Source organism: Pseudomonas sp. NCHU5216 (assembly GCF_052156495.1).
GTDB lineage: Bacteria > Pseudomonadota > Gammaproteobacteria > Pseudomonadales > Pseudomonadaceae > Aquipseudomonas.
In genome coordinates this window covers 161805-218837 of the sequence record NZ_JBQLIX010000002.1, presented here as the reverse complement: position 1 = coordinate 218837, position 57033 = coordinate 161805, and the positions used below count along the sequence as shown (strand labels likewise).

General features: G+C 56.0%; 54 protein-coding genes (2 of these 54 running past the window's edge). 37 read left to right on the top strand and 17 right to left on the bottom strand.

The genetic code is table 11. The annotated features are described in order from the left end of the window. The 9 genes from ACSVIK_RS02785 to ACSVIK_RS02745 form a co-directional block, all read left to right on the top strand. Window positions 1-94, top strand: the end of a protein-coding gene (locus ACSVIK_RS02785; RefSeq protein ID WP_442442856.1) for a hypothetical protein. The gene continues 125 nt to the left of window position 1, outside the view; 94 of the gene's 219 nt are visible here — the last part of the coding sequence; its start codon lies off the left edge, out of view; the stop codon is at window positions 92-94. 205 nt (window positions 95-299) lie between these two features. Beyond that, window positions 300-1499: a DUF3150 domain-containing protein gene (locus ACSVIK_RS02780; RefSeq protein WP_442442855.1), complete on the top strand. Its 1200-nt coding sequence runs from the start codon at window positions 300-302 to the stop codon at window positions 1497-1499. Between the two features lie 76 nt (window positions 1500-1575). Beyond that, entirely contained in the window at window positions 1576-2307 is a 732-nt protein-coding gene (locus ACSVIK_RS02775; RefSeq protein ID WP_442442854.1) for a hypothetical protein, read from the top strand. A gap of 97 nt (window positions 2308-2404) precedes the next feature. Beyond that, on the top strand, window positions 2405-3019 hold the full coding sequence (locus tag ACSVIK_RS02770) for a hypothetical protein (protein WP_442442853.1): 615 nt from the start codon (window positions 2405-2407) through the stop codon (window positions 3017-3019). A 115-nt stretch (window positions 3020-3134) separates the two neighbouring features. Further along, window positions 3135-3506: a hypothetical protein gene (locus ACSVIK_RS02765; protein ID WP_442442852.1), complete on the top strand. Its 372-nt coding sequence runs from the start codon at window positions 3135-3137 to the stop codon at window positions 3504-3506. A 261-nt stretch (window positions 3507-3767) separates the two neighbouring features. Then, window positions 3768-4643: a hypothetical protein gene (locus tag ACSVIK_RS02760; RefSeq protein ID WP_442442851.1), complete on the top strand. Its 876-nt coding sequence runs from the start codon at window positions 3768-3770 to the stop codon at window positions 4641-4643. Between the two features lie 33 nt (window positions 4644-4676). Then, window positions 4677-5372 (top strand): hypothetical protein, encoded by a 696-nt coding sequence (locus ACSVIK_RS02755; protein ID WP_442442850.1) that lies wholly within the window; start codon window positions 4677-4679, stop codon window positions 5370-5372. Further along, on the top strand, window positions 5336-6733 hold the full coding sequence (locus tag ACSVIK_RS02750) for a hypothetical protein (protein ID WP_442442849.1): 1398 nt from the start codon (window positions 5336-5338) through the stop codon (window positions 6731-6733). The genes ACSVIK_RS02755 and ACSVIK_RS02750 overlap by 37 nt, the downstream gene beginning before the upstream one ends. Then, window positions 6730-7251 (top strand): hypothetical protein, encoded by a 522-nt coding sequence (locus ACSVIK_RS02745; RefSeq protein ID WP_442442848.1) that lies wholly within the window; start codon window positions 6730-6732, stop codon window positions 7249-7251. Before ACSVIK_RS02750 ends, ACSVIK_RS02745 begins: the two co-directional genes overlap by 4 nt. A 48-nt stretch (window positions 7252-7299) precedes the next feature. Here ACSVIK_RS02745 and ACSVIK_RS02740 read toward each other — a convergent pair whose 3' ends face one another. After that, window positions 7300-8748 (bottom strand): HD domain-containing protein, encoded by a 1449-nt coding sequence (locus ACSVIK_RS02740; protein ID WP_442442847.1) that lies wholly within the window; start codon window positions 8746-8748, stop codon window positions 7300-7302. A gap of 185 nt (window positions 8749-8933) precedes the next feature. Between ACSVIK_RS02740 and ACSVIK_RS02735 the strand changes: the two genes are divergently transcribed. The 9 genes from ACSVIK_RS02735 (at window position 8934) to ACSVIK_RS02695 (ending at window position 18577) form a co-directional block, all read left to right on the top strand. Further along, window positions 8934-9824, top strand: coding sequence for a hypothetical protein (locus tag ACSVIK_RS02735; protein ID WP_442442846.1), 891 nt, complete (start codon window positions 8934-8936; stop codon window positions 9822-9824). A 12-nt stretch (window positions 9825-9836) separates the two neighbouring features. Beyond that, entirely contained in the window at window positions 9837-11480 is a 1644-nt protein-coding gene (locus tag ACSVIK_RS02730) for a type II secretion system protein GspD (RefSeq protein ID WP_442442845.1), read from the top strand. Continuing rightward, window positions 11480-12412, top strand: a complete 933-nt coding sequence (locus ACSVIK_RS02725) for a hypothetical protein (protein WP_442442844.1) — start codon at window positions 11480-11482, stop codon at window positions 12410-12412. Before ACSVIK_RS02730 ends, ACSVIK_RS02725 begins: the two co-directional genes overlap by 1 nt. A 73-nt stretch (window positions 12413-12485) precedes the next feature. Next, window positions 12486-12908, top strand: coding sequence for a hypothetical protein (locus tag ACSVIK_RS02720; RefSeq protein WP_442442843.1), 423 nt, complete (start codon window positions 12486-12488; stop codon window positions 12906-12908). 3 nt (window positions 12909-12911) lie between these two features. Further along, entirely contained in the window at window positions 12912-13550 is a 639-nt protein-coding gene (locus ACSVIK_RS02715; RefSeq protein WP_442442842.1) for a hypothetical protein, read from the top strand. 14 nt (window positions 13551-13564) lie between these two features. Continuing rightward, on the top strand, window positions 13565-15307 hold the full coding sequence (locus tag ACSVIK_RS02710) for a GspE/PulE family protein (RefSeq protein ID WP_442442841.1): 1743 nt from the start codon (window positions 13565-13567) through the stop codon (window positions 15305-15307). Window positions 15308-15318: 11 nt separating this feature from the next. After that, window positions 15319-15792 carry a type II secretion system protein gene (locus ACSVIK_RS02705; RefSeq protein WP_442442840.1) on the top strand — a complete coding sequence of 158 codons (474 nt, stop codon included), beginning with the start codon at window positions 15319-15321 and terminating at the stop codon, window positions 15790-15792. A 15-nt stretch (window positions 15793-15807) separates the two neighbouring features. Continuing rightward, window positions 15808-16980, top strand: coding sequence for a type II secretion system F family protein (locus ACSVIK_RS02700; RefSeq protein ID WP_442442839.1), 1173 nt, complete (start codon window positions 15808-15810; stop codon window positions 16978-16980). Between the two features lie 589 nt (window positions 16981-17569). Further along, window positions 17570-18577, top strand: a complete 1008-nt coding sequence (locus tag ACSVIK_RS02695) for an ATPase, T2SS/T4P/T4SS family (protein ID WP_442442838.1) — start codon at window positions 17570-17572, stop codon at window positions 18575-18577. 70 nt (window positions 18578-18647) lie between these two features. On the opposite strand, the gene ACSVIK_RS02690 is transcribed toward ACSVIK_RS02695, so the two are convergent. Next, a complete protein-coding gene (locus ACSVIK_RS02690; RefSeq protein WP_442442837.1) occupies window positions 18648-19439 on the bottom strand; it encodes an EAL domain-containing protein in 792 nt (263 codons plus the stop codon). A 143-nt stretch (window positions 19440-19582) separates the two neighbouring features. On the opposite strand from ACSVIK_RS02690, the gene ACSVIK_RS02685 reads away from it, so the two are divergent. Both ACSVIK_RS02685 and ACSVIK_RS02680 read left to right on the top strand, forming a co-directional pair. Beyond that, entirely contained in the window at window positions 19583-22279 is a 2697-nt protein-coding gene (locus ACSVIK_RS02685; RefSeq protein ID WP_442442836.1) for a PD-(D/E)XK nuclease family protein, read from the top strand. A 61-nt stretch (window positions 22280-22340) separates the two neighbouring features. Beyond that, on the top strand, window positions 22341-22721 hold the full coding sequence (locus ACSVIK_RS02680; protein WP_442442835.1) for a hypothetical protein: 381 nt from the start codon (window positions 22341-22343) through the stop codon (window positions 22719-22721). A gap of 21 nt (window positions 22722-22742) precedes the next feature. On the opposite strand, the gene ACSVIK_RS02675 is transcribed toward ACSVIK_RS02680, so the two are convergent. Next, window positions 22743-24764 carry a hypothetical protein gene (locus ACSVIK_RS02675; protein ID WP_442442834.1) on the bottom strand — a complete coding sequence of 674 codons (2022 nt, stop codon included), beginning with the start codon at window positions 24762-24764 and terminating at the stop codon, window positions 22743-22745. Between the two features lie 176 nt (window positions 24765-24940). Between ACSVIK_RS02675 and ACSVIK_RS02670 the strand changes: the two genes are divergently transcribed. Continuing rightward, window positions 24941-28300 (top strand): UvrD-helicase domain-containing protein, encoded by a 3360-nt coding sequence (locus tag ACSVIK_RS02670; RefSeq protein WP_442442833.1) that lies wholly within the window; start codon window positions 24941-24943, stop codon window positions 28298-28300. Window positions 28301-28302: 2 nt separating this feature from the next. Here ACSVIK_RS02670 and ACSVIK_RS02665 read toward each other — a convergent pair whose 3' ends face one another. From ACSVIK_RS02665 to ACSVIK_RS02650, 4 genes are read right to left on the bottom strand one after another with little or no spacing between them, the layout of a single operon-like run. Continuing rightward, window positions 28303-28827 carry a hypothetical protein gene (locus ACSVIK_RS02665; RefSeq protein ID WP_442442832.1) on the bottom strand — a complete coding sequence of 175 codons (525 nt, stop codon included), beginning with the start codon at window positions 28825-28827 and terminating at the stop codon, window positions 28303-28305. A 1-nt stretch (window position 28828) separates the two neighbouring features. After that, window positions 28829-29053: a hypothetical protein gene (locus ACSVIK_RS02660; protein ID WP_442442831.1), complete on the bottom strand. Its 225-nt coding sequence runs from the start codon at window positions 29051-29053 to the stop codon at window positions 28829-28831. Further along, window positions 29050-29733, bottom strand: a complete 684-nt coding sequence (locus ACSVIK_RS02655; protein ID WP_442442830.1) for a Crp/Fnr family transcriptional regulator — start codon at window positions 29731-29733, stop codon at window positions 29050-29052. The genes ACSVIK_RS02660 and ACSVIK_RS02655 overlap by 4 nt, the downstream gene beginning before the upstream one ends. 25 nt (window positions 29734-29758) lie before the next feature. Next, on the bottom strand, window positions 29759-30172 hold the full coding sequence (locus tag ACSVIK_RS02650) for a 30S ribosomal protein S10 (protein WP_442442829.1): 414 nt from the start codon (window positions 30170-30172) through the stop codon (window positions 29759-29761). 522 nt (window positions 30173-30694) lie between these two features. On the opposite strand from ACSVIK_RS02650, the gene ACSVIK_RS02645 reads away from it, so the two are divergent. Then, window positions 30695-31063: a PilZ domain-containing protein gene (locus ACSVIK_RS02645; RefSeq protein WP_442442828.1), complete on the top strand. Its 369-nt coding sequence runs from the start codon at window positions 30695-30697 to the stop codon at window positions 31061-31063. 450 nt (window positions 31064-31513) lie between these two features. Here the strand turns inward: ACSVIK_RS02645 and ACSVIK_RS02640 are convergent, their stop codons facing one another. Genes ACSVIK_RS02640 through ACSVIK_RS02630 form a run of 3 tightly spaced genes read right to left on the bottom strand, consistent with a single transcriptional unit; the run spans window position 31514 to window position 34223 of the window. Continuing rightward, entirely contained in the window at window positions 31514-32659 is a 1146-nt protein-coding gene (locus ACSVIK_RS02640; protein ID WP_442442827.1) for a hypothetical protein, read from the bottom strand. A gap of 2 nt (window positions 32660-32661) precedes the next feature. Further along, on the bottom strand, window positions 32662-33192 hold the full coding sequence (locus ACSVIK_RS02635; RefSeq protein ID WP_442442826.1) for a tetratricopeptide repeat protein: 531 nt from the start codon (window positions 33190-33192) through the stop codon (window positions 32662-32664). After that, the gene (locus ACSVIK_RS02630) at window positions 33189-34223 is read right to left on the bottom strand and encodes a DNA replication terminus site-binding protein (protein WP_442442825.1); all 1035 of its coding nucleotides are present in this window, start codon (window positions 34221-34223) and stop codon (window positions 33189-33191) included. Before ACSVIK_RS02630 ends, ACSVIK_RS02635 begins: the two co-directional genes overlap by 4 nt. Before the next feature lie 2 nt (window positions 34224-34225). Here ACSVIK_RS02630 and ACSVIK_RS02625 point away from each other — a divergent pair, with 2 nt between their 5' ends. The 3 genes from ACSVIK_RS02625 (at window position 34226) to ACSVIK_RS02615 (ending at window position 37800) form a co-directional block, all read left to right on the top strand. Next, entirely contained in the window at window positions 34226-36028 is a 1803-nt protein-coding gene (locus ACSVIK_RS02625; protein WP_442442824.1) for a hypothetical protein, read from the top strand. Then, window positions 36025-36618: a DUF922 domain-containing protein gene (locus ACSVIK_RS02620; protein ID WP_442442823.1), complete on the top strand. Its 594-nt coding sequence runs from the start codon at window positions 36025-36027 to the stop codon at window positions 36616-36618. Before ACSVIK_RS02625 ends, ACSVIK_RS02620 begins: the two co-directional genes overlap by 4 nt. Window positions 36619-36690: 72 nt before the next feature. Further along, the gene (locus ACSVIK_RS02615) at window positions 36691-37800 is read left to right on the top strand and encodes an endonuclease/exonuclease/phosphatase family protein (protein ID WP_442442822.1); all 1110 of its coding nucleotides are present in this window, start codon (window positions 36691-36693) and stop codon (window positions 37798-37800) included. A gap of 16 nt (window positions 37801-37816) precedes the next feature. Here ACSVIK_RS02615 and ACSVIK_RS02610 read toward each other — a convergent pair whose 3' ends face one another. Then, entirely contained in the window at window positions 37817-38479 is a 663-nt protein-coding gene (locus tag ACSVIK_RS02610) for a helix-turn-helix domain-containing protein (RefSeq protein ID WP_442442821.1), read from the bottom strand. Then, entirely contained in the window at window positions 38476-39162 is a 687-nt protein-coding gene (locus tag ACSVIK_RS02605) for a hypothetical protein (protein ID WP_442442820.1), read from the bottom strand. Before ACSVIK_RS02605 ends, ACSVIK_RS02610 begins: the two co-directional genes overlap by 4 nt. 185 nt (window positions 39163-39347) lie before the next feature. Between ACSVIK_RS02605 and ACSVIK_RS02600 the strand changes: the two genes are divergently transcribed. From ACSVIK_RS02600 to ACSVIK_RS02590, 3 genes are all read left to right on the top strand, one after another. Next, window positions 39348-41747 (top strand): UvrD-helicase domain-containing protein, encoded by a 2400-nt coding sequence (locus ACSVIK_RS02600; protein ID WP_442442819.1) that lies wholly within the window; start codon window positions 39348-39350, stop codon window positions 41745-41747. A 91-nt stretch (window positions 41748-41838) separates the two neighbouring features. Further along, window positions 41839-43116, top strand: a complete 1278-nt coding sequence (locus tag ACSVIK_RS02595; protein WP_442442818.1) for a DNA methyltransferase — start codon at window positions 41839-41841, stop codon at window positions 43114-43116. A gap of 179 nt (window positions 43117-43295) precedes the next feature. After that, the gene (locus tag ACSVIK_RS02590) at window positions 43296-44021 is read left to right on the top strand and encodes a hypothetical protein (protein WP_442442817.1); all 726 of its coding nucleotides are present in this window, start codon (window positions 43296-43298) and stop codon (window positions 44019-44021) included. Window positions 44022-44080: 59 nt separating this feature from the next. Here the strand turns inward: ACSVIK_RS02590 and ACSVIK_RS02585 are convergent, their stop codons facing one another. Next, a complete protein-coding gene (locus ACSVIK_RS02585; RefSeq protein WP_442442816.1) occupies window positions 44081-44440 on the bottom strand; it encodes a histone-like nucleoid-structuring protein, MvaT/MvaU family in 360 nt (119 codons plus the stop codon). Window positions 44441-44931: 491 nt separating this feature from the next. Between ACSVIK_RS02585 and ACSVIK_RS02580 the strand changes: the two genes are divergently transcribed. Continuing rightward, window positions 44932-45195 carry a hypothetical protein gene (locus ACSVIK_RS02580; RefSeq protein WP_442442815.1) on the top strand — a complete coding sequence of 88 codons (264 nt, stop codon included), beginning with the start codon at window positions 44932-44934 and terminating at the stop codon, window positions 45193-45195. 29 nt (window positions 45196-45224) lie between these two features. Here ACSVIK_RS02580 and ACSVIK_RS02575 read toward each other — a convergent pair whose 3' ends face one another. Continuing rightward, window positions 45225-45557, bottom strand: a complete 333-nt coding sequence (locus ACSVIK_RS02575; protein WP_442442814.1) for a hypothetical protein — start codon at window positions 45555-45557, stop codon at window positions 45225-45227. Window positions 45558-45622: 65 nt separating this feature from the next. Here ACSVIK_RS02575 and ACSVIK_RS02570 point away from each other — a divergent pair, with 65 nt between their 5' ends. From ACSVIK_RS02570 to ACSVIK_RS02545, 6 genes are all read left to right on the top strand, one after another. Continuing rightward, window positions 45623-46993, top strand: a complete 1371-nt coding sequence (locus ACSVIK_RS02570) for a hypothetical protein (RefSeq protein ID WP_442442813.1) — start codon at window positions 45623-45625, stop codon at window positions 46991-46993. Window positions 46994-47145: 152 nt separating this feature from the next. After that, complete coding sequence (locus ACSVIK_RS02565) at window positions 47146-47640, top strand: hypothetical protein (RefSeq protein ID WP_442442812.1); 495 nt, start codon at window positions 47146-47148, stop codon at window positions 47638-47640. Window positions 47641-47831: 191 nt separating this feature from the next. Then, a complete protein-coding gene (locus ACSVIK_RS02560; protein WP_442442811.1) occupies window positions 47832-48257 on the top strand; it encodes a hypothetical protein in 426 nt (141 codons plus the stop codon). Between the two features lie 53 nt (window positions 48258-48310). Continuing rightward, the gene (locus tag ACSVIK_RS02555; RefSeq protein ID WP_442442810.1) at window positions 48311-48763 is read left to right on the top strand and encodes a response regulator; all 453 of its coding nucleotides are present in this window, start codon (window positions 48311-48313) and stop codon (window positions 48761-48763) included. 316 nt (window positions 48764-49079) lie between these two features. Further along, entirely contained in the window at window positions 49080-50309 is a 1230-nt protein-coding gene (locus ACSVIK_RS02550; RefSeq protein WP_442442809.1) for a tyrosine-type recombinase/integrase, read from the top strand. Between the two features lie 68 nt (window positions 50310-50377). Beyond that, complete coding sequence (locus ACSVIK_RS02545; RefSeq protein WP_442442808.1) at window positions 50378-51280, top strand: hypothetical protein; 903 nt, start codon at window positions 50378-50380, stop codon at window positions 51278-51280. Window positions 51281-51371: 91 nt separating this feature from the next. On the opposite strand, the gene ACSVIK_RS02540 is transcribed toward ACSVIK_RS02545, so the two are convergent. Next, entirely contained in the window at window positions 51372-52370 is a 999-nt protein-coding gene (locus tag ACSVIK_RS02540) for a DNA-binding protein (protein WP_442442807.1), read from the bottom strand. Between the two features lie 178 nt (window positions 52371-52548). Between ACSVIK_RS02540 and ACSVIK_RS02535 the strand changes: the two genes are divergently transcribed. After that, window positions 52549-53517: a site-specific integrase gene (locus tag ACSVIK_RS02535; protein ID WP_442442806.1), complete on the top strand. Its 969-nt coding sequence runs from the start codon at window positions 52549-52551 to the stop codon at window positions 53515-53517. 54 nt (window positions 53518-53571) lie between these two features. Continuing rightward, complete coding sequence (locus tag ACSVIK_RS02530; protein ID WP_442442805.1) at window positions 53572-54204, top strand: uracil-DNA glycosylase; 633 nt, start codon at window positions 53572-53574, stop codon at window positions 54202-54204. Between the two features lie 92 nt (window positions 54205-54296). Here ACSVIK_RS02530 and ACSVIK_RS02525 read toward each other — a convergent pair whose 3' ends face one another. Together ACSVIK_RS02525 and ACSVIK_RS02520 are read right to left on the bottom strand one after the other, a co-directional pair. After that, window positions 54297-55631 carry a hypothetical protein gene (locus ACSVIK_RS02525; RefSeq protein WP_442442804.1) on the bottom strand — a complete coding sequence of 445 codons (1335 nt, stop codon included), beginning with the start codon at window positions 55629-55631 and terminating at the stop codon, window positions 54297-54299. Window positions 55632-55635: 4 nt separating this feature from the next. Then, window positions 55636-57033 carry the 3' portion of a DUF6384 family protein gene (locus ACSVIK_RS02520; RefSeq protein WP_442442803.1) on the bottom strand. The gene runs 48 nt beyond the window's last position, so 1398 of the gene's 1446 nt are visible here — the last part of the coding sequence; the start codon falls outside the window, past its right edge — the gene reads right to left on this strand; it ends in the stop codon at window positions 55636-55638.

Sequence of the window (57033 nt, the reverse complement as noted above, 5' to 3'; positions counted from 1 at the left end):
CATTCGGGCTTTCCCTCCTAAACCGTCGTTCTCTGATCTCCAGGAACGTGCACTGCGTGAGCAACATGACGCGGATGACGAAATCCCCTGGTGATCTGAATGTGAATGCGGTGTTTACGAGCGGTTCGACCTAGTCGACCGCTCATGTGCCCTAGGGCACACCTCCCTCAGTGGGCTGGACCAAGAATCCGGCTCACGCCGGGTGCTTGTTCGAGGCCATTGCGACTCGACCACACCCGGCTCCGGCCCCGGGTGTTTTTTCTCTATGCCCCGTGGACCGGCGGGTGCGAGGTAACACCATGACTAACGTAAACGCAGCTGTATCGATCGTTGCTCAAACTGCTGAAACCAAGGTCGCCGTTTTTAACCACTTCATCACCTGTATTTCTGAAGACCGTCAGGTCGACATGAAGGACATCGATGTCGTGGTTGGCGAACTGCCGAAGGAAACGAAGAAGCTCCTTTGCGAGAAGATCTTTCCTAAGGACTTCCTGCGTAACTACCACCGAATCCGCGAACTCGCGGAAGACGTGCTTGATGAGGGTGGCTCCATCAAGACCCCGCTTGGCGGTGTCAACTCGATCGCTTCGGCGATTGAGAAGAAGAAGGAGCTCGACGCCCTCAAGGTTCGTTGGGATGAGCAGATGGCGAAAGACGAAGTGACCTACGACAGTATGTGCTCCGAGCATTTGCTTCAGCTTGGATCTGCTGCTGTTGCTGGTGGGGCTGATCCGGTGTTGGTTGCCAAACTGACTACGCACCTGATGCAGCGTCAACCCACCTGGGATGTGGTGAAGAAAAACATGAAGTTCGCGTACACGGTCCACGTCCTTGACCTCAATGGCGAAGACTTTGTGCCGGAACTCATGGAGGCGCAGCGCGACAGCGTTGTTGCCTTGCGAGAGGGGGTGATGGGCGCTTGCATCCAGCATGTCTGCGGTGAGGCACTCGCGATCCTTAAAACAATCACTGGCAAGGCCCAAGCGGGCACTAACGGTGAGATCAAGCTCAACCCGCGCACCGTAAAACGTGCGAAGCAAATGAGTGACCGACTGGAACCTCTGTCGTTCATTCATCCGCTGATCAAGCCTCTGCATGACGCCCTTGTGGCCGAACTTGCGAAGGTTCCGGTTTCGGGAAGCATGACCGCAATTGAGTTCTCCAACTTCGAGCAGTGCTTGCTGGCGCTGCGTGATCAGACCTTGGTCTGGGATCGCTTGCAGAAAAAGCAGCCGCTGATCGCTGTTGTACCTGTTCAGCAGCAGGGCGCCTCGGCACCTGCAGCCGGTTCTCAGCAGGTAGGGACTCAAGCACCGCAAAATCCTCAAGCCACCAACGTAGCGACCGCCCCCGCGGTAACTGCGGCAGGAGTAGAAGCCTCGGCTGCTACCCCTGTGGAGGATATCGAGGAGCAGGAAGAAACGGTCCCGGCCGTAGACGCCTGCGTTGCCAGTAGCCTGGAAGTCGGCCAAACCGGCGACCTCCTGGCGTTCTACTAACCCTCAACCACAACCCAACCCTGACGGGCGACCACGTACCCGTCAGGGTCCGTGGTGCGCCCCCTAGGAGCGCACTATGCAAACCGATCTGTTTGGCGCGGTAATCGCTAAACCATCCGTTACAGAGGGTAAACAGCGGCAGATGAAACCAGCCACAAAGCTGGTTTTTGACCGCAAAGCCCTATGGTCTACCTCCGGGTATCTGCCAGGCGCGAAGGAAGTGGATGAGGACGAAGTCGTGAAAGCGACTGCAACGTCTGACACCCGTTCTGACAACGCGACCATCGAACGATTGGAGTCGGCCCTCGGGTTGGCGCCTCTTGTGAAAAATGGCCAGTGGATGTTCGACGAGTTGGGTTTTCTATACCGGCGAGTCGGCAAACCATTCACAGGCACAAGGCAGTTCGGAGCGAAAGGCCAACTTGTCAGGGAGCTGAATCACCAGCTCACGTTGCGTTCCGCAAGGGAAGCAATTGAGCCGTTGTTCACTGATCCATGTTCGTGGCTTGTCGTTAATTCCGTTGCCGTTCTCAACAAACGGCTTTGGATGATGGCCCCTGAAGAGGATCACAAGGCATGCCTTGCAGCCTTCCTGGAAGTGATGTCCCAGCACGACTTTATCGACAATTCTCGTAGCGGAGAGACCATCCGGTCCCTCACCAAACGCGATCAGATGCGTGACAAGCGTGCCAAAAAGCGGAAAGACCTCGAAGTGCTCAAAGAGCAGCGAGAGGAGCAGGCGGTGGAGGCGTTGATGGAAGCCTTCGAGCGTGACGACTGCGATCTGAACGACGACATCGACGAGTAACGGAAATGAACGAGGGGCGCGGCCGGCGTCCCCTCGAATCCTAATTTAGCCACCAATGGGTGTGCGAGCTGAGGTCCGGCCCTCAGAGGAGATTCCTATGAAAATTGAAGTTAAAGCAGCAGTGATCACTCGTTTTGATCTGGCCGTTCTGGCGATCGCGCGGAGTGCCTGGAAGGTGATGCAGGTCTTTGACCCGAAACCTCTCCAGACCCACTTTGCAGCACGCCAGGCTGATAAATGCGTGGAGATCACGAAGTGCTTTGGCCTGAAGGACGAAGATGCAACCTTGAACATTGCTCGCCTCAGCAACATGCACATCGGCAGCGCAACCGGTCGTGGCCGGACTGGGCTTGTCGGTCGCAAGGGGCTTGTGAAGATCTACAACGCGGAGAACGGGAAATTCCTGATGATCCGTGCGCAAGGTTGCTCTTCGAAACCAGGTGCGAAACATGTCCCTAAGGACGGCATTGCGTTGAACTATGACGCGATGAAGGCGCTTGGAATTCCGAAGGCTCAAGAAGAAGGCCTGAAACTGTTTGTTGGTCCGGCCAACATCGGTGACCAGGAGTACTTCCACATGTATCAAGATCCCGATGCATCCAGCCGAACCGCTCGCGCGCTCAGCTGGTACTTAGCAATCGGGGGCGTCGTTTACGCAGGACTCGACTGGGCCTTTGCCTTTGTTGGGTTTGTGCTGAAAGCGCTGCTGTAACCGAGGTCTGACACCGCCCTCTCCCTAGGGGGAAGGGCGGGCGTCACCTCCAAATACCTTCTTATCGAGGGTGCTTGGAGGTGGCGTCCGCCCCGAATCCTAGATGAGGTGTCCAATGATCAGTATCTCGAGCAGCCTGACGACCCAGTTAGTTGCAGACCATGGCTTCTCGTTCGAGAGTCATTTCCGCCGCGGTGTCGAGAGCATCGTTGCCCGCCAAGAAGCTCCCCAACTTCATTTCCCTGAGTCCATGCCGCTTGAATCCGTTCGCGATCTCATCGACTCACTGAACGTGAGGCTGGACGGAGCATTCCCAGGCAAGGGTTACTATGCATTCAGCCCCGAAGCAGAGATGGCCAACCCTGGGCGCCACGTGCTGGTGCTCTACTCGGACGGAGTGTTCTGCAACGATTTCATGGGCAGCGTCGAGAACGAGATACTGTCGCCAATCTTCGGCGGCCTTCTGCAGTGGAGGGTAGATGGTTGAGGGCTATTCCCATGACCATTTCACACTGCAGACTCATCCGGCGAGTGCGGACCTGGCCGCACACCGAGGGGCTGTTGATTCAGCCCCTTTGCCAACCCTTCTGATTCACTCTCACTCATATCCCTATTCAGACACTGAACGCTTCGGCGGCCTCGGTGGGCTTCCGCACGCCTACTGAAAAATGCGCTACCTGGATGCGGCTTTGCCACACCCCTTGAGTCGTTACTATTACCCCATAGGTTCAATGCCCATGTGGTGATCATGCTCATCGACTTTCAAGACACATACAGGCGTTTCCTCACCGCAAAGAGGCGCGACTCTGGCAGGTGGGCATACGAACTCGCCAATCCTGAGAATCCTGCTGCCGGCACCTATCTGAGTCACCACCAGGTGTTCTCGAATGCCGCAGTGGGATTCGGAATCTATCTGCGTAACTACGAGCTTGATGCCGAATGCGCCTTCGCTGGAAAGGTACAGGCAGGCCTAAAGCTGCTCTTCAGCAGAAAGCAGAATGGGCGCTACACCCTGCACAATGATCCTGGAAGAATCTCTCTCACGCTGGACATTGATGGCACCTTAGCGCTTTACAGATGGTTATCCGGTGACGTGCCCTCGCTAAGCTATGAGCTAGCGAGGTCTGGAGCTGATTACCGGACGTTGAGTGGATACCAAGCGGATCGTGCCTTCGCTTTGATTATCCGTGCGTCCAGTTCATCTGCAGACTCCCGTGCTGCCTGCAGCATTGATGTCGGTCTGAGCGAAGCTGACATTCTTCATCTGCAGCTGCACTGCATCGGATTGCTCAAACTCAGCTATCCGACCCTTCCTGATGAGATCCTGATGGCACACATGAGGGCTCGAACCGGCATTCGCAGCGTCCGGAGCCCCTCTGAGGAAAGCAGTGGTTCCGAGGAACGGAGGTGCGAGGAGCCTTCGCTGAATCGCACCGAAGAAGGGTGCTCAAAAGCGATTTATGCCATCGGCATGCAGAAGTGGGCACGTCGTCATTTGCCAACCATTGAATTTCTGCAAAGCCAGGGGATTGACCGGATGGATCAGCTGATCCAGGACGCGAACCAAGGGGACTTCAGCGAGTGGGAAAGGGTGTTTGCTGCATTGTCTCGCACGTCATTGTGAGATTTGGGGTAGTCCATTCCCACTATTGTGGGTATGAGCACAGATAATCTGACGTTTCCCCTCATCACCCAGCACAACGCCGAGTACTCGCGTGAGATCCAGGCTGCGAAAGAAGTTAGCCGGCTGCTGCAACTGGTTAACTTCCCTGGCTCCAATGTCTGGGTGGATCTTCGATTCGACTACACCCTTTCAGATCATTCTGCGTCGTCAGTCGACGTCCTCCTGATCCGTGGTGAGCCGCATGGAATTGTGAAGCTCAGCCTGCAGGGCCTTTTCCTGATGCAGGACTTCAAGTCAATGATCCTTGAGGTCATTCCGCATGAGCTTGCGCACATCCTCCATGCCATTGCTGCAAAGGTCGAGGATTACACCATCCAGAAACCCCATGACGACGTGTGGGTCGATTTCTTTGACCAGCTGGCTGACAGCATGGAAGTGGAAGCGTGTGCGAAGGTTCGTGGGCTATTCGATGATCGACCTGTGCGCCTGGCGCGCGGGGGGATCTTCGTTACTTGTTCCTGCGGCGGGGACGAGGGGGCCTCTGTCGTTGCTGACACCACATCAAATGCAGCAAAGCTCCGAACTGGTGAGCTGGAGTGCAGCAAGTGTGGTGACCCATTTGTACGTGCTGACGCGGATACGGCGATGCCGGCCGCGGTGGCGGAAGACCTAGCGTTCATCGAGAAAATTAAATGCATCAAGCTGCAGCACACCAACCTACAGCGTTAGCTTCGGGAGTGCGCGCAGCGTATTCCCACTATGACCCAATTCAGATCGGGATGGATTCTCGAGGTGTCCCTGTTCAATGGTCCTTTCCCCAGGTCGCTAACTTCAATGCGATTTTCATGGGAGGCTCCGGCGCGGGTAAGACGCACACCCTGCACAACATGGTGGCGAACGTTTTCGTTCGAGGAATGACGTTTCATATCATCGATATCAAGGGCGACTTCAGGCACGAGAACTTTGTCAGAAGCGGCCTAGGCCACCTGGTAGACGCCTCAAACTTCAATGATCTGGTATTCAACTACTACACCGATGGGATCTCTCTTAACCCGCTGAAGGTGCCCAAAACGGTCGAGGGCGGAGGGGTTTTCCGAACGATCGAGAACGCCATCGAGCTGGTCAAAGTGTTCAACCCGCAGACCGGCCAGAAGCAACTTGCCTACCTGACTGAGATTCTGAAGCGGGTCTACAGCAAGGCCGGCATTGACCACGATGACATGGATACTTGGACAAGGCCGTCACCTACGTTTGCTACGGTCCTCGAAGAGATCGACTTGATCGTTGGCATGATGACTAGCGGCATGGATGCGGTCTCAGCAAGCAAGATCATGGGGTACTTTGCTTATGCGCGTGACCAGGCCTTGGCCAAGATTCGTGTTCTCGAGAAAGACGGGGCAATGCAGGAGCAGGTAAGCCAGGAGCTGATTCAGCTCTCGGAGGACTTCAAGGGCAAGCTGGGAGGCATGGTCGATCAGCTGTTTACCTACGCAGCGATTACAAAGCAGCACGTTTTCGAGTCGGCTGACTGGGAACACTGGTCGAAAGAGTCACTGCTCAGTTTGCGCTCTGTGATCAACGTGATGGTGGACACCAGGCTGTTCACGCAGTCGATCGCGCGACCGCGTAACGGAATGATCAACCGGTACGATCTGGGTAACCTCAGCCCACGGCATCAGCAGGTGATCATGCGGATCATCGCAAACCAGGTCTTCGCAATGGGGGTTATGGAGACCAAGAGCAAAGACAGCTTCAACCCCAAGTTCCCCGCCCACATTCTGGTAGCGGACGAAGGGAAGCACATCAAAGAGATCTCTGCTTCCGCGATCAGCCCGTTCAACAGAATCGTGACGGAAGGGCGCGGTTATGGTGTGGGCGCGTGGGCGGGTGTTCAGAGCCCTGACCAGGTGACGAAAGACATGATGAAGAACAGCGATACATCCTTCCTCCTCAAGACACCAGAAGCGTCAGTGAAGGACATCACCAGCATGTTTGGTGCTAAGCCGGCACAACTGAAATTGCTCGAAGTGAAGAAGAATGCACTGTTCAGTTCAGGGAGCGGCTACTCCTTGGTGGAGCACTTCCGATGACGCAGAGTACGTCAGTAATACCAACAATTCTGCTGCTGGCAATGTCCGTATCAGGTTGCGCAACCTCCGATAAACCCTACCCGGTACCAGGTTACGAGCAGAATGTAACCGCAGCAGCAACCGTAGGCCTAGACGATATGGCAATCGCGAGCGGAGCTTCTAAGGCGGTTGATATAGGCGACTATGCATATGCAGAAAAATCCCTGCAGAAATTCGTCTACCGAGACAAAAAAGGGCAACTGAAGCTGATCTATTTCGGCTTGAGCGGTGAGACCCGAAAGGTTGTGATCGACACGGTGGTCCGGTTGCTTTGGGAAACCGGTCGAGACGAAACGCTCCTGCAGTTCGCTGACGACTATCTATCTTCGCGGGAGTACAGCGTAACTGCTTGTCGTCTTTCCGAGCGGCAGGCTGCTTATGAGCAGGCCTATCAGTGCTGGAACAGGATGGGTGAGATTGACCGTGCGGAGCGAGTCCTGCGCACAGAGGCAGCAATCAGGATTCTCGGTGCCCAATAAAAAACCCGCCATTGGTTGGCGGGTTCGGGTTTCTGCATGCGGAATCTTTTAACCCTCAGTATCCTCGACGTCCTCTGCTTGGCGCTTATCAACTGTGGCGCGTACGACTCGCACCGTAAAGCTTGTGTTACCCCATTTCGGTACGGCGGTAGGCACAATCTCTTCTAGTCGATCCTTTGATAGAAGGACGCAAGACCTCCATGGTTTCGTGCTGATCTTGACGTCAAACAGGCCCGTTGAGCTGACCATGTCCTTGTGCTCTGTAATGAGTAGTGAGTTGCGGTTTAGCGCGTCCAGAAGAACTGGGATCGAGGGGTGATCAAAGCGCCTGGTCTCAACTCCGAGTTGAAGCTGACGGGCCAGCTCGCCCGGTAGGAATGCACCAATGGACTCGATCAGTCTGGACATTGGCATGACGACGAACTCAAGAGCCTCCTTCGTCCATCCCCATGAGAGACCAGTACTGTGGATGTCATTGATGTTGGCAGTAGAGAACATTTTCTCCAAGGCGGCATCTAGCAATCCGCTGGTGGAGTTTGCTTCGCGAGCCGACTCAACTCCCGAGCTTTTCTCAGCGCGAATGACGTTGCCATCAGCATGGCGTATTGCGCTGACTAGCCGCTCAACACGCTCATGCGTGTGTTCGGGAAGCTTGTCCGGGTGGTGGTAGTACCTCAGGGCAATAGTCAGAACGTGCTTGTCATCCTGGTCCAGCAAAGCAAATTCAGGTTGCTGAGCAACGACAAAGGCACTGAAGGTGTTGTGGTGGGTTGCATCCTTTCGCTTCACCCAGTTCCCGGGGGACTTTTCTTGGTACGCGAGCAGCTTATCTACGTCGTGTGCAAGGCCGGCAACACGAGCTAAAGGCTCTGTGATGCCTCGCTCCCGGAAGTACCCTACAACGGCATTTGCGATCGAGAGTGAGTGCTCGTAAAGGTTCGCATCAGCATGATGGTGGCCGACGCTCGCTGGAACTGTGGGGTGCGCGGCTAATAGCTCGTATAGGGCAACTTCTAGCTTCTCTATCGGAGTGCTGGGCGGCCGCTTCGTCACGATCGGCTTGCGGTCAACACGTAGAAAGATCTGCGTGAATGGATCAGTGTCAACGATCCCCTGTGTTGCCTGACCAGTCGCTGGATCGGTTCCTCCGGGAATGGAGATCATCATCACCGAGCCCTCAATAGCACATGGATAGAGACCAGGAGCTGGCTGGGTGGTAGAAGCCTCGGGTGCTTTGGTCTGATTTCGCGGGGTGAAGTACTTGGCGAAACCGAGGGTGCCACCAGAGAACACGAGCGCGGCAAAAAAGCACGAATGCAGAATGTTCACTGCAACCGCGGTCAGTGTGCCGATGGGGCCGCCATCGGATATCAGGCTGATGATCACGGCAGGTTGAAACATGAACCAGGAAGGCGCGAGTGAATCGGCCTGATAGTCGAGGGCCTTGCCGGTGTATTCAAGGAATGCAGCGTAACCACACACCAGTACAACAAACATGGTGAGTAGCGCTATAACCCCGGAAATTGGGGAGATGGGGGGCTTAGAGGAGCTCATCTGTAGGACTCAGGACGTGGTTTGGAAACGATGCCGTTTTTTTTCGCATCGAGCCAACCAAAACGGCGTTTTTTGGAGCAGTGGCTTTCCACTATTAGCTGTAACTGACAACTCCAAAGGAATCCGTCGTGAAGAACGCACTGTCCATTTTGGCGCTGATGCTCGGAGCCCAATCGGCTTTCGCTGTAGCTGGCGCGTACAGCGATGCAGCACTGTCTAGCTCTGGGCAGGCCATGTCTCCGTTCGATCGGTCCTACGAGGCTGGTCGAGCTCAGAACATTAATCAGCCGGTGGACTACCAGCGCACTAAGCCTTCCTCGCTTCAGATCGACCTGTCGTCCGACCTTCCGGTTATGTCGATCGAAGAGACAGAGACAGAGCGAACCTACCGCCTGACTCTTGAGGAGCTGGAGCGCAACCGCCAGGCGCTGTCCACTGCTCGGACTCAGACCGAGCAGCAGCTCCAAGCTGCCAAAGCAACGGCAGAAAGTGCTGCTTTGAAGCGTCAGCAAGACCTGGCCGCCCGACAAGCTGAGATCGAACAAGCTCTTCGCCTGAATCTGGAAGCGCAGCGACAGGCTGATCGCGTGAAGAGTGAGCAGATTGCTGATATCGCCACTATCAAAGCACAAAGCGATCAGTTGCTGATGCTTGCTGAGAGCAACGCCGAGGTCATCGAATCCGCGGCCCACAAGCGAGTAATTCTTGAGCGCATCGACCCCACAGTGGTCCTGAACACTCCAGTCTCGGTTGAGTATGAAGCCGCGACCCTGAAGGAGATCGTCACAGGGATGATGCCGGAGGGGTGGCGTGTGGAAACAGATTTCAGGAAACACCCTGAACTGAATACCCGCCGCTACCAATTCATCTCCACTGATCCACGGGATCTTGCGCTGCGCGAGCTGACCGGCAGCGTTCGAGATGCCCGCGTTCGCTTTAAGTACTTCTGGGATCTCAAGGACGCACAGGGGAATCCAAACCCCATGATCATCCTGTCCGACAGCAACGAAGCCGAGTAAGCAGGCATGAGCATGAAACTCAAGAACATAGTCCTTGCGGTATCCATTGCGGCTGGTTTGATCGGCTGCCAAAGCACCTTCGAGTTCACCAACGAACAGAAGAACGCGCCACTTCGGCCGGACGTGAAGGAGAAGATGCAGGCTCTTCGAGGCAATACCTATGTGCGAGAAATCCGCACTGAGGATGTTGCGAAAAGCCGACCTATCTTCAAGAGCGGGCCGGGGTTGGTCCTTCGCGAGGTCTTGGCAGATGCCTTGCCTGGCTACGCAATCATCCCTAAAGGCCGAACGGATCTGAATCAATCCGTCGACGTAATGGCAAGCGGTATGAGCGTTGCTGACTTCATCGAGTATGTTGAAGGCACTCTCGACCTCGACATCAAGATCACGGGAAACCGGATCATCGTCAGCAACTTCGAAACTCGAGAGTGGAACCTTGCCGCTTTCGCATCGACCCGGAACGTGAACAACGTCATCGCCTCGACTCAAACAAGAGGTGCAAGGGCTGGTGAAGCAGACGAGGGTGCGACCGACGCGAGTACAGGCGTCTCAACCGGTAACGTCGTCGGTTTTACTCTCTCGGAAGATGAGTGGCTGAAGATCCTCGAGGGCTCCCGGAAAATTCTCGGTGTAGAGGATGAGGTTGCTCCAGGACTAACTGCGAATGCCGCACTGTCTGCGATGGGTATGCCGAATGTCGCGGCCTCCCAGTACGTCCCGAATCAAGGCGCTGGCCTGAACTTCGATGGTGCCAATGGCGCCGGATTTGCCCCCGATCTGGAAGTTGCAGAAGCAAAGCCATACATCGAGGGTATCCGCTCGGTAGGTATCGTTACTGCCGGCGGAAAACCGTCGAAGATGAAGGTGCTTGATCGCTATCTGAAGCGAGCAATTGCTGAATCGACCAAGGTGGTCAACGTCCAAGTCGAGGCTTATGACGTCTTGCTGAACGACGGCAAGCAGAAGGGTATCGACTGGAACTTGCTTGTTAATTCGACGGTGAATGGCAACCCGCTGGGTCTCAACTTCTTCAATACCAGCCCATCCAGCGACGATCCTTTCTGGAACGTGAAAGGCACCTATCAGTCGGATCAGGTAACGGCGACGGCACTGGTTCGATTCCTGGAGAACTACGGTCGTGTTGAGTTGAAGGATCAACCGAACCTGACTGTTCGCAATGGTGTGCCTGCGCAAATCTACGCCGGCGAGGAACTGACCTACATCGTCGACGTTGAGCAAACGCAGGACGTTAACGGTAACGCGACAGTTACTCCGAAACTGGGTCGCTTGAAAGTGGGTGTGACTCTCAGCCTGACCGTCCGCGTTCTCGACAATGACCAATTGCTCATTGATGTCTGGCCGGTGATCTCCAATCTCAATGAAGCTGACACCATCATGATTGGTGACTACTCCTTCGAGACGCCTCGTGTGAACTTGAAAGAGTTCAGTACTCAACTGGTCGCATCCTCCGGCCAGTCTGTTCACATGGGCGGACTGATCACTAAGCGCATGAATGAAGCGCTGCGTCAGCTCCCGTGGCAGAACCTGGTAAGCAAGGCAGTGTTGAACCCTCTCACCCAAGGCATCAACAACTCGCTCGAGCGCCGCGAGCTTGTTCTGGTCGTGACTCCGACCCTGGTTGAAGGGGTGTTCTGATGGCTCGCCAGTTGCTGCTCAACGTTCCTGTTGAGGTAAATGGGAAGGAAGTCATCTTCGTCCGTGACTCGGTCGGTTCGAAGGTGCTCTCCACCGTCAGTGAAGGTGATGTCTACACCATCATCGAACCAGCGGGTGCTGACGGTCGCCCTCCCATCTATATCGACGAGAACGTTCTGGAAGGTTTCCGTGAGAACTATCCAGGCTTGCCCGTCTATGGGCTCTGGCAGACCCTTTTCGCGAATGGAAAGGTTGCGCTTGGCGAGCAGCTGACAATCTTCCGTACCGGCGCTCACTCAGGTCATTACCTCCTGATGGAGGCCGGCACAGATTATGGAAACCCGGCAAACATCCAGACGTCGTCAGAATTCATTGGCGGATTCCTGAGTGACGTACATGACGATTACGACCTGGATAGTGCGGTACAGGTTGTTGTCGATCTTGATGACTTGGAACTGCCTGATACGCCGGCTCAAACCCGCGCTGATATGGCTGACAGGCGGCGCCACGAGCAGACCAAGCGTTGGTATGCCGTTGGTGTTATCTGCCTGGTGCTGGCGTTTGCCGCAGCAGCGTTCAACTACGCCATGTACTCAGTTCACAAGATGAACATGGCTGAGTATGGCGCGAAAAAGATCCAGGTTGATGAGCTTGGAGAGCGGATATCAGCGCTGCTAATGGAGCGCCTCGAAACACGCCCTGATGACAGTGTCGTGCTCCGACGTATCGATGATCTGCTGACATATGAACCAGATCTCTCTACTCCTGAATCCGCTTCTAAAGCGAATAGTTTCGTGGCTGAGCATATTTTCCAAACCAGGCCCGGGTATCGCTTGGATCTGTCTCTGAAAGTTCCAGGTGTAACTGCAGAGCTATTACCTTCGATGGCTTACCAACTGACCCTAACTGGTGATCAGGAGGTGCAAAATTAATCTCTTCAATCCGACAAAAGCTACTCGGGGCTTTGCTAGATCGCGACGTCAGCGTGAGCGGTTCAGTAAACCCATGTACGCAGTCATGGTTCTAACGCTGGCCTTGGCCATTAAGGGCACCGTCTATCTCAGTGATATGAGGGTGCTACCAGCCGACTATGACCAAATCGATCGAACGCTTACTGACCTCCGTCGGGATGTTGAGCAAATCAACAAGCTTGAGGTTCTCCCAAAGCTTGAGGCCTCTTGGAGGACAGCGTCCGCTATAGCAACGCTTTCAGGGGTGTCATTCACGCCCTTCGATGCAGCTCCTGATGCAGAGCCTGAACGTAGCTACTCGGGCCCACTCAGGCATTGGAACGCACAACTCGAAGGTGAGCCTCGCATTGTGCTTTCCATCGCCCGTGCGATTCAGACCCGGGTACCAACTTTCCTCTACGACTACGCCATTTCTGGCGGTGTCATGAAGCTCAATATCACAGTGGTAGGCACCTGAATGATGAACCGTCTGATCAAACTATCCGTACTTGCTATCGCAGTTGTTGTTGCGGCTCCAACCATTGCATCCCCGGCCTTAAACAACGAGGACGATCAGGTCCGCTCGCGGAATCAGCAGCTTGAAAGCATGCGGTTCAAACGCGACCAGCTGAAGCTGCAAGCCGAGATGGCAACGTCCGTCAAGCAGATGATCGATGCCGGGCAACTGGTTGATGAGAACGGCCAACCCTTGGGTGTAGAAAGTTTCCAGCAACTTGGTATTGAAGTCAGAGAGCGCGCAGCCAAGGCGGGTCCGGATGACTCCAACCCATTTGCATCTGCCCAGCAACAACTCAACAGCGGCATGCCGTTCTCGTTTGAGCAGCCGTCGACACAGTCGTCTTCGGCGCCGGCCTTCAACGCCCAGTCGCCGAAGAAGAGTCCCTCAAAAGGCTCAGTGGAGTTCCCAAACTCGATCAGGCTCATCGAGGTGAGGGCAGATTCCGTTGTCGTGAAGTCAGGTGGATCTGATCGCGTCCTTAGGATTGGCGACAAGATCAATGATCTGACTCTCATCCGCTTCGACGCCTCCCGTGCATACATGAAAGGCCCGTCCGGGACTGAGGTTCTCAGTATCGACTGGTCGCGTTCGTCTCGCTGATACAGGTGTCTCCTATGAGCAGTGCAGTCGTACAACGGCAAAAGCGCATTCTTGAAGTCCTCGTACGCCATAAAGCTATTACCAAGGCCCAGGCAGACAGCATGTCGCCGTGTGAGTCCATTGAAAGCGTGATCCAAGACATTGGACGGCTCGCAAACAATGAAAGCGCAGTGGTCGCGGCTGTTGGAGAGGCTATACGGCTTCCAGTCTTCAAAGGTGTTGATGAGGGTCGTGACTGTCATCTTTCCGATGGTGAAGCACAGTTCGCCATCTATGACGGAGTGATGTTTACGCCGAACCCTCTGGACCAGAAGGTGGTTAGTGCTGCCAACGCCTTTGCACTCAAGAATGGGCTACCTAGCCCAAGTGGTGTTGGCGTAATCGGTTCCCAGCAGCTTGAGGCGCTTCGAAATGTTGGGGCAGAAGCTGATCACGTTGAATCTAGCGATAGCGAGCACCAGAAGGAGATCTCGAAGAAGCTCGTTACTGATCTGGTGAAAAATGCAGCTGCACGCGGTGTCACAGATATTCATCTAGTGCCAAGTCAGCAAATCGACCAAATCCAGGTTCGCTATCGCATTGACGGCCGACTCAGAAACGTCAGGCAATACAAGGATTCTCTCCAGGAATCTGTCGCACGGGTAATCATCGACACTTTTGCAGGCAAACCATACGACGGTACGCAGCCTCAAGACGCGAATTTCAATTTTGATGTTTCATCGTCCAAGACTATCGAGCTTCGTGTTAGCACCCTGCCTGTAAGCGCACTGAATGGTCGCTCGCAGAAAATTGTCATTCGCTTGCTCGGCAACGACCAAACGCTGGTCAGCTTACCTGCATTGGGTATGACTCAAGAAAACACTGAGCTGATGAACTGGTTTGGAGCATTGCCCGCTGGCTTGGTGCTGGTGACCGGGCCTACAGGTTCCGGCAAAACGACGACGCTTTCGGCGACCTTGGATGCGAGCTATCGGAACGACCCTGACCGAAGCTTTCAAACGGCTCAAGATCCTATTGAGTTTCGCCATGAGGGGATGGGCCACACCGAGGTTTCTGAGCATCTTACTTTTGCGACGGTACTCCGCGCATTTCTCCGACAAGATCCCGATGTGATTCTCGTCGGCGAAATGCGAGACCAGGAGACTGCAGAGCTGGCGTACAACGCGACGATGACTGGCCACTTGGTCTTCTCGACCCTGCACACCAGTAGCAGTCATCAGACCATCGATCGTCTTATAACGATGGGTGTTCCTCGCGACATTATCGCGACCTATACGACAGCGATCGTTGCGCAGCGACTCGTGGCAAAACTTTGTAAGCACTGCAGGAAGCCTCATCGCCTGACCGACGATGCTAAGCGCTACGCCATTTACTCCGGCAACGCTGCCTTTGCGGGCACAACTGACCCAGTCGTCTACCAGGCCAATCCGGATGGATGTGAGCATTGCAGAACCGGTTTTGGCGGGATGAAGGGGCGCATCGGTGTCGTGGAGATCTTGCTGGTAACGCCAGATATTCAGGACGCAATGCTTCTCGGGACGCCTGGCCGAGTACTACGCCGCCAAGGTCTTGCATCGGGCTCATTCCGGGACATGTGGGATGACGGACTCCGTTTGGTGAAGGAGGGGATCACGACACTGGAAGAACTCGAAAAGACACTCGACCCCTATCTGACGGACCGGACCCAATCTGCTGGTGGATCGTCCGCCGGTAAACCAACCGCCAACACACATACCCCACTTGTTCCTCAACTGTAAGGAAGGACTGCATGAACGCTACAACACGCAATATTCGTTCGATGAAATCTGCCGGCGCTCAGCGCGGTTTCACCATGGTGGAACTGGCGTTTGTGCTCGTGGTGATTGGTATCCTGGCCTGGACCCTGCTCCCCAGCCTGAAGAAGCAACGGGACGATGCTAACTACGGTGCGGCGGCCACTCAAATCGAGAAAGAGTTCGTGGGCGCTATTGGTCGGGCGGTAGCCCGCCAGAACAAGTGTGACGCGACGACGGTCACCAAAGCCAAACTCCTCGAACGCGGCCTGCAAACCAACACCCCTTGGGGGACAACCTGGTCTGTGTCCTCTGTTACCGGCGGGATTGTCACCGTCAACTATGTGGTCGACCCGACCGACTCCAACGCAGCTTCTGACTTGGCAGCTCGCCTCTCGGACAATGGCAACGTCGCATCTGCGACTGCGAGCGGCACCACAAGTGTGAACATCGGCTTCCGCTGCAACTAACTAGGACGCATCACCATGGCTTACTGGCAGATCAGCTACTTCGACGAGTCGGGTTATGTGCGCAAGCTCCCGTCGCTAAAGGCTGAAAGCAGAGAGCAGGCAATCCAGCTCAGCGGCCTGTCGAAACGCACTATTGACCAGGTGCGTGTCGACTACTTCGGTGGCATCAAGGCGGCGTTGCTGGATCGGAAGTTCCCGGTAGTAGACCAGGTGGTGATGCTCTCCTCGATCTGTTCAAAGATCGAATCCGGCTGGCCTGCCAGCCGGGCGATTGAGGAATCCGTTCCCTACGCCAGGATCGGTATTACCAAGGCGCAGATGGATATCTGCGAGAAGCCGAAAGACTATTTCACGCTGCTGCGCTTCAGCGATACGGTCGTGATGCTCGCTGAAACCGGTGACAAAACAGGCAAGCTTTCGCAGTCGTTGGAGCGAGCCTCCAGGACAATGCTGGAGAAACTGGAAGCAGAGGCTGAATACCGCAAGACCCTCATCAAAGGTCTTGCCTACACCGGCCTTGGCCTCGGCTTCATCGTTCTTGTTCCGTACATTGGTGGAACAACGCTCACTGACTTTATTGAGGTCCAACGTCTCCCGCTCACGCTGAACACCACAAGCCACATCATGCTGGCGCTGTCGGACTTCTACCATGCCTATGGTATTCCGACGTTAGCAATTCTCGGCGGGCTATACGCGACCCGGGACAGGTACTGGGATGCGGTGAAAAACAGCTGGCCGATACTGCACATCAACGAGCAGCTGAAGATCACACGGGCGATCAACTTCGTCTCTAACTACCAGATCCTTTCTTTCAGTGGATTCAGCAACCAGCAAGCTTTCCAGTTCCTGCAGGAGCGCAGTTCTGGGCGTACTCAGAAACTGTTCCTCCAGGCACTCGAACGCACTCGTGAAGGCGGAGCCTTGTCATCGAGTCTCGACCATGAAGATTGGCCAGAGTTGATGAAGCAGAACTTGAAGGGGTTTGAGGATGCGAACCTGAAAGACAGGGAGAAAATCCTTTCAAACCTGCTTAAGGCTTTGAAGATTCACTACGGTCAGGCTTCGTCAAAGGTCAGCCGTATGGCCAGTGTATTCGGTTTTGCTGCTATGACCGTCGCTATCATTCTAATGTCCGTTGGCTTCTACTTGCCTCTAGTCGGTATGAGCCAAGGCATCCGGGGTTACTGATGATGCGCTCACGGTCACAAGCGGGTTTCACAATGGTGGAGCTCGCATTTGTCGTGCTGCTCGTTTGCTTTCTAGCCGCCTTGGTTGGGATTGCCGTCCAGGACACGCTTCAAGCGACTAGGGTGAACTCCTCGATAGAGAAGGCAAGAACGATTCTGCGTGCGTGCGACGTTGCTCGACGTAAGGTCCTCACCACCACGGTCGCCAATGGTGTAGCTACACACACTTACCCGACGATGCCTACCTGGTCGTCCACCCAGGAGCTCCAGAATAAGCTAACCGCAAACTACCAACTTCCCGCTAAAAACGATCTTGGGACTGACTTCCTAGTGAAGTTTGATGCGGCCCGGTGCTACGTCGCAGTTGATTTGCCATTCCTAGAAGACGGGTACGGAGGGATGGAGACGCAAACGGTAAATGGAAAGACCAGGGTTATCGTGACCACTTCCCGCAAAGGAGCGACAGGTGCTGACTGGGTCAGCGGGCAAAAGAAGTTCCTACATCTTGAAGATACACGCTAGCCCCAGGACATCCCTCTCTATTTCCCCAGTTGGGGTTTGAAACACCATTGATGCTAGGAGACGGCAAGGTGAATAACTCGCTTGCGAGGCAATCGGCTGCGGAAGTAAACCCGCTCACTGCGACTAACCTGATGCTGTCGGAAAAGGTCCTAGCCCTTGAGGACAACTTCGGTATCTCCTCTGCAATTGCCCCGCCGGCGGCTTGGGCTGATCTATTCCAACGCCTCCTGGGTGATCGGAAGGGTAAGCCGACAAAGTCGGTGAACTTCACTGAGTCATTTGAAGGGAATAGGTACCGCTGCATCCTTGCGAACACGATGCAGGGATACTGCATCACGATGCGGAAGCTGCTCACGCAGATACCGCGGGTTGCGGAAGACCTAAGGCTGCCCTGGGATGTAATCAGGCCTTTGCTACTCGAGCCTGGGCTAACTCTGTTCGCTGGGCAGATGGGTTCGGGTAAGTCGACCACCATGACGGCATCGATCGAAGCGCTGGAGGCATCCATTCGTGGCCCATTGGGAATCGTGGAAGATCCAGTTGAGATCATTCATCCAGACCCAACGGTTATCCAGCGTCAGGTGGGTGAGCAGACTGATAACTTTGCTGAGGCAATTCGGGATTTCATGCGGCAGTACCGTCTGACCATCATGGTAGGGGAAATCCGAGATCCGGAAACAGCTGAGGCGGCAATCATCGCCGCGTCGAGTGGACACAGAGTCGTCGGTACCATTCACTCTGAGAGCGCGCCAGACGCGATAGTCCGGATGAAGACTCTGCTTGATCCCAAGTTCGAAAGGATTCTGCCGCATGTTCTGTCCGGGATTTGGTGGCAGCACTTGGTGCGCTTTGGTGATGCTAAGCGTGCGCCCTTGGCGGTCTACGAGTCATTGCTCTGCACTCAAGTCGTCAGAGACATCATCGAAGAGAACAAGCTGGTAATGCTTCCTGCCCAGATGAAGCAACAAGGACGTAAGAGCATGGCTGAGGTAGCGGCTGACCATGTACAGAATCGGAAGGCTACGCCGGCGGAAATGCGGCAGTGGCTTAACGCTCGTGGTCGAATCGATATCTAGCGAAGAACGGGCTGCGTTACGCGGCAGGGAAGAAAAAATCTCTAGGGGCCATCCGCTTTGCGGGTGGCCCCTAGTTGGTTTGAGGGAGGCGAATCTGCTGAGGGTTCATCTGCGGGTAGAGCGAGAGCTGCTCAGGCGTGTTGGGGCGGGCGAAGAGGTATCCCTGGGCCAGAGGAATCGACATTTGCCTGGCTACCTCAAGGTCAGCCTCAGTCTCAATACCTTCTAGTACGACTTGTTTTCGGTGCAGCCTGCAAAGCTTCAACAGCTGCTCAACCTCGGAGCGAACGCGCGCGGAGGTGTGCAACTCGAGCATAGTTTCGCGTGAGAGCTTGCATCCAGCTACTGCATCGCTGAGAAGTAGGCTCTTCTTGGCGTATCCGTCTCGGATATCGTCTATAAGCACTGTGATTGCGCGCATCTTGAGTGCATCCAGACGCTGTGCAAGCAGGCCGGCATCAACATCTGCCGTCTCAGTGATTTCGAATGAGATTCGGCCCAGTGTCCTGCTGCCAATGAGAGCGCGAACTGCCTCGGTCAAGAATTCAGGATCGGCAATAGACAACTGGCTGGTGTTGACCCAGACGTTGAGCGCCGGCCTTGCCCTTGCCAGGTGAATCACTTCATTGAGCACCCAGCGATCGATGGCCACGATTGAGCCATTCGCTTCTGCTTTCTCGACCAGTCCGATCGGGCCGCGGGTGACACCGTCCTTGGTGATCCGCAACAACGACTCAAATGCCACGGCTGAGGTGGGGCCTCGAGCGATGTCGATAACAGGCTGATAGGCCAAAGAGAGCGTGCAGGGCTCTGATGTATTACTTGGCCATTGAACGGCTTCGGAGTTTCTCGAGGGAGTCATGGTGGCGCCAATAGGTCGTTGTCCATACCTAAATAGTGCGTAGTGACTGCCCTATATTTGCGGCTTGTACTGAGAACTTAATCGCGCTGGTGGCACAGATTTCGGGCGTTAGGCTGTATCCATCGAATATGGAGAGCGCCAACGTGAACATTATTCCTGAACTCGCAAGCATGACTGACGGCACGCTGATTCTGACGTCGACCGAGCGTGTAGCCCGGCGCTTGAAGCAGAGTGCGGCCTTACTGCAGGCAGCTGCTGGCCAGAAGGCTTGGTTTACCAAAGGGAAAATCCAAACGATCACTTCCTGGATCGAGAGCACTTGGCTGGCGCTGATGCCTGATGAGCAGCTGCTGTTCCCCGTTCAGGAGCTGGCTATGGTCAAAAGCGTCATCGATCAGTCAGGCCTGCTGCCTGCGAACATGATCTCCTCGACGAGCGCCGCTCGACGTGTTGGCCAGGCGTACTCCTCTGTCTATAAGTACGAGATCCCAATTGATCGTGAGCGCTTCGCCTTCAGGGCTGAGTACGAGGCTTTCTTCCAGTGGAAGGGGCTACTCGACGCTGCCTGCGCGGCGAAGCAGTGCGTTTTCCGCGCTCATCTTCCCGGCCTGCTGTTGAAGGCTATCCAGGCCGGTGAGGTCGTCGTTCCAGAGACGATTGCTATCGTCGGTATGACCAAACTGAATCCGGCTGAGGAAGCAGTGTTCCGCGCTCTCGAGGCGGCCGGATGCACGTTGCGCATCGTTTCTACTGTTGGCGAGAAGGCGACACCGACCCTAGTTCGCGCGCATAACTCCGCTGCTGAGTTTGCTGAGGTCGCGCAGTGGGTGAGTAAGCAGCTCAAGCCTTACGTGGAAACGCCTCTAGCTGCTCCACAGCTGGCGATTCTGGTGCCCGACATCCGCACCTACCAGGCTCCGCTACTGGATGCTCTGAGCCTGCATGCCAGCCCAGGCTCATTGCTCCCTTCAGGCCCCGGTGGTGAATCTCGGGCACCGTGGGATATCTCTAGCGGGGAATCTTTGGGTTCCAGGCCGGTGATTCGTTCTGCAATGGACATCCTCTCGATCACTCCGAGTGAGGCTGACCCTGAAGCCTTCAGCCGCGTTTTGCGTTCTCAGTGGATTGCGGGCGAGGTGACTGAGTCCTCAAGCCGGGCGATGGTTGACGTGTGGCTCCGTGACAACATGGGCATGAACATGAGCGGTACGGACTTTCTGCGCGCCATTGGCGCCTACAAAGGCGATGCCGTACCTGATTTCCGTAAGCGTTATGCCGGATACCTCGAAGCACTCATGTCCGGCGAGATGAATCGCTATCCATCTGAGTGGGCGGATCAGTTCAACCAGTCGTTGATCGCCATGGGGTGGCCTGGTGAGCGCGAGGTCGACAGTGCGACATTCCAGACCCTGAAGGCCTGGGATGAGGCCCTGATGCTGTTCCGTACGCTCGATGCCCAACTCGGTACCGTTCAGTACGAGCGCGCCTACATGTGGCTGCGTGAGATTGTGGACACCCGTCAGTTCCAGCCGCGTATCGCTCATGTCGCCCCGGTATCGATCCTTGGCTACGAGGATGCCATTGGGCTGAACTTCGACGCCGTGTGGGTGGTAGGTGCTGCTAACACTGTACTTCCATCCCGAATGGAGCCATCTCCATTCATTCCAGTCGAGCTGCAGGTCGCGGCCGGTATCTTGGAGGCTTCGAGTGATGGTGCACTGGAACATGCGCAGGTCGTGACGAGCTCTTTGCTCAGTGTGAGTGACAAGGTCACCGTCTCTTGTGCCCACCATAACGAGAAGGGTGCTGCTATTGGCGCAAGTGAGTTGTTCGGTAGTTGGCCGGCGCCGACTGAACGACCGGCATCTAAGGGCGACTTCCTTGATCAGTTGCTTGGGGGCTTGAACCGTGCCGTCTTCGCAGAGGAGGAGGTACCGGCGGTGACAGCTGATGAATTGAGCACTCTGAAGGGCGGCGTACAGATCTTCAAAGACTTCGCAGAGGAACCATTCTTTGCGTTTGCACGAAATCGCCTGGGTGCCACGCCGTTCCCGGAGCCCGTTGTGGGGCTTGATCCACGTATCCAGGGAACTATGGTGCACCTGGTGCTTGAGCTCTTCTGGCGAGAGGTCAAAACCTCTTGGAACCTGAAGTCCTTTGGCCAGGAGGACCTTTACTCACTGGTAGCGAGCAAGGTTGCGGAGGCATCCGAGAAATTGCTGAACAAACTCGGATGGCGCTACGGCCAGCGTCTGATTGTACTGGAGCAACGCCGGCTGTCCTCGCTGTGTGTCGAATGGCTGGAGCTGGAGAAACAGCGCACCCTGGAATTCGAGGTTATTGCCTTTGAAGAGCCTTTCGACATCACGATTGGTGAGGTTGCCCTTACCGTGAAGATGGACCGGCGAGACCGGGTATATCTGGATGCTGATCGAACCGAATACCGCGAAATTGTGCATGACTACAAGACGGGCAGTTCGATGCGGATGACTAGCCTCAATGCCACGAGCATGACTGAGCCCCAGCTGCCTATTTACGCTACCCAGCCCGACTATGAAGCCAAGGGTATCAAGCCGATCTCAGGTATCTCTCTCGCGCAGGTGAACCTGAAGTCGCTTGGCTTCCATGTCCGTAGTGATTTCACAGCAGCTCTGCTACCAGGAGAGAAAACCAACTCAGATGCTGTGAATACTGAGGAGAAGTGGGCGGCCCAATGCGAAGCATGGGATAAGCAACTGCACGAAATGAGCGAAGATTTCATGGCAGGTGTAGCTGACCTGGTTCAGTCCGGCAAAGCGCTGCCCATGGGATACGAGTATCTTGCCCCACTTGCACGATAGTCTGCAGACAGACTGGGCGATTGCTGTGAGAGAATCGCCCTGACTTTCCAGAGGAATGACGATGTTCGTGTACCTAGCAATTGCTGCTGTTGCCTTCATTCTGGGAACCGGAGTGTCCAACTATGAGCTTTGGGGTGGTTGGACCTGGTGGCAAGGCTTGGTGTGCGGCGGGGTAATTGGCTTTGTATGGCACGCAAACAGGCTTGCTGCTGCAGTGCTAGGGTTCATCGGATTCCTTTCTCTCCCCCTGATCTTGATCGGAGTTGGTGACGCCGGGTTACCTAATGCATCCAGATCGTTTTTTAACGGGATGTCGATGGCATTGCCCCTTGGTTATGCCGTTGGCGCCTGGTGGACCTGGGATGTATTCCGGCCGAAGCTTTTGCTGCTGGCTGAAGCCCAGAACGTAGGGTGGCTTGTACGCATGCTGGGCGGCAGGTAGGGCTTGGCCGGCGGGGCTTCTCTAGTTCGTGCCGGCCTGGTCTAGATGTTCGCCAACATAAGCGATTACCAGGCGGTCATCGAGGACATCGAAATAGAGGCGCATACCCTCTACGGGGCCCCATCCATTGGCGATGCGAAGCCGGTACTCGAAGAAGCGACTTTCCCCGCGATACATGAACTCCCGCTGGGCTCTCATCCGCACGTCGCGTTGCACAGTGAGAGACTCCTTTGCAGCGAACCCCCCAGCAAAAAGCTGAATGCCTAAGGCACCCATTGCTTCGCCAGAACGCACACCGTCCAGGTACTCGAAGACAAGTCTCCCCAGCATCTCGAAGAGTCGGTCTGGTTCTTTGAAATTTGCGCTGTCTTTCGCGGTCTTCCAGGCACTGTCGAGAATCTCGACACGATCGGGCGCGATCAATTGGAAGTACCGAAGGATCTGCACAGGGGTGAGCGGCAGGCCACGGGTTTTTCTGCATACCAAATCAACAAGCTCTTCATCCGCCGAGCCTGCAGGACCGCGAGTCTGAAGGCCTGAGTTGAGGCTCATCAACCGATGATTTTCAGCCCGGGCCAGCTTGAGGTCAGTTTCAAGCTTCGCGTTCGCTTCAAGAAGCTCGACTTCAAGATCACTCCGAGAGTCGCCGCTGGACTCTCGATCTGGTTGAGGCTGGTCGGCTGGTGCAGCCGGTTGAGGGCGCTTGCTCTCGACTATGTCGACAGCAACCCGCTTGAACTCCTCAGCCTGCTTTCGGAAAACATCCATCTGATCAAGCCTGTGGTTCAACAGTTGCACCTGCGCCTTGGTCAACTCAGTCGCTCGCTGACTCAGGACTCCAAGCTCAGCGTATCCTGCTGCTGAAGGCGCTGCGGCGAGTTCCGCGATACGCTGCTGAACCTGCGACAGCAAGCTTTCGATATGCTCATCTGTTTCCTCGGTGAACACACTTTCGAGGAATGTGAGCGTGGCCTGATTGTACGTGCGAGCGGCTGCAAGCACCTCATGGTTCACCATCGCAACTTTCTCAGGTGGTGCAAACTGAGCATGTAACTCCAGCCTAGCCAGTGAGGTTGCGTCTGGTTCCATGCTTCGTACCAGTTCAAGTGCGTCCTGCCAGAAAATGACCCCTTCCTCACAGACGGCCGATATTGCCCTCGAGAAACCGCCTTCTGGGCTAGAGGAGAGCAGGAATGCTTGTGTGGACTCTAGATAAAAGTCTGCGTAGTCGGTTGCGTTTTGGTATCTGAGGGTTGAACACGCCGCTGGGATATCTGAAGCCAAAACCAATGCAACTTCAGGATCACTTCCATAAAGGGGCGATTGAGGGTCGAGACCTGATAGCTCATTTGCACCAGTGAGAAGACCGGCCAGGTGGTATATCTCTTGGATTCGCGATCTGCTTGCTATCAGACTTTCTCGTATAAGAAAGACCGGAATGCTCATGACAAGGTGGTGCAACACCAGGTCCACCATCAGCTCAGTGCTGCTGTCCATGACACCATCTGCAGCGTCAAGAACGGCGTGCAGCTCTAGAGCTACCTTCGCCATGTGCTGGCTGAATCCGCCAAAAAGGAACATTTCTGCTATCTGGGGGATGCACCCCTCAATTCGTCTGTACAGATCGATCGCAGATACCGTTGCCACGTCATGTTGGATACGGTTATAGGCGTCGTCTCCTATGATGCTGCGGATCTTCTCGGGTAGAGACGATTCGGGAAGGATTTCGCTGTATCGGACAGGGCCTAAGCTTTCCTCCAGCGCCTGCCTTCGCCCTTTGTGAAGGAGCATGGTCGATAGGAACTGACCAATAGGCATCAGTTTCTGCTGGCTTCGGGAATGGCCTTCGAAGCGGACACCGGTGCTAAGAAGCTCAGAGTGAATCTGGCACATGGCTTCACGTGAGCCATACCAAGCCGCCCAGGCGACATCACCAGTAGCAGGTGACCAATAGCTGAATGGTGTCCTGCTGATAACTTCCAGGACCTCATGATTCAGGCGCCTGTTTCGATGAGTGCGAGCCTTTCCTGTTGTGTGCTTCATGATCCTTTCTCCACGTGGGCCCGCGAGCCTTTCAGGTTTGGCTCAGATTATTGCAGTGATGCGTAGCTGGCGCATATCAGTGCCTTTACGACTGATGTTTGATCCAGATCTGCAGCACGGCTAGTGGCACAGAAACCCGCCGTTATTCTGGGTGCATCTGCTAAGGAGCACCCGACATGACCGCATTCACCCCGCTGAACACTCAGTTCCACCTCGATCCCATCTTTGCTGCGATTGCAGCGTTGAACCCACACGATGGTGCTGCTCGAGCGCTGGCAGTTGATCCGCGTCGTTCGATGATTCTGCTGGCGCCGGCGGGCTCGGGCAAAACAACCACCCTGCAGCTTCGCATGCTGGCTTGCCTGACTGTTGTCGAGCGCCCTGAAGAGGTCTTGGCGATCACCTTCACCAACGCGGCGGCCGCAGAGATCGTAGAGCGGGTGATTAGCGCACTGTCGATGGCGGCCATTGGTTCCGCCCCTGTAAAGCCTCACGAGGTTGTTCAAGACCAACTCGCCCGCCAGGTACTGGCTCGTGACAAGCAGCTGGGATGGAACTTGCTGCTGAACCCTGGCCGCCTCCGCATCATGACGTTCGATAGCTTCTGCGCCTCTTTGGCGAGCAAGACTCCTATCATGGCTGGTCTTGGCGGCGGCAAAACCTCTGACGATCCTTCTCTGGTGTATCGCCAAGCAATTCTGAGCACCCTTGCCGCGGTCAATGATCAAGACGTGCCTGAACAACTGCTTGAAGCACTGCAGGCGGTGCTGGCGTTCGCAAAGAATCGTTTCGAGGACCTGGTGCCGCTGTTCGAAGTGCTGCTGATGAAGCGTGACCAGTGGGCCGGGCGAATCCTGTCTCTGGATATCGACTCCATGACAGCAGCTGTCGCTCGGAGTGTGGAGGGTGCAGCTGAAGAGGCGATCGCTGCAATCTCGGTGCCTGAGATTACCGGGTGCATGCGCTGCCTGGAGACTTCCTCTGGCCATCTTGAAGGTTTCGAGTGGGCTAGCACGATCCCAAGCCTGGTACCGGATACTGAAGGCCTCGCCTATCTGCGAGCCTTTAGCAGCTTCATGCTGACCACGACTGGTGGCATTCGTACCCGCGTTGACTCTCGGCAAGGCTTCCCGGCCAAGCACCCTCTGACCAAGAATATGAACGAGCTGCTGGGCAGCATCAAGGAAGGTGGCGAGTCGGCTACCTATGCCAGCGCTTTGCAACTTCTGGCCACCCTGCCAGACGTATCTTTTCCTGCTCGTTCGGCTGAGATGGTAGGCCACCTCACCGTGATTCTGCGTTACCTGCTGGCGAATCTGACCCTGGCCTTCGAATCGACCAACTCCCTGGACTTCCCGGAAGTGGCGCAGCGTGCAATCCAAGCGCTGGGCAATGGTGAAAGCATTGGTGATGCACTCCTCGAGGAGGATCGCATCACCCACATCATGGTGGACGAGTTCCAGGACACCAACCAGGCGCAGTACGACCTGCTCAAGGGCCTAATCGAACACTGGGAGGAGGGCGACTGTCGGTCGATCTTCATGTGTGGCGATGGTTTCCAATCCATCTTCCTGTTCCGCGGTGCGGATCTGAACCTCTTCACGTCGATTGTCGAGGCTGGCTCGTTCGGGCCTAAGACGATTGAAGTGAACCGTCTGGTAGTGAACTTTCGTTCGCTGCCGGGTGTTGTTCAGTGGAACAACGAGACCTACAAAGAGGTGTTCAAGGGCTCGGCATATGAGTTTGTCCCGTCGGTGGCCATGCGTGAAGGTGATGGCGGCATGCTGGTGCATGCACTGGCCTCTGGCCCCTTGGGTGAGGCTGAGGCTGTTGTTGAGGAGGCTCGCAAGGCCTTGGCTGCAGATCCAAACCAGTCAGTAGCAGTTCTGGTGCGCGGCCGCTCTCATCTGCAGCACATCCTGCCGGCATTCAAGGCCGCAGGAATCGAAGTACGCGGTCAGGACATCCAGCCGATCGGTGAGACGATGCCTGTGTCGGAGTTGATCTCGCTGATTCGGGCGTTCTGGCACGTTGCTGATCGCACCGCCTGGCTGGCGCTATTGCGTTCAGCTTTTGTGGGCCTTAGCTGGGCTGACTGTCTGACTGTTTCTCGAGGTGGGCGAGTCATCCGCGATGCCTTGCGATCGGACGTAGTTCAAAGCGAGTTGAGCGCTGAAGGTCTGAAGCGGGTACAAGCATTGCTGAAGGTGATTGATAGCATCGAACGCTCTGCTCGCGGTGCAGAGTTGGCATGGGCTGTTAAGTCAGCCTGGATAGCCCTGGGCGGCCCAGCAACAGTTACGCGTGGTGAAATGGACGACGTCGAAACCATTTTCCGCCTGCTTAACCAGCACACTGCCACAGGCGCTCTTGTTGATCCGCAAGCGTTCTTTCGCGCCATCGATAAGGTCTATGCAAGCCCGAAAGCCGGCACCGTAACCGTGATGACCTTCCACGGCTCCAAAGGCCTCGAGTTCGATGTAGTGCTTATTCCTGGGTTGAGCCGTACTGGAGGTCGCGATGACACCCCGCTGTTCCACTGGCGCCAGGTTGAGGGGGAATTCACGATCGTGCCAAATCTTGGCGACCTTGATGCATCGAGCCCTGAGAGTCGTTTGTTCTCCTACATGAGCAAGATGGTGCGTCAGGATCAGGTGCAGGAAGTTGCGCGCACTGCATACGTGGCCACTACCCGTGCCCGTGAGATCTGCCACCTGTTCGTCACCGTCGACCGGTTACCGCCGGTGGATGACGAAGAGGTACGTGCGGTCAAGGCACCGGCTGGCTCGTTACTGCAATGCTTGTGGCCGGCGCTTGAGGAGGAAGTCAATCAGGCTGAACCTGCACTGCCAATCACCGCAGAACACCAAACGGGCGTCCCGAGCAAAGCTCGCTTGGCACCCGGGTTCGAGGTGAAGCTTCCGGGCAGTGTCTTTGTGCCGGCCGCGACAAATGACCAGATACCAACTGAGAATGAGCTGAGCGACGAGCTGCGTGATGACGAGGGCAATGATCACCGTGCCAAGGCGATCGGCATCGTCTACCACTGGATGGTCGAACAGATCGGTAAGCAGGGTCTGGATGGCTGGAGTGTTGAGCGGGTCAAATCGAAGTCCCAGGCAGTTGCTTCGCTGCTGCGCCGTGAGGGGTTCCCGCAGGCCGAACTGTCTGTTGGCGTAAATCGAGTGGTCGACCTGGTGTGCAAGACGATCACCTGTAAGCATGGCCGCTGGCTGTTGCAGCCGCGAGCAAGCGCTGGCTATGAGGTGCAGATCAGCTCCTATCGTGACGGCCGCTGGGTGCATCGCATACTCGACCTGTCGTTTGTCGAGGAGAGTGTTTACTTCATTCCTGACTACAAGACTGCAGACTGCCCGGAAGGTATGAGTATTGATGCGTTCGTCGCTCAACAGGTGGCACGCTACCGCGCCAAGATGCTGGACTACGCACGCAGCGTGAAGGAGGCCGGTATCACCTTGCCAACCCGGCAGATGCTGTACTTCCCGGCTGTCGGCCGTTTGGCTGAGGTAGCCTGAGGCTACTTTGGAAAACTGATCTTCCTGCTACCCGGGCGCACTGCAATGCGCCTGTGTAGTGGGCGATCATTGAGAGGCTTGCGTTGCTTCATAGATCCTAAACACTCGCCCCGCATGCCGATGAGCGATCGGAAAAGGGCTTCGTCGTGTGGGATCTCCAAACGCTTATCCTTGAACACCAAGACACCGACTACGTTGCTCTCTCCGAAGGTCTCGCGCGCCAGGCCGATACAGATGATCACCTGGTAGTACTCTCTGTGCCGCACATACCCGGCGTGCCGGCGGTTCTTGAACTCACCTACGACGATCTGACCAGTACGCTTGCCCCGGAAGAGGGCATCGGGCTCGCCTGCCAAGCCGAATGCGTTCAACCGCTTACGTGGGTGCCCCTTACCTAAGTCGGAGCCAACCAGCTCCCAATGCCCTGGCTGCAGGCCAAACTTTCGGTGGATGTCGTGTGGTGCCCGGAGCTGGAGCACCAGGTAGAGAATCACTGCTGCAGCAATGATGGCGAGAATCGTGACCATGCTAGACCTTGATCACACCGAGGTAGAGGAGTGCGCCGAGGATAGCCGCGACCAGCAGGATGAAGCGGAGCTTGCTGGGGGAGGCACCAATGCGCTGGTGTGCCTTAGTGCCTTCGCGAGCAGCTTTGGCGTTGTAGGGCTTCCCACCTGCCTTGATAAAGGCTGCCGGGTCCTCTGCGTACGAGGCTAGCTTGGTTACGGCAAGGTTTGATCCACGCTGAATCATGCGTGAGCCATCATTGGGGCGCGGTAATAGAACGTCTTGTAACCGTTGAAGGCAATGGTTCCTTCCTCCTCCAGCGTTTTGAACGCTCGGCTTCCGGATCGACGCTCGACCCCTGCCAGGGATCGAATTTCTTCTTTACTGGCCATTACTTCGATGCCGCGATTGGTATCACGGGCATCCGGATGCTCAACGAGGATCTGTATGACTCGCTTGATGCGGTCAATGTCGAGAGAGAACTGCATGTGAGCTGCCTGCGAGTGCTTCGTCATGAGGTCCAGCTCACCCGCCATCAGCACAGTTTCGCTGTGTGGGTTGGCAATGATGTAGTCGTTGTATTTCGACTTGGGGACCTTCAGGAGATAGGTCTTCGCCCGGGTTTCGAAAACGAATGAGACCTGACGCTGGCGCATAGGCCAGATAATGTCGCCTGGTCGCAGTACATCAACAAAGACACGGCGATTCGGAGTCTCAGGCGAGGCACCAAAGGAGACGACACTACCCTGCAGGACTACATAAAAGTCACCGCGGTTAGTGTCGATCATGGTCTTTGCAGGCACCTCAACGGTAGAGCCCATGTGGACGCCGTGGATTAACCAGGTTGACCAGGGGCCCTTCTGCGGTGAGGTGTCGAACCAGGCCGGCTGAGGGGTTTCGTAAACTGCGAGGGTCGGATTCTTCATCATGGATTCTTGGTACCGTCGGCCTTCAGACATCGCTCTTCAGATCAAACGCATCCTGCTGCGTGTCGATCTGGATGTTGACGGTGCTGGGCATCGATAGTGCGATCAGGGAGGCGATCGCGTCTGATGTAGGGTTCATGACCAGGAGCACATTGCGCACCCGTTTGGCATTTGGGCAGTACATCCTGGAGGCGTCTGGGTTCTTGGCCTCGCGGAGAATCAGATGTCGCCGGCGTTGAGTCGGACAAGCAAGAGGGCCTTTGACCTTTACGCCGTGAAAGCGAAGAAGCGCAGTCTTGATGGTCTCAGCTGCTTGGCGAACTGGCAGGTACTGCATGCCATCGATGACGATGAAGAAGCTTTCGGACGAGAAATCCGACCGCATGGACTTGGGGTCTGCTAGATCCCAGGTACGCACCGACTTCGCTTCGCTGAACATTTGAAAGGGCCTGATTACTCATTCTTGCCACTAATAGTGGGAAGGGAGTGCCCCAAATCTCGCGAAAATCAGATCAGAGTTTCAGGTCGGCTATGCGCTGGTGGTGGTGAAGTGCACGGGCAAACGCCAGCTGTGCCCTGTGGAGGCGCAGCGCGCCTAGTAGAGAGGGGGCCTGGCGAACTCGAAGCGTATGCGGGCCGGCCAGGGCGCCAAGGACTTGGTCGTACAGCTTGATCAGCGCAGGGTTGTCGATACGCTCGACCTTTGGGAGCAGTGATTCATGTCTCTCTAGTGCGTGCTGGATTAACAGCTGCTTCCAAGCTAGGTAACGCGTGAGCAAGGCAAGTGGTCCTTCAACGGAGGGTTGATAAGCGGATCAGCCCGCCAGAAATCGGTGCGGGGGTTTCGCCCAGAAGGTCTCGTATGGCGCTGATAGTATTCCGATTCCAACGCGGTTTCAGCCGAAAGAGGGCAACCAACTCCCAGGTGCTGAGCAGCGGTCACTAGCAAAGGAAACACGGGATGGACGCTTCTAATCGCCGCCACACCAGGTACAAAGTCACCGAGGGGTCCCTCGCATCACAGCGCATGCGCAAGGGTGGTCTCTTCGGCAAGCTGCAGGGGTGGAGTGATTGCCGTATCAGCGATCTGTCGATTGCTGGTGCTCTGGTTATGACTCAGAAGCGGCACGGCCCGGGAGATAAGGTTTCGTTGGAGCTGACTACCCGGAGTGGTGAAAGCCTCGTGTTCCTCGGGAAAGTGGTCAACATCGGTTCAGAGCACAGGCTCGGTGGCTACCGGCTGGGCATCGCGCTTGATGAGGCGGAGGAGGGCAGCAACGAGTTCGACTTTCTTCACAGTCTCTCTTCGCTGTATCAAACGTCAATTTAGCCCGCCCCAGATGCACGAAGGCCCGACCATTGCTGGTCGGGCCTTCAGTGTAAGTCGAGGAAATGCAACGGCACCCAGAGGCGGTAAGGTTGTAGAGAGGGGGTGACTTAGGAGTTAGGAGGTCTAATCGCCTATGCATTTCCTCAAAAAATCGTTCTTATCCTCCATGACGCCGTCAATTTTCAGACGGTGAGTCCCATTGCCCACATTTTCCACGATAGACCACGTCTTGTGAAGACGCGAATCTCAATTTCCAATCCATGGAAAGGGCAGTTCTACTGGCTTCAGTGAGCTTCTTCACAGTTTGGGTGTTGATGTAGCACTGTGGCACGTCTATGTGACCATGGCGTCACAAAGAAGTTTCATCCTATTCCTACAGATTAAGCGTAGTTTTTTGACACAAAATGCCAAGCGGTTCGCGCCGTATGTTTGCGCATGCAGAATCTTTTGCTAGCCGAGTGCCGGTCGGCCAAAGATTCTGGACAGAACCGAGGCACCCTTTGGCTTCTCATCTGGCACAAGCTGAACCGTTGTGTAAACCGGCCCACCGGCACTGGTGTGATAGACCAGTTGAAGGTTATGCCGCTTTAGGCCAGTGAATGGAGAGGCAAAGATCAGCGCGCTATTCATCTCGCTGTTGCTGGAGAGAGGCAGGCTGCGATCGTAGCTAAAAATCAGCCTGGTCTGGCAGCGAGTCCACAGCTCCTCTGAAGGCGCGTCGACCACAAGGACTAGATTCAGGTCGATTGTGCTTGCCAGTCGGAACCCAGCTTCGAGGGTGGCTTCGTCGAGAAGGAGCGGGACGCGGTCAATGATCAGGGAGCTACCGCGTACCGCATTCTCACCCAATGCAGAGTGGTGAGCTGCTACCAGCTCCTCCAGGGTATAGGTGCGCTTGGGGACGATCGAAACTGCGAGCCGAGAGTCTGGAGTTTGCCCCCGGGCACCGAGGATGTAGGAGCTATGGTTCTCGCTTAGCGGCTGCCGAATCACGACATGACCGCTGTTGAAGCGATTGATGTAATCGTCACCCTCAGTGTTGCAGCGGACCAGGCCAACTTGAAGGTCCTCGAGATGGTTGAGGCAGATTTCTTGGTCAATCCACTGAGATGTTTGCTCCGCCAGGTTATGGATGATCAGCGTGGAGCCCGAGTAGTCCCGGCCCAGCAGATACTGACTTGGCGGCATGGTGTTTGTCCGGCGCTTGAAGCGAGCAATTTCAGCAGGCTCAGTGGAGGTCGGATCGATCTTGTCGCGGCGTGCGTAGTTCTTCAGCGCCTCGAAGTCCGGAAAGCCCCACATAGCCGCGATGATGACACCTTGAGGTGTAGGGCCGAGGAGCGGCCGCAGTTTGGGGGCAACCAGGTTCTGCGCCATTCGAACGAATTCCATCATCTGCAAAACGCTGTCATCCAGGGCACGGATCTCTGTTGGCGTTTTTACCTTCTGCAGGCCGGCAATAGGAGAGAGAAGGGCATCGGCGTTGTCATCGAAAGTCTCGTGGCCATAGGCGCGAGCAACGATGGCATTTGCTGTCTCTGTGCTCAGGCCCAGGCTGAGGTTGCCAACCAGGCGGTCTCGTTGCTCGATGTACATGATCAGGAGTCCAATAGGTGGGTGATGGGGCCGTGGCGCTCAACAAAGCTCAAGTAGGCCTCGTGTAGCTGGCCGTCGGAGTCATGTTCAAGCGTGCCGGCGAGGAGGCGAAAAGCACGATGAAGATCGGGCTTGATGTCGTAGACACCGTTCTCGACGATCTCAACGAGCGCCAAAATCGCAGTGACATAGCCTTGGCTCGCTGCCCGCTCAATGAAGGAAATGCCCTTGTGAGTATCGGCATCCTCCCTCTGTTTCAGTACGTGCTGCATGCCGTGTGTGTACAGCGCTACACGGGAGGCGGGGGTGGCGACGCAGGCCATTCGGAGCCAACGATCAGCGCTTACATGATTCGCCTCAACACCGATGCCTTTCTGCAGGCAGCGAGCGACTTGAAACATCGCATCGCCGTTTCCATCGTTGGCCATCTCCAGAATGTCGTTAAAGGCATTGGCGCGGCAGCGATCATCAAGCGAATCCAGGTCGCGGGTGAGGCTGGCCAGGCGAGGAGTGGAGCTGTTGTGGTCGATCAATTCAGATTGCCTTCTTTGAGGTTTTGCAGTCGCTTGACGCGGGACAGCTTATCGCTGATTTCTAAGGGCTCGGTCCGGTGATCACGGTACCGATAGAGGTTCATTGCTTCGTTCCATGGAGACGGCTCAAGCTGAGCATTGCTGTACTTGGAGCGAGGAGCAGTGAGGCTCTTAGGGTCGAAGTTGTTCAGGGGTACAACGATTGGAGCTGGATGCTCCCTGTCGTATACGAACGGAACCGTAGACATCGGCTTAGATGCCTCAGGGCAGGTCCCGTCGGCTAACGGGGAGTGACTAACCCGAGCGCGTACATGAGCCCGGACCGGGCGCAACAGAACGATCTGCTCACCATCGGGCAGTCCGAAGAGGACGTTGAGTTGCGTCTTAAGGCGCCGTTCAACAGACTTTTCATGAAGGCCTTCGAGGTCAAAAGGTTGAGTCATCTCCTTAGGGACGACCTGACCGTCGACAGCGTTTTGTTGTAGCTGCTCAAGCAGCTCCTTCTTCAGACCAGAGACCTGGTATCGGTCAACTGAAGTCCCTACATTCCAGAAGAATGAGATCCGATGCGGGCACTCAAGGATTACCGTCTGGCGTAGCGCCTGCAGTGCAGAAGTAATGCCTGTGCGCTTCCATACCGCCTGACGTGGTCTCCCGGCCTGAATACCATGCACCTTCAGATAGAGTTGGTTCCGCAGATCATTGCAGTGCCGGACCTGTTCCAGTAGGTCTTTCGGCAAACCAATCGCACCAGGCACCCGCAATGTAGAGCGAGGATTTTGGTTGGGACGCAGGTGAACGGACGTCAATGCCTCCACCGCTAGATCGAACGCGGTATCCCCCTCCAGCGGCTCTACTTGGATGCTGGCTGCTGGGTTGACCCTATCTGTTTCCCGCAAGTCGATGCCAAAAGCCGCGTCGAGCCTTACTAGGTCGCGATTTTCGATAAGCCCTGAGCGGAGAGTGTGAAGCGCTTCAACCAGGCGGCTGGCAGCGTCGATCGCATCAGTCGTTGTTGAGGTGCTGGTCATTCGTGAAGCCTGCAAATCGGAGTGTTGAGAGCAACATAACGGGCGGATCTAGATTTTCCAGCCGGGGTTTTGAAGTCGCCACGGAGTATCGCGCCGTTACACTCGACGGCAAACCCAAAATCGAGCTTCGAAAATTGTCCCTTTCCCAAGCGTTTTCTAGCAGCAAGAACCTGAAGGATTTGGCAGCGGCCTGGATTCAGCACGTCAAACAGCAGTTCCGTGAGCAGGCGGTACCGCTCGATACTCGGCTTGATTTGGACAGCACCGCTCCGTATGTGGCTCCTGCCGCACTGGTGGCCTCAATCGTCGATCGATCTGGCATACCACTCGACCGTCCTCTTCGCGTTCTCATCCTTGCATCCGATCCTTTGATTCGAATCGATGATGCGGCTTGGGCGAGCCTTGCAGGGGATCTGCTTGGCCATCCAGGGCTGATTGAGGTTGTACTGTGCGTTGCCGTTGAGGCCCCCAGTGCGTTCTCGCCGATCGCGAAAACCCTTCGACTCCCTTCTGCGACGGTGTCTGACCATGTCGCCGTCCGTGCCGGCTGTTCAGCTGCTGTAGACCTCGCTATATGGCTGCACCCGGCCAATGAAACCTCGGAGTCGATCGAGGTAGACATGGCGGACACAGCTGTCGCACTGGCGCACGCCGGCGTTCCCACCTTCGCTGCTGTATTCAACCTCGCAGACCTGCATTCGCAGAACTATTTGCTTGATGACAGGGCCGTGATTCTCGAACCCATCGGTGGTGAAGTCCGCCGGGGATCTCCAGCTATCAACCGGTTCGGCATAGCCACTGCTGGTGCTGGAGTTGAAGGCGGCTGGGGCGCCATTCTTTCCCAGCTGAAGCCTTGCAGCCCAACGTTGAGCCGGGAAGAGGTGCTGTTGGCCAAAACGGCGCTGCGGCTCAGAAACATCGAGGGCGGCCTGCATAACTCATGGCAGTTCGGGCAACGCATCAACGGAGTTGCCTTCAATCGGATCATCCCGCTCGGCCTGCTGGGCAATATGGCCCTGGACCCTGCGACCGGCCACGTACTGATCGAGGACTTCGCGACGAAGGAGCTGCGCCTTTCTGGCCACCTCTGGGCCTCGAAACTGAAGACCATACCCGCGAACGACGCACAGAAGCTGCTGCTATGGGCCTGTGATGTACGCCTCTGCTTCCAGATGGATCTTCCAATGGAGGAGAAGAAGCGCGCCGAGGCTCGCGAACTGTTGGAAGAAGCGTTTGCGGGAGGACTGATTGCGGCTGGCATCGCTTTGGCCCGTAGCTATGAGTTGTCGAACACTGAAGACGGCATGGAGAAGGCAGCCGCTCTGTACATGGAAGTCGGTGAGCAACATCCGCTGAGTGCCTACTTCCTAGCGCACCAGGCCGCGGAGCAAGGTTCGTCCGCGGAAGCCGAACGGCTGATGCGGGTATCAGCTTCGTTCGGATATCCGCTGGCGCAGACAGACCTGGGCAAGATCCTCTTCACCAGTGAACGCGGCAGCGAGGCTCTGCCATTGTTCCGCGCTGCTGATGCCGTTGGTGATGCTGATGCAGCATTTGTTCTGGGTGAGCTGAATGCGCAGGCCGGCCGTTTCATGGATGCCCTGACACACCTTCGCAAGGCGTGGACGTATGGCCACGCTGGTGCTGTTGAGCTAGCAATCCAAGTTGCGCAGCACATGCTTTCGATTGGTGAAGGTAAGCGTTCGCTGATCAAACGAGAGCTACGAGAGGCACAGGACTGCCTTAAAAAGCTAAATCGTCGCTCCGATGCGCAGATGCAGATGAAGGCTCAAAGCGAAGCGTGATCAGACCACTGGTTCTGAGGTTCAGCCTGCTCATGGCCACGTCAGTAGCGCCTGCCTATGGAGCTGCTGCAGAACCGCAGGTCGACTTTCAGATCGTGCCGTATGAGGTGCAAGGCCGGAACCTGAGCGAGGTATTGGCGAGCATCGCCAAGAGCGCTCCGAGTCGTGACGGTGACGCCTTCTATGCTGGCCTGACCACCTGGCAGTTGAGGTCAACCTATGACCTGGCTTCCGTAGAGAGGGGCTGCAGGATCGAGAATGGCTACGTGCACCTTACCGTGCGAGTCCACCTACCAGTGCTCGTGTCCCCGAGGCTGAGCGGAAACGCGGCCGCTGAATGGGGGCGCTTCACCAAGGCGCTGCGCGTGCACGAAATTCTGCATGCGCAAAACGCTCATCGTGCTGCAAAGAACCTTCTTGCAAAGCTCCAGGGCCGCTACACCAACGTTCCGTGCTCCAGAGCAGGACACCTGGTGGAGAAGGGTACGGCGGCCTTAATCGAGCGAATAGCTCAGTTCGACGTCGAGCTGGATGCATCCACCAAGCATGGGGCCACAGAAGGGGCCCATCTCGATACATCCATCCCATAAGCCGGTTGGGGCACATGGCACTGCAGCTGAAACTGTCGGCCAATTGGTGTCCTGAATAGTCTGGAGAAAAGCGTGAAACGAGTAGTCACAGCTATTGCGCTGGTTTTGGTCTGTGTCTGTGAGGTGGCTGGTGCTGCTTCAATACGTGTTGGCACCTGGAATTTGATGCGTTTAGGGGAGAGCAACAACAAGTCCTATGCCGCGGTAGCTGCGGTTGCAGGCACCGTCGATCTGTTGGCTATACAGGAGGTGATGAACGAGCAGGCCTTAGCTCAGCTCGAGTCAGCGGTTGAAGCGCGCACCGGTGAGCAGTGGAGTGTGATTAGCTCCAGCCCGGCCGGAAGCAAACGATACAAGGAGAGCTACGCATTTCTCTCGCGTGACAGCGCCGTGCGATATGAGGATGGTGCGGTTAGCTACTTGGATCGAAAGCGGGTGTTCATCCGTGAACCATTCTCTGCACGATTCCGTACTGCGAACGGGGATACCTTGGTTCTAGGGACCGTTCATATTCTGTTCGGGCAGGGTGAAAGAGACAGGATTCCCGAAATACAGGAACTCAGCCGCTACTGGGATTGGCTGGAAGAGGTATATCCAGGTGAGCAGCTGATGCTTGTTGGAGATTTCAACATGCCTCCCGGGCACCCAGCCTTTGCTGAATTGAGGATGAAGGCCAGGCCGCTGATCACCAGCGGTGCTTCGACACTATCGCCGAACGGAGGCTTCGCAAATTTGTACGATAACGTCTTCGTGGCAAAACGGACGAATCTCATCGTGACGCGGAGCGGAGTCGTGAACTACCCAGCGATGCTGAAGATTAACCACAAGCAGGCAAGAGCGTTTGTCTCCGATCACGCACCGATCTTCATGCAGCTCGGTGCAAGCCAGCTGCCTCCGGGCGTACAACTCATTTCTCGAGGAGTGGCTTCCGGCCAGGCCCTATCGACAGCCGGCGCTGTAGCGGGGCGGCTAGAACAGGTCGCTACTTTGGGCCAAGGCATGTTTCAGAGGGCGCCGGCACAGCGAGATACTGCTCCGATCCACGCGAATCGGAACTCTGGTGTTTACCACCTGCAGAGCTGTCCCTACTACGGTCGGATCTCAGCTAAGAATCTGGTGGTATACGCCGGCGAAGCAGATGCTCTGAAGGCAGGGTATAGAAGGGCGGGCAACTGCCCCTAATCTAGGGGCAGAGCTACTACAGGGATGGTGTTTCGTGATGGACGATTGTCTTCCGACCGCTTGAAGTTATGAGGCCATCTTGATGCAGCTCCTTCATCACCCGGCCAACCATCTCCCTGGTGCAGCCAGCTAGCTTCGCCAACCCAACCTTGCTGATTTTCACCTGGTACCCATCCGGGTGCGTTGCAGCGTCTGGCAGGGCGCAAAGGTCGACAAGCGCGCTTGAGATCCTCCCCCGAGCACTGAAGAGGGCGAAACGCCCGACTTTCTCCATGGCCTTCATGGAGAATCGAGCCAAGCCATTGCAGACCTCAATCAAGAGATCAGGGTGTTCCGCAGCAAGGGCGAGAAGTTGACTGCGCTGCAGTTCAACCACGATGCAGTCAGTCTTTGCTTCCGCATGAATGCGTAGCCGCTGTTCAGCGGAACGATCCCCCTCCGGAAAACCGAACACTTCATGCGGGGCAACGTGAGTGGCGGTCAATTCCTGCTCCTGCTCGCAGTCGACAATCTGAATGGAGACTGCACCACGAACAACCAAGTAGATGGCCGCGTCGGATGCGCCCAACGAAGCGATGGGCGAGCCGGCCGTAAAGATATGAGTCTGTCCTAGAGCTTTCAGCTGAGCGACCAGGTGCCTATGGAACTGGACTACCTCAAACGGGACTTGCTTCATCATTGCTTGATCGCCCCTTCGACAGATGCTTGGAACGAAGCGAGCTCGGACTGCTGAGAAGCGATTTTTGCTTTGAGTTCATCGAGGTGGAGAAAGAGGGTGACGGGGCTTTTCAAGAGCGCAACACCAGGCAAGGTATTGGGCAGTGCAACGTCTGCTTCACTTATCGCCTTGGCGCGCACCGGGATGTACCAGTCTGCATATCCACTGGCCATTCGCTCGCTGGGGTTTTTATAGATAGATGGTGCGTCTTGTTCTGGAAGCTTCAGCATCTTCCTGCACTCGAGCGACTCGTAGCTGTAACAACCGATCCGTAAGTCGCCATCCAAGATGCCCTGCTCTAATGCAACTCGCTCAGAGCAGGCCAGGATGCCGGAGAAGCCAAACAGGGCCAGGACCAGCCCTGTAGCGTTGCCACTGAAAAGGTTCAACACCCCATAGACGAAGATGAGCCCGCCGAACACAGTGCCGTGGAATTCGAGCCCCAGTCGTGTGCTGAGGAATGACGCGTGTTGCATGTCGGCATCAGTAAGCCCTGATTGAGCGGCAATGATCAGCGAAGCTACGACGCACACAACCAAATACACAAGGCACATCAGCAGCACAGCAATTGCCATTACGCCTGCAGCACGATTTAGCAGACTATTCGGCGATTGCTCTTGAGTAGGTATGTTTTCAGCGTTCATGAGTGCTCCGTCAGATTGTGTGCCGGTCCACGCATGGTGGAACCGATGCTGACGATAGCGACAAAGCGGACTCGGGATTAGTCAAAACAGGTGTAGGAAAATCCGCACGCATTTTGGAGTGCGGTCCAGCTCAGGTGGCTCCAAACTTTCGGCTCATCAGAAAGCAGCCGATAGGGAACCTCGCAGTGAGTAGCCAGGCCGACTCAACAACCACAAACGATCATCTGTCGCCATCCAAGCGAGTGCTCGCCGCGTTGTTGTCTGGCGGTTTGGACTTAATTGGAGCAGTACACCCTCGCTCGGTTAAGGAAGGGCAAAAGCGATCGGACCTGCCGCCGGCGCCGGCAACACCTCAACTCGACTTTGAGGTGCCCAATGTGCGGATACTGCTGCAGTACCGGCCTGAGAATGTCAGTGCTGTACCTGGAACCGATGTTTCACTCTTCAGTGAGCAACGTTTGCCGGCCACCGCCGAAGCGAAAACTCGCATGCGCGCCGACTGCGGAAGGTATCTACCACCGGATCAGCAACCGACTGCGGAACAGTGGAAAGCTATTCACTCGGTCACCGCGACTACGAGCATCACTGGCGCAGCAGGCACCGGTAAGACCCAGTCGATCCTCCTAAGGGTGATCTACCTCCACATCTACCTGAAGGTGCCGCTCGACAACATTACCGTTCTGACCTTCAGCAGGGAGGCTAGGCAGGACACAGCGGCGGAGCTTCAAGCGCTCCTGTCAGCGTGGCAGGTCGACATTGCTCTGCAGGTAGCCCTGTCTGTCGTGAAAACGCCAAGATCAGCCGTAATTGAGCAGGTGAGGGCAGTCCCTAACCTGGGCGGGTGCATGCCCTTCGAGGTGCTGAATGATAGGGCCCTTGAGTCATTGGATGATGGCCGGCCACACGACACGCCGCTGACGCCACGGCAGCAGAAGGAAATGTCGGCATGCCTTCATCTGCTGTACCGGTCCGATAAACGCTTTGCCGATCTGATGCAGCGCTTGTTCAAGGCATCTCTGCAGCTCCAACGTCTGGAGGTTGATGCGCCCACAGTCATTCAGCGAGCGCCGATGGCGTGGAAGCTCAGCACTTACGATGATGAGATGTGCGATGTTCTTGAGGCGCAGTGGAGCGCCGCGGGTATGTGGCCACTCGAAGGCATTCAGCCCCGAAGGCAGGAGTTCAAGATCCGAGGTCATGCCTTTAGCAGCAACGGTTACATACCCCAGCTGGGCATGTACGTGGTGCTGGGCTTCGATCGCAGCGAAAACCGGCACGCAAAGAGATCTCCGGCGGCAGTTCGTGAACTGTATAAGGACGTGGCCATCAAGAGGACCATGCTCCAGGCATACTTCGCGGAGCCCCTGCTTCATGTCGATTCTTATCAGGAGGCCCACGCACTTGTAGGTGCCCTGAAGGAGATCCAGAGAACCCCTCCATCCTTTAGCTATCAGCTGGAGGGAAGCGCTCAGCCGGTGCCATTGCTTGAGGCATTCAACGCCGCGGCTTCGATGATTGACGCTTTGGGTCTTGAGGTAACGACAATCCCGGCCAGGCTGAACTTTAGGGCGGGGAGCGCAGACAGCGTATTTTTTGAGGCCCTGGGCATCTACTGGCAGACCCTGGAGCGTCAACTTGCATCACTAGCGCAGCCAAGCTTTCCCTTCGGCCGGCTGTTCGACATGTTCAGCGAGAGCCAGCCGGAGAATCTTCGACATGTTCCAAGTTCGGTGCTCATGCGCTGTCGCCACATGTTGGTCGACAACGGAGAAGACCATGTGCTGCCTGTTGCGAGCTGGATACGAGGAGTGCTGGCAGAGATCCAGCGAAGAGACTCCAGCAAGCCGTACGATCCGGGGCACTGCTGCAGCTTGCTTGTCGCAGGCGACGCAAACCAGTGGGCCTATGGCAGTTCCGGGACGGCACCCAGACTACTCGCAGGCGTGGAAGAGTCATTCCCTGCAGGCGGAAGCTGCAGCTCATATCAGCTTCAGGAATGTTTTCGCTCAAACCAGCTGCTTATCGATGCTGGGCAGAGTCTGTTGCTGAAGCTAGGCAGTGGCTATGGACGGAACACAAGAGCTGTAGGCCGCGTTCGTGGAGAGCCTGCACCCGTCCAGATCCATGAGAAGAACGAGGAAGTACTCCTGCAGGTGTGCAATGAAGCGCTCGCCAGGCGAAACCAGGTGCTCGTTCTGATCGATGAGCAACAGGATCACGCCTGGGTCGATGCCACCATTGGCGACCTGATACGCAAGGAGCGCACCGAAGGAGGCCGGAGAATTCGAGTGCGGTCATTCCACAAGGCGAAGGCGCTTCAGGCAGACGTCGTGATTCTGGTCGGTGATCCGAGCGCTGGTGCATCGTCATCCTATCGAAACCAGTTGTACAAACTGGCTGGCTTCAGTACACGGGGCGATGCTGCGCCGGCGGACACGGTACTGGAGGGTGAGGCGCTTCGCTTGGCTTACATCGCGATCACCCGGGCTAGGCAGAGCTGCCATTGGTTCCCAAACCGAGTAGAGCCTGTGCGGACAGCGACCTCACTGGTGTCGCTCTCAGATGAGCTGTTCCAGCGGCGGTGAGCCGTCTGTTCCTGTGGAGCTTAGGGGTTCTGCCACATCTGGTACCGCCTGATATTCGTTTCACAGATAGCACTTCACCGCCGAGGACCAAATGAAAGTGAAGCGAGCAACGGCTAAGGCCCCGGGGCAGGGTGAGCTCTTCAATATTGAGCACATCGCTCAGATTTACAAAGACAACCCTGAGACTGCGCTGGATAACCAGACGCTCTACCGCATTGTCGCCAACCGTGTTGGCCTTCCAAGTGAAGCGATGCAAGAGAGAGTCCCAATCGGGAAGAGTGGCCAACAGCACAACCTGGTTCACCGGCAGATCCGCTGGATTCAACAATCGCTGAAGAAGATGAACGTGCTCTGCCGAGTGGAAGGCGAGCGTGGCGTGTGGGGGCTCACAGAGGAGGCCAAACGGGATTTGAATGCCGTGAAGCCGGGCGTGAAGGTTCTAGGATTTCGCACTGACCTTGGAGTGGCCATCCTTGGGCGTAGCGGCGACATCTTCAAGAACCTTGACCAAGAGGTAATGTTGATCGTCACTTCCCCTCCGTACTGCTTGTCAAGGCCTAGAAAATATGGCAACCCCAAGCCCAATGAAATCATCGATTTCATCATTGAAACCATCGCCCCCCTGCTGGACAAGCTTTCCCCGCAGGGCTCCTTGGCGCTGAACACTTCTAATGATTTGTTCATGCCGGGAAGCCCGGCACGCTCAACCTACCTCGAGCGACTGGTGATTGCGCTTGAGGACACTGGTCTTTCGCTTATGGACAGGATCGTATGGTCAAACCCAAGCAAGGCTCCTGGGCCAGTTCAGTGGGCGTCGAAGACAAGGCAACAGCTAAACGTAGGGTGGGAACCTATCCTTTGGTTCGCCAAAGATCCGTTGCGAAACAAGGCGGACAATCGTCGTGTGCTCGAGCAGCACTCGGAAAGGCACCTAAAGCTCATCGCTGCTGGTGGAGAAGCTCGGGAGGCTTCCTACAGTGATGGAGCCTACCGTCTTCGACGTGGCAGCTTTGGGGCGCCTACACCGGGCAAGATCCCCCGTAACGTCCTCATACGTGGGCATCGGTGTGGATACGGCCTTGCCTACAAAGAAGCAGCCACGAACCTGGGCTTGCCAGTCCATGGTGCAGGACAGCCGCTTTCCGTCGCAGATTTCCTGATTCGATTCCTCACCGAGGAGCGCGATCTGGTCGTCGACCCATTCGGCGGGAGGATGGTAGCGGGCCTGGCTGCCGAAATGCTCAACAGGTACTGGATGTGCGGGGAAATGATGCTCCAGTACGTTCGTGGCGGTGCTGAGCTCTTCCGGGAACGGCCGGGCTTCTATCTGAATCCCCAGATCGAACAGGCGTTCTCTCAAGCGATGTGAAACTAGCCTGGGTGTACTTGCAAATTCATGCAGAGTTTCTGCATTGAATTTGCTGACAGTGTTTTGGGTGGCGAGTGCGTATGCCATTGGGCAACCTCATGCGTAACTGCTGCGAAGAGCTTTAACGCATGAGCAACTTCAGCGGCCACCCTTAGCCCAGCTTGTTGGAATTCTGCTTGATGAAGAAGATCCAGTCCCTGTTGCCCGTAGACCTCAGCCTGCCAGAGCGTCAGCTGATGGAGGACGGCACCATGTTCGTCAGGCTTCCAACTCTCGCCGAACTTGATCAGTTCTGGCAGGAGCACAAATCACAGTTCGAATTTGCCTGCGAGGGGGTCAGTTGCCGGAAGCCGGTCTTTCTGCGGGAGTATGAATGGATCTTCGGCCCGACAAAGTCATCCGTGGTTCGTGCGGCAATGCGCTGGGAGCGTATTGGAGTTGGCTGCGAGTTCTATGACCAAGCGGAGTGTGATCCGGAGAGTCACGAGGCGTTCTTCGTCAGGCGAGAAGGGCATCGCCAGAAGCAAATGCTGAAGGGCAAGTGGACATCTGCAGACGAGAGCGACTATCGACGTGACTGTTTACTGCGGCCCAGGTCGAGCTATCGAGGTTGGTGGCAGCTAACGAATCTCCCTCGAGGCTATGACAAAGACACCTGGTTCAACCCGGCAATCCAGCATGAGGAGGTTTGCGATCCGCAAATGCCGATTGAGCAAGTTATGGTAAGGCTGCAGGAGCAGACCTTCGACGACTGGAAAGCATCTGACGTCGACCAGGTCGCGTACCATGACAGGGCCAGCATCGCCGAGACTATTCGTTACTGGCGAACAGAAAAGCGGGAAGGGCGTGATTACTACGGCTGCGAAAACGAGCCGGCCGGCAGAATGAAAGCAGCAACGAACTGAATGATCACGCATGAAAAAGCCAGGCATTTGCCTGGCTTTTTCATTTGGGAAGGCGGGGGTTAAACCACCCAGCCCTTCACTGTATCGGCGCCGAATTTGGCTTTCCAGGCTTTGAGGGTTGTATGGTTGCCACCCTTGGTCTCAACCACTTCACCAGTGTGCGGGTTCTTGTAGCGCTTCAATTCCCGCGGCGCCCGCTGAGCCTTTCCGGGCTTGGTAACGGTTTTGCTGGTGCTCTGAGGGTCGAGGATAGCAATCATGTCGCGCAGATTTTTGCCGTATTCAGCCATTAGCGCTTTCAGCTTGCTCTCGAACTCGAGCTCCTTCTTCAGCGCGTCATTGTTCTGCAGATTTGCGAGGCGCTGCCGCAGCTCATTGATGGCTTCTTCTGTCTCGCGGTACTCGTTTATCAAACTCATGCTCAGGCCTTGTTAGGGTTGGTTCGTTGGCACAATTCAGCATACCAGCATCATTGGGATATTGGCGTTTGACCCGAGGGATACACCATCTCTATGACGATTGCTACGACTGGTGAACGCAGTTGGTTGAACCTGCTATACCAACTAGACGATGGTTGGTCAGGAAGGCTCACTGATGACGACCAGGGAGATTACTGGGCGCCCAGATCTGGAAGACGTGATGAGCCTGATCAAAAAGGAGACTGAAGGATCAAAAGGGAGGGACGGATGCCATATTTTGCCGTTAATCTTTATTAACGGCGGTTTGCGAAATGCACATTTTAAGCTGGGGAAATGTCTACTTTTCTCTCTTGGCGGCACATCGATAGTCTTCGACTCATGCTGCTGACCTAGAGTTTATACGCTCGCTACCAACCTTCTGAATTCGCGGACGAATGGTGCCTTTCATCTGTCAGAATGGTTCATACCTTCCACTGACTGAGTGCTGCATCGTGGCGAATAACTGGGAACTGGGACTGATCGCAGTAGTTGAAAAGGAAATCGCGCAACTCACATGGCTCATTGAGCAAGAGCAAGCCGGCGACGAGGAAGTTGAGGCCAACGATATTCACGCTCAGGTCAGCCGTATTGGTGGACTTACTGACCTGGTCCACGCCGATGGCTTTCCGCTCAGCGAGACAGGTATCGCCAAGCTTCGACAGCAAGGCGAGAAAGTAATGGCGCTGGTGCGTGAGCGTTTGCGAGGCGGCAAGTAAGAGCACTTGTGGGTTCGCCTGGGACTATCTCAGCCGAACAGATGCTCGCAAATGGCATAGAGGCCAAATCCGACAGATGCCAAGACGCCTAGGGTTAGCAGATTTCCACCTGGTGGATTCGCTAGCGCTGAGCGGTTGAGTTCCCAGGTTTCTTGCTTGCGCAACATCTTGCGAATGGTCGCCGCGACAAACTCACGGGCGATAACCGCCGCAGCGAGTATGGCAACCGTTCCAAAGACGGTCGGCACCACCAGAACGAAGATCCTCGCTAGCACGCCCAGCTGAGCCCAGTTCTGCAAGATGAGCGTGCAGGTGAATACCAGGAGTGAGAACCCCAGAAGGCTTCCGAGCAGCCTAGCCATGGTTCGACCCTCCCCTGACTCTAGGTAGAATTGCGCACCGGCGTAGCCAGAACCCTGAGTCACCCATGAGAAATCGAAAAAACAAAGTGGCGCGCGGCATTACCCGCAGCGCGCTCTCCTCCCCGGATGTCCAGGGGTGCACCAACTTCGATACCAGCATCATCTTGCTTTCGAGCTTTGCCAAGCCGGACGCATCGTTTCTTCGAAAGGCCATGCGCCCTCCTCGCGCTGCAGATGCAAACGATCCTGCCAGGATAGATGCCTACCGTCTCATTGTGCATGAGGTGACCCATTACCTGGATCTGACCACCACCCTGTGGGGACTTGAGTTCCTGGTTCGCAGAGATCGTGCCCTGGCCGGCCTGGCGATCGGCGACCATAACGCGCTGGAGGTGGCCATGCTGAACTTCTCAGAGCTGCAGATGCACTGGGAACTGACCAAAATCCACCAGAACACTCCGCTGACCGAACTAGAGCCGGTGTGCCAGGTGCACTACAGCCAGCGCCATGGAGCCATGGTTACTGTTCTTTTGTACAAGCATGGTGAGCGTGTGGCGGAAACACCACTCAGCATGCTGTCGTTGATTGAAGCGAACGCCCTCGCGAGTGAAGTAGATGCAGAGTTGCGTTGGTACACGATCAAGTATGGATACCTGCCAGACGCCCATGAGGCGCGCATAGCGTCAGGTTTGGATGGGGTCCTAAAAAGCCCGAAACGGCTTGAATACAATGTGCTACACATCATTGCGAGGCGTTTCTTTCCCGGATTGGATCTGTCTGCCCATGTAAAGCTGATCATGGCCATCACTAGCTTTACTCTCAATCTTTCCACAGTGGAGCTTTCGAGGATTGGTGATGGACTTTCGCAGCAGCTCGATGGCGAGGCCTGGGAAGCAATTTGCATGGACATGCGCAGAGGAATGTCTAGGAACATCGTGGCGTTCAAGGTCATAGAGATGATGTATCGGTATGCGACTGCACTCGGCCTTGGCTATCCGGAGCTGTCGGCGGCTATCCAGTTGAGGCATCAGGAACTGATTCGAGAGAGTCTGAATTTCACTGGTGTCCTGCCTGGGGGAATGAACACCTACCGAGGGTTAGCAGATATTGAAGCCAAGGTTCTTCTGGGTGTCCTCAGGAGCGATAAGCATTGCTACGAGCCAGCGGGTCACTTGCAAGCGATCACTCGGAATCGCCGTATTCGATCAAGATGCTTGTCCACTGCTGCAGGGCTCCGACGTTTTCGATTACTTGATCTGGTACTGGGTGATGACAGCGTGATCCGGATGCCTACCAGGCTACGCGCTGATGTGCAGAAGCTGAATGACACTGTGCTTGATCAGGGGGGCGGCGAGTTCTTGAGGCAAATAAATAAGCCAGAGGTCCCTCAGAAGTTTCACCTGCCGCCTGGTACCACTTGGGTGAATCTGTCTTAGGGCCGGCGCAACTGCTGCTTTCGCTCGCATCTGCTGATACGAATTCCAACGACCGTTTTGGATTGCAGTCGAGTTTTGCGCCGGTAACCTTTCTGTGAGTTTGTACAGGGGCGTTCGCCCCTTGCCCCTCGCCACTCACTGAAAGGTCAAACATGAAGAAACTGATTTCCGGCTTCGCCCTCTCCTGCCTGGCATCTACCGCATTTGCTGCCACTGACGCCTATAAGCTCGATGTTCAACTCACGAAGGATGGGGTTGTCGTCGGCGCTTATTCCAGCATCCTCGATAGCAATGTGACTGGTCACTATGAGAATGCCCAGATCCGGCCGATTACCGATTCGATCGAGATCGATGGTCAGGGCAACAGCCACGAGACAAGCAAACCGCTGAAATTAGGTTTTGTCTTTAGCGGTACCCCGCAACTGATGTCGGACGGAAAGGTGCTGCTCTCCTACGACTTCGAATACACCGAGTTGCTCGAAATGCGACTGCAACCTGTTGCCGACAACGTCAACATGTCTCTGCCTGATACAGCGACCCTCGGCTTCTCCGCGTCGATGTTCACCGAAAACGGTGAGCCGGTGAAGGTGATGTCTGAAAACCAGCGCGGCAAGTATGAGCTCAGCATGACCGTGACGAAGCAGTAACCAGTACTCCGGGTTACTGGGATCACGCGTCGACCAGTCGCCCGCGGTGGGTGGCTGCCAGCCAAGTGGAAAAGGTGACATCGTTTTGAGTACGAGGGCAGAAAAGCTTCAGATACCCTCCCCTGGCGTTGAAATGAGGGACTGGGCCGTTATACCGGTCCCTACCAACCCAAACCAAGGAAAGTATCCCAATGAAGTATCTCGCCCTCCTCGCTCTCGGCCTCGCCACGTTGACTGGCTGTACTACTCACCTGGCAACAGGGCAGAAACAAGAGCTGGCCGTTTACGAAAGCAAGGGCCTCGTTGTTGAGGAGAAAAGTGTCGCCACGGCCGCGGTGCTCGGCCTGCTTCCAGGTGTACCTTACTGCTATGTCCGTAGCTATGGGCTGTGCATCGCAACCATCCCGCTCTACCCATTCCTGGGGCCACTGTGGCAACCATTCGATGTTGCCGGCGCCGCGAAGGCAGAGAATTATTACGCGACCCGCGCCGAGGTTGAGCGCCAGAAAGCAAAGGCTCTTCGCGAGATCGATCATAAGCTCGAGGACAAGCAACTCACCTATGAGCAGCATATTCGGGAGCAGCGCACGATCGAGGCGCGCTACTCGGCCTATTGACCGCCCTGCCCGGCCATGTGCCGGGCTTTAACCTGAGCTAAGCCAGAGGACGTATGAGTAACGCCACTGAAGTCGAAGATACCGTGAAGCCGAAAGCCTTCGAGCCCGCGAAAACCAAAATCCTCATTGTGGATGACTCCCCGACTGACACTTACGTTGCCCGAAAGGTCGCCGAGCAGCTGTTCGATGAAGTCAGGAACGTCCACAGCGTTCAGGACATGTTTGCCGAGCTCAAGAGCTTCCGCCCGGACATCTGCACAATGGACATCAATCTGTCCGACCACCTGAACGGTATCTCGCTTGTGGCTGAGCTGCGTGCATCTGATGACGACCTGAGTGTTATGCCCATCGTCATGGTGTCTTCACGACAAACGCCGGCGGACAAGCAGATCGCTGAGAACGCTGGTGCATCCGGGTACATTGTAAAACCCGTCACCGTCGAATCTCTCCACGAGATGGCTTGCAAGCTGATCCCTGGTTTCAAACCGGTGTCGTTCACGAAGTAGCTCTGACTTCGGTTGCTATGCATTAGGTGGGCCGCAAGGTGCGGCCCGGCTACCTGGCAGCGCTAGGTTGCCAAGATGTTCCCCCTCCCTCCTCCTCTGCACTCGGGCACCTTTGCCTTCTGGGCTCTAGAAGAGCTTGGAAACTTCCGGGCCTCGCCAATCTGGTTGAAACAACCCAAACCTGCTGCAGCAAATGACGCCGTTATTGCTGTTCAAAACACCAGGGCCGGGTAACCTTAGGCACATCAACCTCAGAGTCCAAGCCAAGCCGAGGTCGGCTTATCTTCGCTTGGCGAATGCCTGGAGACAGTTCGCATTGAAGACGATAGCTATCCAGCCAAGACCACTCTTCGGGAAGATCGTTTCAGATGGGAGTGCTGCAGACGAGGAACACATCGGTGCGGTGGTCGCAGCTTACCTAGAGAGCTTTCCACGTGAAATTGACGTGTCCGGTGACCATGCGATAGCCAGTGAATTTGTAAAGCGCTACTCGCATAACGCCTCTACTTTGCGCACCTACCGTACTTTCGTCGAGAGACTGCTCCTATGGAGTTGGATCATTCGTGGGCGATCGATCCTGGATCTTTCCCTGCAGGACGCTGAGGACTTTGTCCGCTTCAACAAGACGCCGGCGTCTGAGTGGATCGGGCCAACTACGAACAGGCGTTTCGTGCTGGATGGGGGTGCGATGACCTTCAACAGCGCCTGGCGACCCTTCAGTGAGCAGAGATCAGGTGCTGCCGGCGTTTACACGGTGCAGCGCACGACACTGGAGTTGATCATTTCCACCTGCCACGCGTTCTACGAGCATGTCGCCGACATGGGGCATGAGGTTCGAAACCCATTCTCGATAAAGCAGCGAAGCAGGCTGACAGGCCAGAAGCCGCAACAACGATCCAGCAAGTCCCTCACCCAGCTTGAGTGGGACTACCTCCTGGATGTGGCCCGCGAGATGGCTGATTCAGACCCCAAATACGAGCGAAGCCTTTTCATCGTCGTCGCCCTCTTCTCGATGTATCTCCGGATTGGTGATCTGGCTGGGAGTGACGCCTGGCAGCCAACAATGGGCTCCTTCTTCAAGCGGAAGAATTGCTGGTGGTTTGCTGCGTGTGGCAAGGGTGGTGTCCAGGCAGAGATATCAGTGAAGCCTGACTTCCTGGAATACCTGAAACGTTATCGGGAGAGCCGTAACCTCACACCGCTGCCGGCCTCTGGAGAGAACACCCCCCTCCTCACTACCAATAGTGGTCGGCCAGGACTATCGGCGCGGCAGATTCGTTCGTTGGTGCAGGAGGTGTTTGATCGGGCCATCCAGAAGATGCTGTCAGAGGGGCGCACTCAAGATGAGTGTGATCAGCTGAAGAGCGCCACAGTGCATTGGCTCAGACACACGGGCGCGACGTTTGATGCTGAGTTTCGGCCGGTGAAGCACCTGCAGATGGATCTCCGCCACGCAAGCCTTCAGACCACCACCGACATCTATTACAACTCGATCGACGAAGAGCGTGCCGCCAGTAACAGTGGCCTTGGCATCAGGCGGGGGTAAGGCGAAGCAGTCTGCATGGCCGCCGATGAGTACAATGCTCCATCAGATCAAATGTTGGAGCAGGGTCTATGGGTGAAGCAAGACGACGCAAACTGCAGGCTGCAAGGGACGCAGCGTCCGCGCCTTCTGGCACAACTCCTTGGCCGTTAAGCAATCCCGACATTCTGCGAGAGCTGGAAATTTGGTTCTCCCGCAACGGAATTGATGCGACCCGTCCCGGTATCCACGACACGCCTGAGTTTCTGCATGCGGAAGCTCGATATCCTGATGCTCTGAACAAGGTTGCCCGTCTCGTAGAGGCGAGAATGTACACCGAAGAGGAACTCGCCCGGGCCGAGCGGATGATACTTGTCGCATCCGAGGCCGTGTCCAAGCGAGTTGCTCAAGATGGGCGACCTGGCCTGTGTGTCGTGGCGTCAGGCGTGTTATCACGCATGCTCGACGAGCTCCAGGTTTGGAACTACACGGCGAAGAGCAACCTGACAGTCACCTTCCCCTCTGCTATCTCACGATCGCCGCGGTACTTCTACTCAGTCGACTCAGGGGACTTTACGGCCGCGCATGCGGTTGTCGTCGCCCCGCCCTTCGTTGTCGTCGACGTCACGGTGCGCTACCAGGCCTACGATACGGCAGCGATGGGAAGATCTCTGCCGTCGATCGCTAGCACGAAAGAGTTCAAGCCCTATCGGGTGACAGCCGATCAACTCATGTCGCCCGAGTTCAGGTCACGTCTGCAGATGCGCAAGCTGAGTCCAGACGCATATCTTCAACAGCATAAGCCGGCGATGCTCGAGCTCATGAGTCACTTACCTTCCCGCCAGGTTACGCTTGAAAACGGTAGCCTTGGCTACGGGATCGTTGCTGTCACTGGATATCAGGAGCGTCTGTGCGAAATGCAGGGGGAGTTCATCAACATCGATGGTCTCACGCCGCTGCAGATCTTCGAGCAGGACGTTCTGCCAAGGCTTTGATCTAGAGTTGCGGCCGGAATATTTCACCCGGCCTGCTGGGCTGCATGGATACTCTGGGCCGGGAATACATGCTCGCGTCGCTGGTGGGGTTTCATGCGGTTGGCGCGCTGTTTTCTTTTGCTGAGCTCAATCCAAGTAGCTTCAACTGAGCTGTGGCTTCGATCAGCCGCTCCTGCAACTCCTGCGCATGTTGTGTCTTGATAGTGACGGATTCGTTCAGTCGGGACACATCCTCCTGCAATACGCGACACCGTTCTTCAAGAGCCTCACTCGATCGGCCGGCGTTGATGAGCTCGTTCTGCAGACCCTCCGCTGCTTGCGTCTTTTGATCGAGTAGCTGTTGCTGCGCATGTTGCTCTTTTTGTAACTGCCGAGCTTCGGCAAGAAGGCGCGCATTGTCGCGATTCAATTGGGTCAACTCGTCCTGCTTGATGATTAAGGTCTGCTGCAGTTGCCGCATTTCCAGTTGCAGCTGCTGAACCTGCGACTCGTGTCGACGTTGTTCCTGCTCTCGCTGCTCTTTGCTGGCTTGGCGATAGTGCTCCAAGGCGTCACGTGCGTGCTGATGCTTCTCTTCCAGCGAACGGATATGCGCGTCGCGGTCCTGCAGGCGAGTTTCCTGGTCGCTCTCTGCCTGTCGCAGTCGCGCGACCTCGACTTCAGCCAACTGACGTAAGTGTTGCTCCTGCAGCAGCCCCTGCTCAGCAACCTTCAGCTGCTCGGTGAGTCCGGCCTCTTTGCTTTCTAACTGCTGGTTGCGGATTTCAAGTTGGTGAATTTTCTCTTGGTAGCCGCGGCGCTCCTGGGCCAATTGTTCGCGTTCCTTGGCCACAGACTCGCGGGCTTCGTCCTGCAGTTGAGCTGCCATTTGAGCGACAAGGCTGGCCAGTTGATCACTGAATTGTGCCGGTGCTGCGGGTAGGGTGTGGTCTGCGTCTTCTAGCTCTTTGAGATAGCGGTGAATTGTGGATCGCGAGCCGGTATTTCCCAGCTCGACCCGTACTGCGTCGATGCTCGGATTCTCGCCGCGAGCCAGAATGCTCTGACGGGCTTTGTGAACGAGGGCCTTGTTGATGCCTCCGCGGGCCATACCTGCTCCTACTATTTCGTACTGTGATACATACCATGTATATACATGGTACAAATCAAGAAATCAAAGCCACATTTACCGTTTCGACTTAGATACAATAATGGAGTGTTATTCAATGCGTTCGGCGCAACCGGTCGCTTAGCCGCCGTTTTCCAGTACACAGAGGGCATTTCGGGCGATGAAAGACATCGATCGCTATCTGCAGGCCGGCACGCGGGAGAACACTCGTCGGAGCTATCAGTCAGCCATCGACCACTTCGAGGTGACCTGGGGTGGCTTTCTTCCTGCCACGAGCGACAGCATCGTGCGATACCTGGTGGACTACGCGGACACGCTAAGCAGCAGCACGCTCAAACAGCGCCTGGCCGCACTGGCACAGTGGCACATCACTCAAGGGTTTCCTGATCCGACCAAGACACCTGTAGTGCGACAGGTGCTCAAAGGCATCCGCACCTTGCACCCGGCGCAGACGAAACAGGCAGCACCATTGCAGTTGCAGCATCTTGAGTTAGCTACTCAATGGCTGGGGCAGGAAGCTGAACAGGCCAAGCAGTCCAACGATCTTGCAAGTCTGCTGCGAAGCCGGCGTGACGCTGCGCTAATACTGATCGGCTTCTGGCGGGGATTTCGCAGTGACGAACTGTGTCGTCTGCAGGTCGAGCATATACAGGCCGAAGTTGGCGTCGGCATGCGCCTGTTCCTGCCACAAAGTAAGAGCGATCGTGAAAACCTCGGTACAACTCATTATGTGCCAGCGCTGAAGCGCCTATGCCCAGTGCAGGCCTATGACGACTGGATCAGTACCGCCGGCATTGTCCGAGGCGCGGTGTTCTGTCGCCTGGATCGTTGGGGGAACTTGGGTGAAGAAGCACTTCACCCAGGCAGTCTGATCAGCTTGCTGCGCAATATCCTGCAGCGCGCTGGTATTTCGGCCGAGATGTACACCAGCCATTCTTTACGCCGCGGCTTCGCCACCTGGGCCACCGCCAATGGTTGGGACCTCAAGGCTCTGATGAGCTATGTAGGCTGGAAGGACATCAAGTCCGCAATGCGCTACATCGATCCAGCCATATCCTTTGGCGGTCTAGCAGCTAAATCTGTTCTACAGAGTCCAAGCGAAGTTCTGCAGATTACGAAACCTGACTAAGCAAACCAGTCCTGGTACCAGGCGTTGCTGTCCATACGATGTAGGGGATGTGAAGTGAACTTAGATCTTGCCCGGGCCCTGGTTGCAACTCTACCGGTAGGACTGCCAAACCTCTTCAACCCTTGGCGAGAAGCATGCTCAGATGACACGGAATTCAACACTCCAGAGATCCGCATCGCTCGCCTGGCTGAACACCTCGACTGCCGGCCGCGGATGATTCTCTGTGGCGAGGCACCAGGTCACCTGGGCTGCAGATCATCAGGAGTTGCATTCACCTGCGAAGAGCAGCTACTTGCTGGTGCTATTCCGAGGGTAAGCCGGCCTGATGGGCGGCTCTCGACTGCACCGAAGCCACTACGGGAACAGAGCGCCCGGGTGGTATGGTCGGCGTTATACAAGCACGGGCTTGAGAACGAGGTTGTGCTGTGGAATGCGCTACAAGCTCACCCACATGCACCAGGTGCACCATTCACAAATCGAACCCCGACGGGTGCAGAGTTCAACCATGGCAAGCCAGCCATCGGGCTATTGCGGGAGGCATTTCCTGACGCTGTCTTTGTTGCGATCGGGAGGAAGGCTGAAGCGCTGCTGGCCGAGGCCGGGCTAAAGGATGTCAGTGCGGTTCGACACCCTGCTCGAGGTGGTGAGAAGCTGTTTAACAGTGGGCTTGCAGAACTAGCTAGGTGATTTGCCAGCGAGGCAGATCGAACGTTGACCTCGATCTGCATCTCTAGCGGATGCCTACAGCGCTGTAGGCATCCGGTGATTCGATGACGCCTTCAAAAGCTATCTGTTGTACTGAAACTCCCACCACCAATCGAATCTGAGCTTGAGAACGAGCCGCCCCCGCCGAATCCGATATCGAAACCGCCACGATCGTCATCATCGTCGTTGCGGTACGAGACATGGCGGTCAACCTCTCTGGCGCTACGAACCCGTTCCTCTACCCGTGAGCTTGAAAGCTCACCGGCCATGTAGCCGATGATCAGAGAACTCAGATCCAAGTCGTCGCGGTAGCGGGTACCAGACCTGGTGTAGTTAGAGTCACGCAGGTTGCGCTCAAGCTTCTTTGCGCGCTCGTACGAACTGGTTGCTTCCTCCAGCTCTGCCTCAAGACGCGGCAACTCTTTCCGATGATTCTCCAACTGCAGGTTCAGGCTGCGAAGCTGGGTTGCAGCAGTATCGTCGCGCGTCGACGCAGAGCGAGCGACCAGATCCTGGATGTCCCCATAGGACATAACTTTCATCGAGCGCATGAGGATTTCGTGTGCGCGTTGAGAGTGTGAGTCACGGCCGGCAGCAAAATCGCTGAGGCGCCGGTGCATCACATTCGCAGATTGCTTGCTGTCATTGATCTTGGCGCGGATGGCGTCGAGACGACCTTGTTGGCCATGCACGCCGGCGGCGGACATGGCTGCGTCAACGCGGCGGCTCAGAGCCGCGGCTGCTTCCTCAAAGTCAGCCTTCAGCTGCCTGGCCCGTTCATCGACACCAGTCAGCATAGCGCTGAGCATGGCGTAGTTGCTCGCATTGCTCAGGTAGTTCGTTTTCTCAGCCAGCCAGCGCTCCAAGCTTCGAATGAGGAAGCGGCTGCGGTATTCGTCGGTACCGTATTTGACGGAGCTCAGGTAACTGAAAACAGGCTGGTTGTACCCATCAAGCTTGCCGGCGCATTCTGACTTGATCTCGACGCGTGACTGCTCATGACGGCGAGCCAGGTCAGCAGCTTGCATCTTCCGGTCTACCAGCTGCAGGTAGGCCTCATCGCCGGCCAGGGCCTGGTTGACCTGCCCAACAAGCGTTTCCACATCGGCCGTGAGCGCACGCTCCATCTCATTCAGATTGCTGATGGAGATCTCGGTGCTTGATAGCTCGTCACGCAGCCGACTTTCTGCGTCGCGGCGTTGGTTCATCTCGCTGTGTACTTCACTGGTGCACTGGCCAGGATTCTCCAGCTGCACAGAAGCGATCTCGCTCAGGCAGCTGAGTACGCGTTGCTCCAGGGCGATGCCCAGCTCGCGGGCAGTCGAAAGTGCTCTCTCTGCTTTCCGGACAGACGCTTCACGTTCACGACTGTTTCGTTGCAAGGCATCAGTAATTGTCGAGGGATTCATGCTGTCACCAACTCATAAGGGTGTCAGGGCGAGCACTGAGAGTGCGCGGGGTCCAGTCAATGGTCAGGGATTTTGCCGGCTTGGTACCCATGTGCCGGTTATCGATATGGCCATCCTGCTGCTTATCCTCTTTGAGCCGCTGGTACTCAGCCTCCGATATCCGAACCCCGAAGGTTTGGACAACAGCTTTCTTGTCCGTCTCAACGTCAAGAATCGGCACTTTGATCACGTTCCCCGAAGCATCTGTAGCCTCGACAATGGCAAACCAGGCTCGGCCTGAAACGCCTCGTTCACGGTAGGTGCGCTCAACGCCGGATCGCTCACTAGAGCGACTGACCACATCGATAGAGAGCGCCTGCTGTGCAAAGGCGACGGATGCAGACAAGGCTTCCAAATCAGCCTCGGCCGATGCGAGGTCTTGCCGGCCAATCGACTGCTCAGCCAGATCAAGGCGAGCGTTTATCAACGAGGCATCAGATGCCGGCAGTCCAATCGAGGCGTATGTAGCCCTCAGCGAGGCTACTTTCTCCGTCAAGACATCACGTGGCAGGAGTTGCCCAATCGAGTACTCGAGACGATCAACAGCGGCCTGGGCCGCTCGCCCACCATCCTGATCGGCAGTTTCCAGCGCCATGCTTGCTGCTTTAGCAAGTGGCTGCAGGTCAGGGTACCGCGCGGCCCCGGTGATGTAGCTGGGGGCACTGGTTGTCTGCTGAAGGTTGCTGGCGATCTGGATTATCGCGGAGAGGGTCTTGATCGACTCTCGATTGCGTTGAAGGGCGCTTTTGGCGTCGTAGAAGGTCCCGTTGCTAGCCTCAAGCGTGCGTTCGACCTCTTCGTAATTGCCGGTGTTGATCTTGTCCGGGATGGCCATATCGTTCAGCTGGTCGAGAAGACGACCGGCTGACTCAAGGTTCGCAGTGATACTGGCGGACAGTCGTGCAACCGAGGCGTACTGAGCAGCAGCACTACTTGGTTGAGTGGAGCTGAGCAATTCGCGCTGACGGCTGGCCTCATTGTGCAGGTCCTGAACGCCCTCGGCAGCCTTCCTCACCGTACTTTTGACAGTGCTGACCTCGTACCGGGTATAGAGCCCGGATGTTGCGGCCGTAGCAGCCCAGCCGAGCCCAATACACAGCACGCCGACTGCGCAGCGCTTGAAGTAGGCTTTGCGGTTCACAAGGAATCGCAATGCCAACCGGGCACCGAACCCCAATGGCGCTGGCTGCTCGTAGATCAACCGAGTAGCGAAGAACTGCCTTACGCCACGTTCGATGATCTCATCACTGGCCGTGATCCCAGTCTTTTCGTAGTAGTCGCGAATTTTTCGAGCGACCTCCTCCCGGCGCCGGGGAAGGTCCAGCTGCTCATTGACCAGAAGCTGGCGATGTCGAAGATCATC

Excerpts from the sequence above, each read along its gene's own strand:
- ACSVIK_RS02605 (WP_442442820.1), bottom strand. The coding sequence starts at position 39,162 with ATGAACGCTGAAAACATACCTACTCAAGAGCAATCGCCGAATAGTCTG.
- ACSVIK_RS02555 (WP_442442810.1), top strand. The coding sequence starts at position 48,311 with ATGAGTAACGCCACTGAAGTCGAAGATACCGTGAAGCCGAAAGCCTTC.
- ACSVIK_RS02710 (WP_442442841.1), top strand. The coding sequence starts at position 13,565 with ATGAGCAGTGCAGTCGTACAACGGCAAAAGCGCATTCTTGAAGTCCTC.
- ACSVIK_RS02570 (WP_442442813.1), top strand. The coding sequence starts at position 45,623 with ATGAGAAATCGAAAAAACAAAGTGGCGCGCGGCATTACCCGCAGCGCG.
- ACSVIK_RS02545 (WP_442442808.1), top strand. The coding sequence starts at position 50,378 with ATGGGTGAAGCAAGACGACGCAAACTGCAGGCTGCAAGGGACGCAGCG.
- ACSVIK_RS02660 (WP_442442831.1), bottom strand. The coding sequence starts at position 29,053 with ATGATTCAGCGTGGATCAAACCTTGCCGTAACCAAGCTAGCCTCGTAC.
- ACSVIK_RS02650 (WP_442442829.1), bottom strand. The coding sequence starts at position 30,172 with ATGTTCAGCGAAGCGAAGTCGGTGCGTACCTGGGATCTAGCAGACCCC.
- ACSVIK_RS02665 (WP_442442832.1), bottom strand. The coding sequence starts at position 28,827 with ATGGTCACGATTCTCGCCATCATTGCTGCAGCAGTGATTCTCTACCTG.
- ACSVIK_RS02705 (WP_442442840.1), top strand. The coding sequence starts at position 15,319 with ATGAACGCTACAACACGCAATATTCGTTCGATGAAATCTGCCGGCGCT.
- ACSVIK_RS02750 (WP_442442849.1), top strand. The coding sequence starts at position 5,336 with ATGCATCAAGCTGCAGCACACCAACCTACAGCGTTAGCTTCGGGAGTG.
- ACSVIK_RS02610 (WP_442442821.1), bottom strand. The coding sequence starts at position 38,479 with ATGATGAAGCAAGTCCCGTTTGAGGTAGTCCAGTTCCATAGGCACCTG.
- ACSVIK_RS02740 (WP_442442847.1), bottom strand. The coding sequence starts at position 8,748 with ATGTTTGTTGTACTGGTGTGTGGTTACGCTGCATTCCTTGAATACACC.
- ACSVIK_RS02770 (WP_442442853.1), top strand. The coding sequence starts at position 2,405 with ATGAAAATTGAAGTTAAAGCAGCAGTGATCACTCGTTTTGATCTGGCC.
- ACSVIK_RS02765 (WP_442442852.1), top strand. The coding sequence starts at position 3,135 with ATGATCAGTATCTCGAGCAGCCTGACGACCCAGTTAGTTGCAGACCAT.
- ACSVIK_RS02760 (WP_442442851.1), top strand. The coding sequence starts at position 3,768 with ATGCTCATCGACTTTCAAGACACATACAGGCGTTTCCTCACCGCAAAG.
- ACSVIK_RS02645 (WP_442442828.1), top strand. The coding sequence starts at position 30,695 with ATGGACGCTTCTAATCGCCGCCACACCAGGTACAAAGTCACCGAGGGG.
- ACSVIK_RS02730 (WP_442442845.1), top strand. The coding sequence starts at position 9,837 with ATGAAACTCAAGAACATAGTCCTTGCGGTATCCATTGCGGCTGGTTTG.
- ACSVIK_RS02690 (WP_442442837.1), bottom strand. The coding sequence starts at position 19,439 with ATGACTCCCTCGAGAAACTCCGAAGCCGTTCAATGGCCAAGTAATACA.
- ACSVIK_RS02640 (WP_442442827.1), bottom strand. The coding sequence starts at position 32,659 with ATGTACATCGAGCAACGAGACCGCCTGGTTGGCAACCTCAGCCTGGGC.
- ACSVIK_RS02595 (WP_442442818.1), top strand. The coding sequence starts at position 41,839 with ATGAAAGTGAAGCGAGCAACGGCTAAGGCCCCGGGGCAGGGTGAGCTC.
- ACSVIK_RS02680 (WP_442442835.1), top strand. The coding sequence starts at position 22,341 with ATGTTCGTGTACCTAGCAATTGCTGCTGTTGCCTTCATTCTGGGAACC.
- ACSVIK_RS02540 (WP_442442807.1), bottom strand. The coding sequence starts at position 52,370 with ATGGCCCGCGGAGGCATCAACAAGGCCCTCGTTCACAAAGCCCGTCAG.
- ACSVIK_RS02565 (WP_442442812.1), top strand. The coding sequence starts at position 47,146 with ATGAAGAAACTGATTTCCGGCTTCGCCCTCTCCTGCCTGGCATCTACC.
- ACSVIK_RS02755 (WP_442442850.1), top strand. The coding sequence starts at position 4,677 with ATGAGCACAGATAATCTGACGTTTCCCCTCATCACCCAGCACAACGCC.
- ACSVIK_RS02745 (WP_442442848.1), top strand. The coding sequence starts at position 6,730 with ATGACGCAGAGTACGTCAGTAATACCAACAATTCTGCTGCTGGCAATG.
- ACSVIK_RS02670 (WP_442442833.1), top strand. The coding sequence starts at position 24,941 with ATGACCGCATTCACCCCGCTGAACACTCAGTTCCACCTCGATCCCATC.
- ACSVIK_RS02575 (WP_442442814.1), bottom strand. The coding sequence starts at position 45,557 with ATGGCTAGGCTGCTCGGAAGCCTTCTGGGGTTCTCACTCCTGGTATTC.
- ACSVIK_RS02585 (WP_442442816.1), bottom strand. The coding sequence starts at position 44,440 with ATGAGTTTGATAAACGAGTACCGCGAGACAGAAGAAGCCATCAATGAG.
- ACSVIK_RS02675 (WP_442442834.1), bottom strand. The coding sequence starts at position 24,764 with ATGAAGCACACAACAGGAAAGGCTCGCACTCATCGAAACAGGCGCCTG.
- ACSVIK_RS02655 (WP_442442830.1), bottom strand. The coding sequence starts at position 29,733 with ATGAAGAATCCGACCCTCGCAGTTTACGAAACCCCTCAGCCGGCCTGG.
- ACSVIK_RS02700 (WP_442442839.1), top strand. The coding sequence starts at position 15,808 with ATGGCTTACTGGCAGATCAGCTACTTCGACGAGTCGGGTTATGTGCGC.
- ACSVIK_RS02535 (WP_442442806.1), top strand. The coding sequence starts at position 52,549 with ATGAAAGACATCGATCGCTATCTGCAGGCCGGCACGCGGGAGAACACT.
- ACSVIK_RS02720 (WP_442442843.1), top strand. The coding sequence starts at position 12,486 with ATGTACGCAGTCATGGTTCTAACGCTGGCCTTGGCCATTAAGGGCACC.
- ACSVIK_RS02725 (WP_442442844.1), top strand. The coding sequence starts at position 11,480 with ATGGCTCGCCAGTTGCTGCTCAACGTTCCTGTTGAGGTAAATGGGAAG.
- ACSVIK_RS02630 (WP_442442825.1), bottom strand. The coding sequence starts at position 34,223 with ATGACCAGCACCTCAACAACGACTGATGCGATCGACGCTGCCAGCCGC.
- ACSVIK_RS02560 (WP_442442811.1), top strand. The coding sequence starts at position 47,832 with ATGAAGTATCTCGCCCTCCTCGCTCTCGGCCTCGCCACGTTGACTGGC.
- ACSVIK_RS02780 (WP_442442855.1), top strand. The coding sequence starts at position 300 with ATGACTAACGTAAACGCAGCTGTATCGATCGTTGCTCAAACTGCTGAA.
- ACSVIK_RS02525 (WP_442442804.1), bottom strand. The coding sequence starts at position 55,631 with ATGAATCCCTCGACAATTACTGATGCCTTGCAACGAAACAGTCGTGAA.
- ACSVIK_RS02715 (WP_442442842.1), top strand. The coding sequence starts at position 12,912 with ATGAACCGTCTGATCAAACTATCCGTACTTGCTATCGCAGTTGTTGTT.
- ACSVIK_RS02590 (WP_442442817.1), top strand. The coding sequence starts at position 43,296 with ATGAAGAAGATCCAGTCCCTGTTGCCCGTAGACCTCAGCCTGCCAGAG.
- ACSVIK_RS02775 (WP_442442854.1), top strand. The coding sequence starts at position 1,576 with ATGCAAACCGATCTGTTTGGCGCGGTAATCGCTAAACCATCCGTTACA.